Origin of the sequence: Nocardia tenerifensis NBRC 101015, assembly GCF_000308715.1 — a bacterium.
In the GTDB taxonomy this organism is placed as follows: Bacteria; Actinomycetota; Actinomycetes; order Mycobacteriales; family Mycobacteriaceae; genus Nocardia; species Nocardia tenerifensis.
The window spans coordinates 1-55,041 of record NZ_BAGH01000613.1 but is presented as its reverse complement, the minus strand read 5'-3'; the positions used below and the strand labels follow the sequence as shown (position 1 = coordinate 55,041).

The 55,041-nt window shown below is 68.2% G+C and carries 61 protein-coding genes and 1 pseudogene (1 of these 62 only partly in view); 33 read left to right on the top strand and 29 right to left on the bottom strand.

Annotated elements, in window-relative coordinates; genetic code table 11:
- The 5 genes from ON39_RS44400 to ON39_RS44380 form a co-directional block, all read right to left on the bottom strand.
- A protein-coding gene (locus tag ON39_RS44400) for a lipase family alpha/beta hydrolase (RefSeq protein ID WP_040743334.1) crosses the window boundary here: on the bottom strand, positions 1-305 show its beginning. Its footprint begins 949 nt before the window's first position; the window shows 305 of its 1,254 coding nt (coding positions 1-305); its start codon is at positions 303-305; its stop codon lies beyond the left edge, outside the window.
- A 51-nt stretch (positions 306-356) separates the two neighbouring features.
- Positions 357-1,361, bottom strand: a complete 1,005-nt coding sequence (locus ON39_RS44395; RefSeq protein WP_246002650.1) for an SMP-30/gluconolactonase/LRE family protein — start codon at positions 1,359-1,361, stop codon at positions 357-359.
- A 476-nt stretch (positions 1,362-1,837) separates the two neighbouring features.
- The gene (locus ON39_RS44390; RefSeq protein ID WP_040743282.1) at positions 1,838-2,554 is read right to left on the bottom strand and encodes a metal-dependent hydrolase; all 717 of its coding nucleotides are present in this window, start codon (positions 2,552-2,554) and stop codon (positions 1,838-1,840) included.
- A gap of 356 nt (positions 2,555-2,910) precedes the next feature.
- Positions 2,911-4,059 carry an epoxide hydrolase family protein gene (locus ON39_RS44385; RefSeq protein ID WP_040743281.1) on the bottom strand — a complete coding sequence of 383 codons (1,149 nt, stop codon included), beginning with the start codon at positions 4,057-4,059 and terminating at the stop codon, positions 2,911-2,913.
- 11 nt (positions 4,060-4,070) lie between these two features.
- Complete coding sequence (locus ON39_RS44380) at positions 4,071-6,272, bottom strand: serine/threonine-protein kinase (protein WP_246002648.1); 2,202 nt, start codon at positions 6,270-6,272, stop codon at positions 4,071-4,073.
- A 246-nt stretch (positions 6,273-6,518) separates the two neighbouring features.
- On the opposite strand from ON39_RS44380, the gene ON39_RS44375 reads away from it, so the two are divergent.
- From ON39_RS44375 to ON39_RS44365, 3 genes are read left to right on the top strand one after another with little or no spacing between them, the layout of a single operon-like run.
- Positions 6,519-6,977, top strand: a complete 459-nt coding sequence (locus tag ON39_RS44375) for an SRPBCC domain-containing protein (protein WP_040743279.1) — start codon at positions 6,519-6,521, stop codon at positions 6,975-6,977.
- The gene (locus tag ON39_RS44370; RefSeq protein ID WP_040743278.1) at positions 6,974-7,312 is read left to right on the top strand and encodes an ArsR/SmtB family transcription factor; all 339 of its coding nucleotides are present in this window, start codon (positions 6,974-6,976) and stop codon (positions 7,310-7,312) included. Before ON39_RS44375 ends, ON39_RS44370 begins: the two co-directional genes overlap by 4 nt.
- A gap of 15 nt (positions 7,313-7,327) precedes the next feature.
- Positions 7,328-7,768: an SRPBCC family protein gene (locus ON39_RS44365; RefSeq protein WP_040743277.1), complete on the top strand. Its 441-nt coding sequence runs from the start codon at positions 7,328-7,330 to the stop codon at positions 7,766-7,768.
- Positions 7,769-7,781: 13 nt separating this feature from the next.
- Here ON39_RS44365 and ON39_RS48040 read toward each other — a convergent pair whose 3' ends face one another.
- From ON39_RS48040 to ON39_RS49520, 4 genes are all read right to left on the bottom strand, one after another.
- Positions 7,782-8,150 carry an endonuclease VII domain-containing protein gene (locus ON39_RS48040; RefSeq protein ID WP_157195664.1) on the bottom strand — a complete coding sequence of 123 codons (369 nt, stop codon included), beginning with the start codon at positions 8,148-8,150 and terminating at the stop codon, positions 7,782-7,784.
- A 294-nt stretch (positions 8,151-8,444) separates the two neighbouring features.
- The gene (locus ON39_RS46650; protein ID WP_051187928.1) at positions 8,445-9,230 is read right to left on the bottom strand and encodes a GNAT family N-acetyltransferase; all 786 of its coding nucleotides are present in this window, start codon (positions 9,228-9,230) and stop codon (positions 8,445-8,447) included.
- A 1,072-nt stretch (positions 9,231-10,302) separates the two neighbouring features.
- Positions 10,303-10,704: a ClpX C4-type zinc finger protein gene (locus tag ON39_RS44350; protein ID WP_083895100.1), complete on the bottom strand. Its 402-nt coding sequence runs from the start codon at positions 10,702-10,704 to the stop codon at positions 10,303-10,305.
- Between the two features lie 222 nt (positions 10,705-10,926).
- Positions 10,927-11,082, bottom strand: a complete 156-nt coding sequence (locus ON39_RS49520; RefSeq protein ID WP_157195663.1) for a hypothetical protein — start codon at positions 11,080-11,082, stop codon at positions 10,927-10,929.
- A 180-nt stretch (positions 11,083-11,262) separates the two neighbouring features.
- On the opposite strand from ON39_RS49520, the gene yczE reads away from it, so the two are divergent.
- Positions 11,263-11,895, top strand: coding sequence for a membrane protein YczE (gene yczE, locus ON39_RS44345; RefSeq protein WP_040743275.1), 633 nt, complete (start codon positions 11,263-11,265; stop codon positions 11,893-11,895).
- A gap of 6 nt (positions 11,896-11,901) precedes the next feature.
- Here yczE and ON39_RS44340 read toward each other — a convergent pair whose 3' ends face one another.
- The gene (locus tag ON39_RS44340; RefSeq protein WP_040743274.1) at positions 11,902-12,618 is read right to left on the bottom strand and encodes an alpha/beta hydrolase; all 717 of its coding nucleotides are present in this window, start codon (positions 12,616-12,618) and stop codon (positions 11,902-11,904) included.
- A gap of 92 nt (positions 12,619-12,710) precedes the next feature.
- On the opposite strand from ON39_RS44340, the gene ON39_RS44335 reads away from it, so the two are divergent.
- The 3 genes from ON39_RS44335 (at position 12,711) to ON39_RS44325 (ending at position 14,547) form a co-directional block, all read left to right on the top strand.
- Positions 12,711-13,613: a LysR family transcriptional regulator gene (locus tag ON39_RS44335; protein ID WP_040743273.1), complete on the top strand. Its 903-nt coding sequence runs from the start codon at positions 12,711-12,713 to the stop codon at positions 13,611-13,613.
- 88 nt (positions 13,614-13,701) lie between these two features.
- The gene (locus ON39_RS44330) at positions 13,702-14,025 is read left to right on the top strand and encodes a hypothetical protein (RefSeq protein ID WP_040743272.1); all 324 of its coding nucleotides are present in this window, start codon (positions 13,702-13,704) and stop codon (positions 14,023-14,025) included.
- Between the two features lie 270 nt (positions 14,026-14,295).
- Entirely contained in the window at positions 14,296-14,547 is a 252-nt protein-coding gene (locus ON39_RS44325; protein ID WP_040743271.1) for a hypothetical protein, read from the top strand.
- A 56-nt stretch (positions 14,548-14,603) separates the two neighbouring features.
- Here the strand turns inward: ON39_RS44325 and ON39_RS44320 are convergent, their stop codons facing one another.
- The gene (locus tag ON39_RS44320) at positions 14,604-15,032 is read right to left on the bottom strand and encodes a hypothetical protein (protein ID WP_051187926.1); all 429 of its coding nucleotides are present in this window, start codon (positions 15,030-15,032) and stop codon (positions 14,604-14,606) included.
- Positions 15,029-15,691 (bottom strand): hypothetical protein, encoded by a 663-nt coding sequence (locus tag ON39_RS44315; RefSeq protein WP_040743270.1) that lies wholly within the window; start codon positions 15,689-15,691, stop codon positions 15,029-15,031. Before ON39_RS44315 ends, ON39_RS44320 begins: the two co-directional genes overlap by 4 nt.
- 109 nt (positions 15,692-15,800) lie before the next feature.
- Here ON39_RS44315 and ON39_RS44310 point away from each other — a divergent pair, with 109 nt between their 5' ends.
- The gene (locus ON39_RS44310; RefSeq protein ID WP_051187935.1) at positions 15,801-16,679 is read left to right on the top strand and encodes an SGNH/GDSL hydrolase family protein; all 879 of its coding nucleotides are present in this window, start codon (positions 15,801-15,803) and stop codon (positions 16,677-16,679) included.
- A gap of 159 nt (positions 16,680-16,838) precedes the next feature.
- Here ON39_RS44310 and ON39_RS44305 read toward each other — a convergent pair whose 3' ends face one another.
- Entirely contained in the window at positions 16,839-17,354 is a 516-nt protein-coding gene (locus tag ON39_RS44305; RefSeq protein ID WP_157195662.1) for a P-loop nucleotide/nucleoside kinase family protein, read from the bottom strand.
- Positions 17,355-17,443: 89 nt separating this feature from the next.
- Between ON39_RS44305 and ON39_RS44300 the strand changes: the two genes are divergently transcribed.
- Positions 17,444-18,031: a TetR/AcrR family transcriptional regulator gene (locus ON39_RS44300; protein ID WP_040743268.1), complete on the top strand. Its 588-nt coding sequence runs from the start codon at positions 17,444-17,446 to the stop codon at positions 18,029-18,031.
- A gap of 275 nt (positions 18,032-18,306) precedes the next feature.
- The gene (locus ON39_RS44295) at positions 18,307-19,086 is read left to right on the top strand and encodes a BPL-N domain-containing protein (RefSeq protein ID WP_246002646.1); all 780 of its coding nucleotides are present in this window, start codon (positions 18,307-18,309) and stop codon (positions 19,084-19,086) included.
- Positions 19,087-19,088: 2 nt separating this feature from the next.
- On the opposite strand, the gene ON39_RS44290 is transcribed toward ON39_RS44295, so the two are convergent.
- The 8 genes and pseudogenes from ON39_RS44290 to ON39_RS49515 form a co-directional block, all read right to left on the bottom strand.
- Positions 19,089-20,135, bottom strand: coding sequence for an alpha/beta hydrolase (locus ON39_RS44290; protein WP_083895097.1), 1,047 nt, complete (start codon positions 20,133-20,135; stop codon positions 19,089-19,091).
- The gene (locus ON39_RS44285; RefSeq protein WP_040743266.1) at positions 20,136-21,242 is read right to left on the bottom strand and encodes an acyl-CoA dehydrogenase family protein; all 1,107 of its coding nucleotides are present in this window, start codon (positions 21,240-21,242) and stop codon (positions 20,136-20,138) included.
- Positions 21,239-22,427: pseudogene (locus tag ON39_RS44280) on the bottom strand (acyl-CoA dehydrogenase family protein). The gene ON39_RS44285 and the pseudogene ON39_RS44280 overlap by 4 nt, the downstream one beginning before the upstream one ends.
- Complete coding sequence (locus ON39_RS44275; RefSeq protein ID WP_040743321.1) at positions 22,424-23,461, bottom strand: phosphotransferase family protein; 1,038 nt, start codon at positions 23,459-23,461, stop codon at positions 22,424-22,426. The pseudogene ON39_RS44280 and the gene ON39_RS44275 overlap by 4 nt, the downstream one beginning before the upstream one ends.
- A 104-nt stretch (positions 23,462-23,565) precedes the next feature.
- The gene (fabG, locus tag ON39_RS44270; RefSeq protein WP_040743320.1) at positions 23,566-24,327 is read right to left on the bottom strand and encodes a 3-oxoacyl-ACP reductase FabG; all 762 of its coding nucleotides are present in this window, start codon (positions 24,325-24,327) and stop codon (positions 23,566-23,568) included.
- A gap of 264 nt (positions 24,328-24,591) precedes the next feature.
- Complete coding sequence (locus tag ON39_RS44265; RefSeq protein WP_040743318.1) at positions 24,592-25,167, bottom strand: TetR/AcrR family transcriptional regulator; 576 nt, start codon at positions 25,165-25,167, stop codon at positions 24,592-24,594.
- Positions 25,168-25,398: 231 nt separating this feature from the next.
- Positions 25,399-26,583 carry a lipase family protein gene (locus ON39_RS44260; RefSeq protein WP_083895096.1) on the bottom strand — a complete coding sequence of 395 codons (1,185 nt, stop codon included), beginning with the start codon at positions 26,581-26,583 and terminating at the stop codon, positions 25,399-25,401.
- A complete protein-coding gene (locus ON39_RS49515) occupies positions 26,580-26,732 on the bottom strand; it encodes a hypothetical protein (protein WP_157195661.1) in 153 nt (50 codons plus the stop codon). The genes ON39_RS44260 and ON39_RS49515 overlap by 4 nt, the downstream gene beginning before the upstream one ends.
- Positions 26,733-26,913: 181 nt before the next feature.
- Here ON39_RS49515 and ON39_RS44255 point away from each other — a divergent pair, with 181 nt between their 5' ends.
- From ON39_RS44255 to ON39_RS44210, 10 genes are all read left to right on the top strand, one after another.
- The gene (locus ON39_RS44255) at positions 26,914-27,573 is read left to right on the top strand and encodes a DUF8020 domain-containing protein (protein ID WP_040743264.1); all 660 of its coding nucleotides are present in this window, start codon (positions 26,914-26,916) and stop codon (positions 27,571-27,573) included.
- A 92-nt stretch (positions 27,574-27,665) separates the two neighbouring features.
- Positions 27,666-28,256, top strand: coding sequence for a QsdR family transcriptional regulator (locus tag ON39_RS44250; protein ID WP_040743262.1), 591 nt, complete (start codon positions 27,666-27,668; stop codon positions 28,254-28,256).
- Positions 28,257-28,311: 55 nt separating this feature from the next.
- Complete coding sequence (locus ON39_RS44245) at positions 28,312-29,562, top strand: acyl-CoA dehydrogenase family protein (RefSeq protein WP_085998374.1); 1,251 nt, start codon at positions 28,312-28,314, stop codon at positions 29,560-29,562.
- Between the two features lie 378 nt (positions 29,563-29,940).
- On the top strand, positions 29,941-30,777 hold the full coding sequence (locus ON39_RS44240) for an SDR family oxidoreductase (RefSeq protein ID WP_040743260.1): 837 nt from the start codon (positions 29,941-29,943) through the stop codon (positions 30,775-30,777).
- A 66-nt stretch (positions 30,778-30,843) separates the two neighbouring features.
- Complete coding sequence (locus ON39_RS44235; RefSeq protein WP_040743258.1) at positions 30,844-31,638, top strand: SDR family oxidoreductase; 795 nt, start codon at positions 30,844-30,846, stop codon at positions 31,636-31,638.
- On the top strand, positions 31,635-32,321 hold the full coding sequence (locus ON39_RS44230; protein WP_063713499.1) for an HAD family hydrolase: 687 nt from the start codon (positions 31,635-31,637) through the stop codon (positions 32,319-32,321). Before ON39_RS44235 ends, ON39_RS44230 begins: the two co-directional genes overlap by 4 nt.
- Positions 32,309-32,689 (top strand): MaoC family dehydratase, encoded by a 381-nt coding sequence (locus ON39_RS44225; RefSeq protein ID WP_246002644.1) that lies wholly within the window; start codon positions 32,309-32,311, stop codon positions 32,687-32,689. The genes ON39_RS44230 and ON39_RS44225 overlap by 13 nt, the downstream gene beginning before the upstream one ends.
- A gap of 30 nt (positions 32,690-32,719) precedes the next feature.
- Entirely contained in the window at positions 32,720-34,456 is a 1,737-nt protein-coding gene (locus ON39_RS44220) for an MFS transporter (protein ID WP_051187924.1), read from the top strand.
- Positions 34,453-35,436 (top strand): NADPH:quinone oxidoreductase family protein, encoded by a 984-nt coding sequence (locus ON39_RS44215; RefSeq protein ID WP_040743257.1) that lies wholly within the window; start codon positions 34,453-34,455, stop codon positions 35,434-35,436. The genes ON39_RS44220 and ON39_RS44215 overlap by 4 nt, the downstream gene beginning before the upstream one ends.
- Before the next feature lie 32 nt (positions 35,437-35,468).
- A complete protein-coding gene (locus ON39_RS44210) occupies positions 35,469-36,665 on the top strand; it encodes an acetyl-CoA C-acyltransferase (RefSeq protein ID WP_040743255.1) in 1,197 nt (398 codons plus the stop codon).
- A gap of 2 nt (positions 36,666-36,667) precedes the next feature.
- Here ON39_RS44210 and ON39_RS44205 read toward each other — a convergent pair whose 3' ends face one another.
- Both ON39_RS44205 and ON39_RS44200 read right to left on the bottom strand, forming a co-directional pair.
- Complete coding sequence (locus tag ON39_RS44205; RefSeq protein ID WP_040743253.1) at positions 36,668-37,054, bottom strand: hypothetical protein; 387 nt, start codon at positions 37,052-37,054, stop codon at positions 36,668-36,670.
- 352 nt (positions 37,055-37,406) lie between these two features.
- Positions 37,407-37,874, bottom strand: a complete 468-nt coding sequence (locus tag ON39_RS44200) for an SRPBCC family protein (protein ID WP_040743251.1) — start codon at positions 37,872-37,874, stop codon at positions 37,407-37,409.
- Positions 37,875-38,311: 437 nt separating this feature from the next.
- Here ON39_RS44200 and ON39_RS44190 point away from each other — a divergent pair, with 437 nt between their 5' ends.
- The 5 genes from ON39_RS44190 to fabG (ON39_RS44170) all read left to right on the top strand — a co-directional run bounded on the left by ON39_RS44190 (position 38,312) and on the right by fabG (ON39_RS44170) (position 42,712).
- Complete coding sequence (locus tag ON39_RS44190) at positions 38,312-39,073, top strand: helix-turn-helix transcriptional regulator (RefSeq protein WP_051187922.1); 762 nt, start codon at positions 38,312-38,314, stop codon at positions 39,071-39,073.
- A 242-nt stretch (positions 39,074-39,315) separates the two neighbouring features.
- Positions 39,316-39,981, top strand: a complete 666-nt coding sequence (locus tag ON39_RS44185; protein ID WP_040743248.1) for a DUF3558 family protein — start codon at positions 39,316-39,318, stop codon at positions 39,979-39,981.
- Positions 39,982-40,146: 165 nt separating this feature from the next.
- The gene (locus tag ON39_RS44180; protein ID WP_246002642.1) at positions 40,147-41,139 is read left to right on the top strand and encodes an NADP-dependent oxidoreductase; all 993 of its coding nucleotides are present in this window, start codon (positions 40,147-40,149) and stop codon (positions 41,137-41,139) included.
- A 115-nt stretch (positions 41,140-41,254) separates the two neighbouring features.
- Positions 41,255-41,875 (top strand): HAD family hydrolase, encoded by a 621-nt coding sequence (locus ON39_RS44175; RefSeq protein WP_040743244.1) that lies wholly within the window; start codon positions 41,255-41,257, stop codon positions 41,873-41,875.
- A gap of 84 nt (positions 41,876-41,959) precedes the next feature.
- Positions 41,960-42,712, top strand: coding sequence for a 3-oxoacyl-ACP reductase FabG (gene fabG / locus ON39_RS44170; protein WP_040743242.1), 753 nt, complete (start codon positions 41,960-41,962; stop codon positions 42,710-42,712).
- A 3-nt stretch (positions 42,713-42,715) separates the two neighbouring features.
- Here fabG (ON39_RS44170) and ON39_RS44165 read toward each other — a convergent pair whose 3' ends face one another.
- Positions 42,716-43,435: an SDR family oxidoreductase gene (locus ON39_RS44165; protein ID WP_040743240.1), complete on the bottom strand. Its 720-nt coding sequence runs from the start codon at positions 43,433-43,435 to the stop codon at positions 42,716-42,718.
- 100 nt (positions 43,436-43,535) lie between these two features.
- On the opposite strand from ON39_RS44165, the gene ON39_RS44160 reads away from it, so the two are divergent.
- The gene (locus tag ON39_RS44160; protein WP_040743238.1) at positions 43,536-44,384 is read left to right on the top strand and encodes a helix-turn-helix transcriptional regulator; all 849 of its coding nucleotides are present in this window, start codon (positions 43,536-43,538) and stop codon (positions 44,382-44,384) included.
- Between the two features lie 54 nt (positions 44,385-44,438).
- Here ON39_RS44160 and ON39_RS44155 read toward each other — a convergent pair whose 3' ends face one another.
- The 3 genes from ON39_RS44155 to ON39_RS44145 are packed head-to-tail and all read right to left on the bottom strand — an operon-like array spanning position 44,439 to position 47,801.
- Positions 44,439-46,208, bottom strand: coding sequence for an oleate hydratase (locus ON39_RS44155; protein ID WP_040743237.1), 1,770 nt, complete (start codon positions 46,206-46,208; stop codon positions 44,439-44,441).
- Positions 46,209-46,256: 48 nt separating this feature from the next.
- Positions 46,257-47,108, bottom strand: coding sequence for a 3-hydroxyacyl-CoA dehydrogenase (locus ON39_RS44150; protein WP_040743306.1), 852 nt, complete (start codon positions 47,106-47,108; stop codon positions 46,257-46,259).
- A 48-nt stretch (positions 47,109-47,156) separates the two neighbouring features.
- The gene (locus ON39_RS44145; RefSeq protein WP_040743235.1) at positions 47,157-47,801 is read right to left on the bottom strand and encodes a TetR/AcrR family transcriptional regulator; all 645 of its coding nucleotides are present in this window, start codon (positions 47,799-47,801) and stop codon (positions 47,157-47,159) included.
- Between the two features lie 166 nt (positions 47,802-47,967).
- On the opposite strand from ON39_RS44145, the gene ON39_RS44140 reads away from it, so the two are divergent.
- The 5 genes from ON39_RS44140 (at position 47,968) to ON39_RS44120 (ending at position 50,650) form a co-directional block, all read left to right on the top strand.
- A complete protein-coding gene (locus ON39_RS44140; RefSeq protein WP_051187933.1) occupies positions 47,968-48,558 on the top strand; it encodes an HD domain-containing protein in 591 nt (196 codons plus the stop codon).
- Positions 48,559-48,812: 254 nt separating this feature from the next.
- The gene (locus tag ON39_RS44135) at positions 48,813-49,142 is read left to right on the top strand and encodes a PadR family transcriptional regulator (RefSeq protein WP_040743233.1); all 330 of its coding nucleotides are present in this window, start codon (positions 48,813-48,815) and stop codon (positions 49,140-49,142) included.
- Positions 49,143-49,144: 2 nt separating this feature from the next.
- Positions 49,145-49,507 carry a DUF1048 domain-containing protein gene (locus ON39_RS44130; RefSeq protein ID WP_040743231.1) on the top strand — a complete coding sequence of 121 codons (363 nt, stop codon included), beginning with the start codon at positions 49,145-49,147 and terminating at the stop codon, positions 49,505-49,507.
- Between the two features lie 11 nt (positions 49,508-49,518).
- Entirely contained in the window at positions 49,519-49,875 is a 357-nt protein-coding gene (locus tag ON39_RS44125) for a MerR family transcriptional regulator (protein ID WP_040743229.1), read from the top strand.
- Complete coding sequence (locus tag ON39_RS44120; protein ID WP_246002640.1) at positions 49,838-50,650, top strand: alpha/beta fold hydrolase; 813 nt, start codon at positions 49,838-49,840, stop codon at positions 50,648-50,650. The genes ON39_RS44125 and ON39_RS44120 overlap by 38 nt, the downstream gene beginning before the upstream one ends.
- 170 nt (positions 50,651-50,820) lie before the next feature.
- Here the strand turns inward: ON39_RS44120 and ON39_RS44115 are convergent, their stop codons facing one another.
- Positions 50,821-51,015, bottom strand: coding sequence for a DUF6011 domain-containing protein (locus ON39_RS44115; RefSeq protein WP_040743227.1), 195 nt, complete (start codon positions 51,013-51,015; stop codon positions 50,821-50,823).
- Between the two features lie 581 nt (positions 51,016-51,596).
- On the bottom strand, positions 51,597-53,879 hold the full coding sequence (locus ON39_RS44110; RefSeq protein WP_040743225.1) for an ATP-binding cassette domain-containing protein: 2,283 nt from the start codon (positions 53,877-53,879) through the stop codon (positions 51,597-51,599).
- A 259-nt stretch (positions 53,880-54,138) separates the two neighbouring features.
- Between ON39_RS44110 and ON39_RS44105 the strand changes: the two genes are divergently transcribed.
- Complete coding sequence (locus tag ON39_RS44105) at positions 54,139-54,426, top strand: ribbon-helix-helix domain-containing protein (protein WP_051187921.1); 288 nt, start codon at positions 54,139-54,141, stop codon at positions 54,424-54,426.
- A complete protein-coding gene (locus ON39_RS44100; protein WP_040743223.1) occupies positions 54,423-54,830 on the top strand; it encodes a hypothetical protein in 408 nt (135 codons plus the stop codon). The genes ON39_RS44105 and ON39_RS44100 overlap by 4 nt, the downstream gene beginning before the upstream one ends.
- The last annotated feature ends 211 nt before the right edge of the window (positions 54,831-55,041 follow it).

The window sequence follows — 55,041 nt, the reverse complement described above, 5'->3', positions numbered from 1 at the left end:
CCCGCCCCGAACACCGTCCGCGAAGGCGGTTGCGCGCCAGGCAGATCCACCGTCCGCTCCGCCAACCGGCCCGCCGCCACCGCCGTGCCGCTCACGATCCGATACACGCCGTCGGTGATCACGTCGTGCACCGCCTCCACCGGCGCCGCGGCCGGACCGACCCCCAGCCGCACCGCCGCGAAAACCCGACCCGCGATCGCCCGATGCACCGACGCGATCCCGTTCACCGCACCGCCGAGCTCGTCGCCCGCCAACCGCGCGAGCGCCCGGACCTCGGCCTTTCGCTGGTGCGTCTGCTCCGTCATGATTTCAGTGTACAAACGTGCACTGAAACCGTCTCGCCGACGAACCCCCGCTCAGGAAGTTTGTGGCACCCTACTGACACCCACCGCCGACTCCGTGAGACTCCCCAGATACAGCACCCCGTCCCGCTCCACGACGCCGGTGACCATGGCGAAATTCGTGCCCTCGGTCTGCAAGTCGTGCACCACGGTGCCCTCGAAATCGACCGCCAGCACCCAAACTGTCTTCGCCGGCTTCGGCCGCAGCCACTCCGGCAGCATCCACACCAGGCGCCGCAGCATGCCCGGCAGCGGAAGCAGCCGGTCCAGCAACGGATTTCGCGCCGTCGGCAACGTGATCCAAACCAGCCCGTCGCTCCCGAGCGCCATATTGTCCGGGAACCCGGGCAGATTCTCGATCAGGAAGTCGCGCGTACCCGCCTTCGGACCCGTCAGCCAATAGCGCGACACCCGATAGCCGCCGGTCTCGGCGACGAGCACACACGAGCGGTCCGGCGCGAGCACCACGCCGTTCGCGAAATGCAGGTTGTCGAGCAGTGTCTCGACCTCGCCGGAGGGGTCGCGCCGGAACAGCCGGCCGGTGCCGGAATGCTCGAGCAGGTCACCCATGTACTCGGCCAGGGAGTAGCGGCTCGTCGAGGACGAGAAGTAGACGGTGCCGTCCGTGTCGCGAACGACGTTGCTGGCGAAGGGGAGTCGCTTGCCGCCGACCTCGTCGACGAGCACCTCCAGCGCGCTTCCGGGCCTCAGCTGTAGCAGGCCACGCTCGAAATCGCAGATCAAGAGGGTGCCGTCAGGGTCGGCGTGCAAACCGAGGGGACGCCCGCCCGTATTCGCGAGCTGCCGGGTGTCACCCGTGGCGGGATCAATGCTGAGGATCGCGCCGTCGGCGACGCCCACGATCAGTCGTCCGTCGGGTGCGAGCACGACGTCTTCGGGGCCCGTGCCCGGCAGTTCGAGCCGGGTGAGGGCGGGAAGCGGTGGGGTACTGCGGGTTCGGCGCGCACGCGGGGGAGCGGGCGGAGGTGTCCAGCGGTGCGGGTTCATCGTGGAGGGCACGCCTCAGGGTAGCGCCGGGGAGTGGGTGATCCTGGCGGAACTGGGGTAGGGGAACGATTGCGGGTGCCGGAACAAGTGATCGGGTGGGGTTCAGTCGATTCGAGGTGTTTAGCCATCAACGGGATGATTCTGGTCCAACTTGAGAAAAATAACATGGCCTTACGTAGATATGCGCATCTAACTATGACTATCCTTTATGTTGCATCTCTCGACAAACAGCCACTCGGTTCTAAAGATCGCATAGAGCCCAGGGGACGCGTCGGGTGCCGGCAAGCACACAGGGGAGGAGCCCGCAGACACCCGACGCGCACCGAAGCACTGACGATTCCATGCGCGGGGTACACCGGAGGAGGAAGGGCCTGCCCGGGCAGCGGCTTGCCGCTGGCGCGGTCGGTTTCGGCTCCGGGCCGCTGCTGAACACGTACGGCATGAGACGACGGGGCCACCTACCGTCGAATATGCAGCCGCGCAGCCGATTACGGCTGATGCGTGAGCGAGTACCACAGCACCGCGAGCGTGCCGAGCACGAACAGCGGTGACAGGACCCAGGTTTCGAGCTTGTTCCCCGTGCGATCGATGATCGGCACCCTGGTGCGCAGCTTGAACGGCCAGAACAGCCGGCAGCCGCGGTCGGTGAGGCAGTCGCCGACCAGGTGCACGAGGGCGCCCAGGCCGACGGAGAACGGCAGCCAGACCGGCTTGTCGGAGATCCAGTGATCCATGGCGAAGGTCCCCGCGACCGCGAGCACCACGATCGTGCCCCACGCCTTGACGCCGTCGCCGGGCGGGCAGAGGTGCAGCGCCCGTACGGCCAGTGCGAGCAGGAAGAAGACGAGTCCGAGGGTGAACCAGCGCCCGATCCAGTGCTCGCCGGCCCAGGTGCCGTACGCGACGGCGGCCACGAACGCGAACGAGTGTGTGGCGTGTCGGTGCCCGCCCGAGATCCACGAGATCAGCTTGCAGAGGGTGTAGGACACCGGGCCGAGCACGTGGGCGATCGTGCCCTCGGGGTGATCGGCGTCCGGCAACAGCGCCGCACCCGCCGTCAGAAACGTTCCGAGGATCAGGTCGACGGGGCCGAGATGTCCTGATACACCTTGGATCGTCGGGTAGGTCAAGATCGCCACGGGCAGCGCCGCTGCCGCCCCCGACCAGGCCAAAGCGCCACTGGTCGCATGAGAATGTCCAAGCACCGGTTGAAGGTTAGTTCACCTCAGCATCATTGAGCGAATGGCGGTTCAGTGGGGTTGTGCGGTGGGCGAATTGGGGGAGGGGCAACATGTGGCGACCGCCTGCTCGAAGCCGCGCGTCGGAAGCGTAGCGGGGTAGGGCAGTGGATTATGTTGGAAGAGTTGGTGTCTGGTTCGGGAGAGTAGGGGTGCGGGTGGAGTCTTCAACGGAGCGTTGTCGATCCACGTCCTCGGCCCGTCTCTACAATAAAACATTGAGGTACCTAGACGTGCGTATATATGCATTCAATGCTATTCGGTGGTCCACTAAAGACCACACGTCACCCACACAGAACAGCTGCATAGAAGCAGAGGGCACTTCAGCGCACCAGCCGGAAGAACGCCCGTACATCATCAACGAACAACTCCGGCTGTTCGAACGCCGCGAAGTGCCCCCCGCGCATGGGTTCGCTCCAGTACCGAATATCGGTGAAACGCCGTGCGGCCCAACGTCTGGAGGGTCGCTGTATCTCCTTGGGGAAGATCGAGCAGCCGGTCGGCACGTCCACGGTGTCGCGCACCGTCCCGTTGATCCACTCGTCTACCTGCGCGATGCTCTCCCAGTACAGCCGGGCCGCGGACGCGCCGGTGCCAGGCAGCCAGTAGAGCATGAGGTTGTCGAGCAGTTCGTCACGGGAGAGCACGTTCTCCGGGTGCCCGTCGCAGTCGGTCCACGACCAGAACTTCTCGATGATCCACGCGCACAAGGCGGCCGGGGAGTCCACGAGTCCGTAGCCCACGGTCTGCGGCCGCGTGGCGTGCATCCGCGAGTACCCGGACTCCCACCGGCCCGCCGACTCGAGCGTGCGGAGCGCGGCCCGCTCCTGTTCGGTGAGGTCGTCGAAGGTCGCGGGGTCGGGCGGCGCGAGCGGCGGCACGAGGTGGATCCCGGCGACCTGCTCGGGATAGCGCTGGGCGAGCCGGGTGGAGACGCTGGTACCCCAGTCGCCGCCGGCCGCGCCGTAGCGCCGGTACCCGAGCCGCGTCATCAACTCGGCCCACGCCGCGGCGATGCGGTCTAGGCCCCAGCCCGGTTCGCTCGGCCGGTCGCTGAAGCCGTAACCGGGTAGCGACGGGCAGACCAGATGGAACGCGTCGGCCGGGTCGCCGCCGTGGGCCGCGGGGTCGGTGAGCGGTCCGATCACCTTGCCGAACTCGATGATCGAGCCGGGCCAGCCGTGCGTGAGGACGAGCGGGAGCGCGTCGGGTTCGGGCGAGCGCACGTGCAGGAAGTGGAGGCCGAGTCCTTCGATCTCGGTGCGCAGGTTCGGCAGGGCGTTCAGGCGCGCTTCGGTGGCGCGCCAGTCGTATTCGTCGGCCCAGTAGGCGCACAGCTCTTGTAGGTACGCCAGGGGCACGCCTTGGGACCAGTCGTCGACGGTCTCGCGCTCGGCCCACCTGGTGGCGCGCAGCCGGGCCCGCAGGTCGGTGAGCTCGTGTTCGGGTACCTGGATTCGGAACGGCTGCAAGGAGTGTCCTGTCACGGGCGCGCGTGCGGGTTGACGATGCGGTCGAGCGCGTGCAGGTCGGATTCGAGGGTGTAGAACACGCGCAGTGTGCCGAGGAACGCGAACAACCCGCACACGCACAGCGCCACGATCGAGGCGATCACGGCCTGCTGCTGGGTCGGGTCGAGGAACGCGACGCCCGCGGCGACGCCGAACAGCGGCACCGACGCGGCGATGCCGAGGTAGATCCGGCTGCGCCGAGCCAGTCGTCGCAGTTGCACCGAGTCGTCGGGGGAGCTGCGTCCGGCGGCGACCAATCCCGGATAGTACCAACGCAGTACGAAGAACGTCACGGGGAAGTAGGTGTACACGACGGCGAGCGCGGCCGCGACCAGGTGCGAGGAGATGAGGTTGAACAGCAGTCCCGCGGAGAGGTCCGCGATTTCATGCAGTTTGACCAGGAAGGCCACCAGCGCGAGCGCCCATCCGGTGAACGCGACGGCCGCGATGCGGTCGCTACAGGCGAGGGTGTCCTTGCGCGCCTTGGCGAGGGTTTCGTCGTCGTAGTGCTTGCCCTGTCGCAGACCGTGGGGGACCAGGAACACCAACCGGCACCAGTACAGCAGGAGCCCGATGCCTACGGGGTAGCCGATGGCGGCCGCGATCATGGCTAAGCGGGTGATCTGTGCCTGTCCGTCGGCGCCGAGTTCGAGGTCGAGCAGTTTGGTGTTGTGCCCGGCCAGGTACAGGCCGCCGAGCATCTGCCCGAGCACGCTCGACACCGACACCACCGGCATCGGTCGCATCCGCAGACGACCGCGCAGGCTGCGCGAGGGTGGGTCGACGAGGTCGCGTGCGGGCTTGTCGAGGGTGAGCTCGAGGTGCTGGGCGAGGTCGGCGCCGGTGGCGTAGCGGTTCTCGCGGTCGGGGGACAGACAGGTCAGCAGCGCGTGCCGCAGGATCTGCGGGCAGTCGGCGGGCGCGCTGGTCTTGAGCCGATCGTGAATCGGCTTGCGGCGCAGCTCGATCATGCGGGTGAGCGAGGTGTCGGATTCGCCGATGCCGAGCTCGTCGGCGAACGGGAGCCGGCCGGTGAGCAGCTCCCACAGCACGACCGCGAGAGCATAGAGATCGCTGCGGGTGTCGAGGTCGGCGGCGGTGGTGGGCAAGCCGGGGTGGCAGGCCTCGAGCTGTTCGGGGGACATGTAGGCCAGGGAGCCGCCGAAGTACGCGACCGGGCTCGCGCCGGGGATGTGGGCGCTGAAGCTGATGTTGAAGTCGGCGAGCTTGGGTTGTCCGTCGGCGGTGAGCAGCACGTTGGCCGGTTTGATGTCGCGGTGCAGGACGCCGGCGCGGTTGGCGTAGTCCAGTGCGGTGGCGAGGCGGCTGCCGAGCCAGGCCACGGCCTCCGACCAGCTCAGGCGGGCCAGTTCGGCTCGGGTCGCGGAGGGTTGCGGGGTGAGGACACCGCTGGAGGTGACGGCCGCGTCGACGGCGTCGAGCAGCAGCTGGCCGGTACGTTGCGCGATGGGCGTGGTGCGGACCAGGCGGAGCACGCCGAGCAGGGTGCCGCCTGGGACGTACTGCATGTACATGAGCTTGAGGTGTTGCTCCTCGATCTGGCGTTGATCGAAGACGCGCACGATGTGTTCGTGGTCGAGCTGGGCGAGGGTCTGCGGTTCGATGCCGCGGTCGCGGGAGATCTTCACCGCGACAAGGCGTTGCATGGAGCGTTGGCGGGCCAGGAAGACGCGTGCGAACGCGCCCTGGCCGAGGGCTATCAGGAGGTCGAAGTCGTCGATGGTCGCGCCGGGGGCGATGGTGTCGAGCGCGTTGATCGCGGTCGGGTCGGAGAGCAGGGTCGTGCGGAAGTTCTCGGCGGCCAGGATGTCGGTGTCGAGTTGGGTGGCGAGCTGGGCCATCTGGACGGCGAAGTCGTGCTCGTACTCGGTGAGGTCGAGGTCGGGGTCGCCGCCGCGGGTGCGGGCGGTGATCTCCTCGTAGATGAGGTCCGGCGGCAGGGGAGCGGCGTCGAGTTCGGGGAACTGGGCGCGGTAGTCCGCGAGGCGTTTGCCGTCGGCGGAGTCCCGCCAGCGGTGGTGGAGGTCGACCTTGATCAACTCGATCAGCGCCGAGCGGCGCAGGCCGTGGTCGGCGGGCAGATGCGCCGCCAGGTCCGGTGGGGCGTCCGCGTCCCGCCATGCGCTGTCGAATCCGACAACCAGTCGCGTCAACGCCGTCTGCGTAGCCGCCGCCCGGTCCATTTCCATGTGGCCCACCCGATCAAAAATGGCTTCCCGAGCCCCCTCCCGAGAATAAACGATCTTCCCGACCGTGACCGTCGAATACCTGCTAGGGCGGGTTTCGTCGGGTCGTGGTCCATTGGTTGCAGTGCAAGAATGCGCAACGATGTGTTGCACATTCGGTCTTCGTCGCCTACCGTCATGCGCAACACATCGTTGCGAGTTAGGAGAACGGGCATGGAGTACGGGCGAATCGAACGGTCGATGTACGTCGACGCCACCCCCGAGGTGGTCTACGAGGTCATCAGCAGCCCCACCCATCTGAAGGAGTGGTGGCCCGACGACGCCGCCTACGAACCGAGCCCCGGCTCCGTCGGCACGCTCACCTGGCAGAACGACACCGGGCACGACGCCGTCTCGATCACCGTGGTCGACGCCGAGCCACACAGCCTGTTCTCCTTTCGCTGGACGCATCCGGCCGACGAAGCGGCGGCCGTCGGCAACTCGCTGTTCGTCACCTTCGAACTCGCCCCCTCCGGCGACGGCACCTCGGTCCGGATGACCGAGACCGGATTCCGCGAAATGGGCTGGGAGATCGCCGTTCTCGAGCAACAGTACAACGAGCACGTCCAGGGCTGGGACTACCACCTGGCGCGGCTCGGCGACTACGTCACCCGACTGGTCGCCCGGCGATGAACAGCGCGGTCGACGACGACCTGTGGTCCGCCATCGGCGACCCCACCCGCCGACGCATGCTCGACCTGCTCCTCGCCGACGGCGAAGGCACCGCGACCAGCCTCAGCGAGCGACTCCCCGTCACCAGACAGGCCGTCGCGCGACACCTCGGCGTCCTCGACCGAGTCGGCCTGGTACACGGCACCTCCGAAGGCAGGGAGCGACGCTATCGCGTCGACGACGCACAGCTCGCCCGCGCCGTGGCGCAACTCAACGCCGTCGGATCGAGCTGGGACGCCAGGCTCGCGCGCATCAAGCGGATCGCCGAAGCCATTCAACGCGGCAAACAGCAGTAAGGAAAGGAATCGACAATGGACATTCTGCACAGGATCGGCGTCAAGTCACCGTCGACCGACGATGTATACACCGCGCTCACCACGATCGACGGGCTGGCCGGCTGGTGGACCCGCGACACCACCGGCGACTCGAACACCGGGGGAGTCGTCCAATTCCGTTTCGTGCCCGGGGGATTCGACATGAAGGTCGTCGACCTTCAGCCGGGCCGGCGGGTGCTGTGGGAGGTGATCGACGGCCCCGAGGAGTGGATCGGCACCGAGGTCGTGTGGGACCTGAAGCGCGAAGAGGACTTCACCATCGTCCTGTTCAAGCATCAGGGTTGGAAAGAGCCCGGCGAGTTCATGCACCACTGCAGCACCAAGTGGGCCAGCTACCTGCTGAGCCTCAAGCAGTTGGTCGAGACCGGGACCGGTGCGCCCTCACCCGACGACGTCCAGATCAGCAACTGGCACTGACGGGCTTTCGTGATCAGGGGGAGCCGACGGCCGAAAGTCCTTCGGTTCTCTCACGATCGTCATCGACCTTCGCGAAGCGTTCGAGATAGCCGACTGCCGCGGTCAGTCGACCGGTGTCGTCTCCGAATGCCCCCAGACCCGCATTGCACCTCGGGCACAGGAGGCCACGGATGACGCCGGAGGAGTGGTCGTGGTCGACGGCGAGCGGAACCTTGCCCAGTTGTTGTCCATCCTTGCGCGGTCGGCCGCCGACGCCCGACAGGTCGATATCGTCTTCATGGATCTCGCAGATACCGCACCGGTAGCCCTGACGCTCCCGCATCGCATCGTATTGCTCTGGTCGGATGCGATATTTTGCCCAGAGATTCGCTCGTCGCGCCACGGTAGGCCCCTGGCGTGCACGGCGAGCTCGTTGGTAACACGCCCCGCAGAGCGGAGCGCGCGGACCGGGTTGCGCCATCAACCTTCTCGGCTTCAGCTGCCCGCATCCTTTCGTCGGGGAGCACCGCACGAGATCGGTAGGGAGTGGCGTCTCGGTCATGAGGGAAGTGTCTCAGCACACACCGACACATCCTCTGCTGGTAACCCTGCGTCTTCGAGGTGACTGTAGATCTGCCGGGACCACCGCAGGCAGCCCTCATCCACAGTTCTCCTAATCGCAGCTAAGACAGCCTGATCACGTCGATTTTGAGGCCACACGCTGATGCTCATACCAAATCCCGGGGACGGTCGATCCATTCGGCAATGGCTGTGGTCGCCGGTCCACGACTGTCGCGCCGATCTTGTCGCAGATGCGTTGTACCGCACGGTTGGACTCGTCCGTGCCGATCGCGACCCTCAGGTATCCGGCGTCGTGGATCGCGTCGATGAGCGCGGTGACCGCTTCGCTCGCGTAACCGGCTCCGCGGTGATGTGGGCCGATCCACCAACCGAGGGAACACGACGACGTCGTGCCGGGGATCGGGTGCACAGTGGCGCCGCCGATCACGGTCGCGTCCGACCGGGACTCGAACACGAGAAGCCCCAGGGTGGGGTGGCCGCGGCCGACCGCCTTGATCAGTGCCCGGGCATACTGTGTCGTCCAGCCATTGTTGGCGAGCATCACCTCATCGATCGTGGCCGCGAACGAGATCGCGTCGTTCGGCTTCGGTCGGCGCAGGATGAGCCGTGGGGTTTCGACATCCGGCAACACGTCGTCAGTGGTTTCCTGCTCGGCACTTCGGCTCACGCGCCACACCCAGAGCCAACTCGCGATGAGAATCGTGGTGACCACGAGCAGCAGCCAGAGATCAACGATGAATCCAGGTGCGGCAGACTGCGATTCCGCCGTCACGACAAAGCCGACGAATCCCGCGGGAACGGCGAGGAGGGCGATAGTCGTCGCCAGCCCAAGTGCGGACTGCCGCGGCCATCGCTGAAATGTCGCTTTGGCGGAGGTGAGTCGGAACGAACGGGCGTTCATCGCGTCGGCCGCATGCTCTCGACGATCGCAGTGCGGGCGATCGACGCCGCGGTGGCGGTGGAGCCCTAGTTGACATAGTGTTGATTATCGGCGTACGAACGGACGTGGATAAATGACGGGCGTTCGGCCTGGATGTTGTTGGTGTGTGCGAGGTTTCGCGGTGTCCGGCATCCAAGTCCTGAGGTGCTCCGGCTTCGCTGGTGAGGCGTCGGCTCTGTTGTGCGGGTGGATCGATGTTGATCTCCCCTTGGTTTGGATTTGCCGGGGTGTAAATATTCCGGCATTCGTCCTGTTTGGGTGGAAACTATTGGAGGGCTTTCGGATTGGGGTTTCGAGCCCTCTCCTCTTTGGTCTTACCGCCTACCGCCAAAACGTCACAGTGACGTTTTGAAACCTGTGGCGGGGTTGGCAACCTTGCCGCCTTACGGGACCGTCGGTAGTTGTCCGGCTATGCAGCGGCAAAATTGCCGGTCCGAAGCGCTCTCCGGCGACCCGATGAATGCCGGTGAGCGACATTCCCTCTGGTAGACGCATTAGGTGCGCAACGGAGCCGGTGGTCGTTGCTGTGGAGCTTCGGTGCTCGTGCCGGTTGCTATGGTCCCCACGGGGGTCGACAACGTTGCTCGTGACCGACTCGGTCGCAACATCCAAGAAGGAAAAGTGTCATGAAAGAAGTAACTCGAATCATCGCCGGCGCGTGTGTGGCCGGTGCCGCCTTGGCTATGGCTTCCACTGCGGCGCAAGCTATTCCAGCGCCTTGCCCTTGGGAGGCGTCCGTCGCTCCGGAGCCGACGACCTCCGGGGGTTATCACTCGGACGGTGGCTATCACCCCGATGGTGGCTATCACTCGGATGGCGGGTATCGCAAAAACGGGGGTTACCACAACGACGGATCGCCCACCGGTGCAACGCCCTGAGACGGACATCATCCAAGTCCGAATTACGAACGCACGCGGGGAGTTCCGACGATAGCCGGGCCGAGGTTCAGCTATCGCCGGAGAGGTGCGTTCACCGCCCGAGACGAGCGGATCCGTTTCGGCGCCATTGTCACCGACTCCCGCGGCATCCTCACTCAACCCGCGCTTACTGAATCCTCCGGCATATCCCGGCTGTCTGCGGCGTAACGCTCCCACGCCGACTGCCGGGTCATCCCCAGCGCTTGTCCGATCTGCGTCCAGGTGGCACCGAGCGTGCGAGCCTTGGCGACCCACAGGCGCAGATTGCGGTCGGCTTGGGCGCCCGCCGCGGCCACCGGACCCAGTCCGGCGAGGACTGATGCTAGCGGCATGTCCAGCGACCATGGCGCGACCCGGGCGCCTTCGCCGGGTGTCGCGCCGGCGACGATCTGCGCCGCGATGGTGACGCAGTCGTCGCAGATGAATACGCCAGGCCCGGCGACCAGGGTGGACACCTCGGTATTGGGTCGTCGGCAGAACGAGCAGTGGGCGATGAAATCCGCCGGAGTGTCAGTCAACGGGCTGTCCTCTCACTCAGGGCGTGTCAGGAATTCCCTGACGCGTTGTCAGGCAACACCTTACGCGCCGAGCGGTCGGCATCGGCCTCCTTTCGGCGAAAAGGAAAGGGGTTTCGACAATTTGAGGGGTGCTCCCCCGGGCCCTTGGGCACCCTACGTTCAAATCGTCACTGTGACTTTTTGAACGTAGGGCTGAAACCCGTTGCGGGTCAACCCTTTCGGCTAAATCCCATCGTTCCCTCCGTAGTACCCGCCCAGAAGGCGGCGACGTAGGCGATCCTGCTCGTCGGCGTCGATGGGCGTGCCGGAGCGCTCATCGGTCGCGGGCGGCTTCTTGCGGAAGATGCTCATGATGGCGGTGACTCGTCGACTGTTCATGTTGTCCGCCAGTGTGTTCCGTATGGACTGGTCAGCGCATCGGCCCCAGGTACCGTCTCGGGTACGCCCCGGTGGGTGAATGCTCAGGGTGTTATCTCCGGGTCGGGGGTCCACCGGGAGGTCCGGTTGTGAGTCCAGCTGTTGGTGACTGGCTCTGTGGCGAGGGGCCAGTGGTCGGTCATGCTTGGGCGCGTGTTGATTCGCCGGTTGGTCGCGCTGTATGTGGGTTTGTGGTTGTACGGGTTCTCGATGGCGGTGATGGTGCGCGCGGGGCTCGGGCTGGATCCGTGGGACGTGTTCCATCAGGGTGTGGCGCGGCATGTGCCGATCAGTTTCGGCGCGGTGACCGCGGCGACCGGGGTCGCGGTGCTGCTGGCGTGGATTCCGTTGCGGCAGCGGCCCGGTCTGGGCACGGTGAGCAATGTGGTGGTCATCGCGGTGTCGGTGGATGTCGGGCTGTGGTTGCTGCCGGCGTGGGAGATGATTGCGGCGCGGGTGGGCGCGATGGGTGCCGCGGTGTTGCTCAACGCGATCGCGACGGTGCTGTACATCGGTGCGGGGATGGGTCCTGGCCCGCGTGATGGATTGATGACTGGCCTGGTCCGCCGGACCGGTGTGTCGGTGTGGGTGGTGCGGACCGCGATCGAGGTGACGGTGTTGTCGACCGGTTGGCTGCTGGGTGGCAGCGTCGGCATCGGCACACTGGTCTACGCGTTCGGTATCGGCCCGTTGATCCAGCTGTTGATCCCCGCGGTGAATCGGCACCTGCCGGGTTTCCAGAAGGCGGATGAGCCCGTGGTCGTGCCCGCCTGAGCCACCTCAGCGCCGGGCGTCCGCGGCGTAGCCGTCCAGGATGTCGGCGACCTCCTTGGGCCGGCTGAGTGCGACGCAGTGGCTGCCCGCGATCTCGTCGGGGACCACGCCCAGGCGCTCGGGTACCAGTTGGCGGAAGAAGTCGGGCGGGAAGAGGCGGTCGTCGCGGCAGAGCACGAACTTGGTGGGCACGTCGGGCCACGCGGCCAGCGGCCACGGGTTGGCCATCGCGGTGGGCGAGGGATGCGCACGCTCTTTGCTCATCGCCTCGGTGGCGAGTTCCCTTGGTACATCGTGGTAGAAGCTCACGTAGGGGTCCTCGTGGCCGGTGCGGCCGCCGTCGCGTTCGGCCTGCTCGGCCACGACGGCGCGCAGGCCGGTGTTGGTGGACCATTGCGCCGGTGGCTCCCCCGGCGACGGCACCATGCCGGCCAGCAGGACGAGCACGTCGACGGGCAGCCGGTCGGCGACCAGGGATGCGGTGAACGCGCCGAAGGAGTGGCCGACGACGACGAGATTCTGTTTGTCGCCGACGGCCTCGACGACGGCGTCGGCGTAGTCGGTCAGGGTGTGTGACTCGTCGTCGGCGGGCAGGTCGGGGGCGACGACGTCGTGTCCGCGGGCGCGCAGTTCGGCTTCGACGAGGTGCCAGTACCAGCCGACGTCGCCGCCGCCGTGGATCAGGACGAAGGTGCTGCTGTCAGCGGTGGTGTGCGGAGTCATGGGACTCAAGGTAAAGGGCCGAGCAACATCGTGAAAAGCGATAATATGCGATCGAAGCAATCGCTCTAGCCGATGGATAGTTCGAGAACTCCATGACCGATGTCGACCTGAGGCACCTGGCCGCGATGGCCGCCATCGCCGACGAAGGTTCGTTCGGGCGCGCGGCGGCCCGGCTCGGGTACACCCAGTCCACGGTGAGTCAGCAGATCGCCGCGCTCGAAAGATCCATCGGCGGTACGGTATTCGATCGACCGGGCGGTCCGAGACCGGTACGGCTCACCCCGCTCGGCGCCGTCGTCCTCGAGCACGCACGCGAACTACTGGCCGCAGCGGCCGCGCTGTCCGAGGCGGTGGATCGGTTCCAGGCCGGCGAGGGCCGCATCGATATCGGCACCTTCCAAAGCGTTTCGACGGTGATCCTGCCCGCCGTCGTGCGCCGTCTGCGTGACGAGCACCCCGGCTGCGATATCCGGCTGTTCGAGGAAGAACCGGAGGACCCGCACATCGGCGAGCTCGACCTGCTGTTCTACGACCGCCCCCTCGACGGCGACGTCGAGCACCTCAAGCTCCTCGACGACCGATATCTGCTCGTGGCCGCGCCTGGCGCCTTCGCTGCGGGCCCGGTGGCATTGGCGCAACTCGACGGCGTGCCGATGGTCGCCTGGCCCGCGATCTGCGACCAGTCCTGGATGGAGCAGGCGCTGGCCCGCGGCGGCGCGCACCCGAAGGTCGTCTTCCGCACCACGGGCAACGAGACGCTGCTGTCGATGGTGCGCGCCGGGATGGGGTCGGCGGTGCTGCCGTGGCTGGCCCTGCACGGCGCCGGCGTCGAGTCCGACGCGCGGCTCAGCGTCCACGAGCTGCGTCCGGAGCTGCCGGCACGCGAGATCTGCCTGCACTGGCGGGCGGGCCGGACGCATTCGCCGTTGGCGGCCAAGGTGATCGAGATCGCCGTCGAGGTCGCGGCGGAGTTGACCGAGCGGATGCGCACCTGAACCCGTCGACGGCCGCGGCCTATGCCCAGTCGGCACAAGGTTTTCCGGGCTGGCACTCGTCTCCGGCCGCGCAGTAGCGTCTGACCGCATGGCAGTCCTGTCCCGCCCCGCCACAGTCGCGGCGATCATCATCGGTGTCACCGTGGGGATTCCGGCGCTCGCGACCCTCGGCTTCGCGGCCCACGCCCACCCCGAATGCGCGACCATTCCCCAGGACGTCGGCCCCTGCGGATACTGGGCCAGGGTGGCCGAGTACGGCCCGTTCATCATGCTGTGGGGTACAGCTGTCCTGGCCGGCCTCGAAGCAACGCTCTGGCTGCTGATCGCCGCCGCACTCGGTATCGCGGCAGCACTACGCCGGCGCCACGAGTCCAGCACCGATTCCGGAGGAAGGTCACCTCGACGAATATGACATGGGGCTCATCACCGCCTACTGCAAGACCGGCAGCGAGGCGGATGAAGGATTCTGCCCGGACTGGGTCAATGACACACTGGGCTGATGGCACACCACCCTGTCTCCTCTCCCGCCTGGGTCACCGAAGCCGCTGATGCCCTGCAGGATTACCTGCGGGAGGCGAGCGCTATGCCTGCTCCCCCGGACGGGAATCGAACGAACGCCGCGACAGGCTGGTACATCCAACCTGCTGGGAGCCCCATCACCGGGCGCACGCCATGGATACACATGACCGACGTGTCCGTGGCGTGCGCGGGGGACACCCTGGTCCTGTGCTTCGGCTGGACACTCGATGACGAGCCCGCACCGAAATACGTACTGCCGATGACGACCATGCGAGCCGACGCCACCCTCGCCGCTGACGCCCTCATCACACGGCTGGACCTGTTCCTCGACACCGACACCTGGAAAAGGCACGCCCACGACATCGGTCACGACACCAGGGTGGTCGTGATGCCACCGCTCCACGGCGGCCGGTGAGCGAGATCATCGGTAGCGGCCGAGCGTCGCGGTGACCTCGGAACCCGAACTGTCCCTTACAGTTCCGTAGATTCCGCGAGCCGGACCGGTTCGGTGGGCCGATCGGGTCGCCACCGCCCCCACGCCCGCACCACGATCACCACACCGATCACGATCGCGCTGTGCAACGCCCACAACGCGAGCCAGGGTAGGAGGAAACCCTCCTCCGTGTACTGGCCGCGCTCGCCGACGCAGTACATCGAGAAGTTGGTGCTCTGTCCCTCGGAATCGTGGACGGTGTCGGACACGACGATCGGTTCGGTGTAGGGCGCCGAGCAGAACAGCGGCGCGGTCAGCCTCGCCTCGCCCGGCCAGATGGCAACGGGCAGAACGAATCCCAGGATCGCCGTGCCCATGACGATCGCCGCCAGGGTGGCCAGGATTCCCTTCCGGCGCGGGACGTCGTCGGTCACGTCCGCGCGGTCGGCCCCGTACTCCTCGCTCATGTCCGGCTCTTCCCCAGATAGGTTCCGGCACGGTCGAATCGGACGAGCACGGTGGTGCGCGGCGAGGTGACGTCGACGGTCATCATCGGATCGGGGCCGACGCGGTGGACCAGAACCGAAGTGACGGAACCGTTCTCGATGGCGGCCTGGGCGAGCGCGGCGTCGAGTACTTCCTCGAGCCGCAGCAGGCCGGAAACGTCTCGCACATCGAACATTTCGCTGTCCGGGTCCTCGAAAGCCGATACATGCACCGGTTTCGGCCCGTGCAGGGCGCCATTGGCGAAGGTGTAGTCGTCCTGCTGGTCCGGTCGCGCGGGCACCCGAAGACGCAGGTGCACCGCGCTGTCCTGCGTCAGGAGCGAACGATTTTCGTCGAAGAAGCGGCCGACCTGCGGGGACCCGGCGGGCACGGAGAAACTCATGGTGCCGGACTCCGGCGCGGTGAGCAGCACGACCGAGGCGTGCAGCTCGGCGGTGTCCAGGCGCCGGCGCAGGGTGTCGAAGGCGGCGGCGGGCAGGGCCGAGACCAGGCCGCCGCCGCGAGACCGGAGGTCGTGCTCGAAGTCGGCGCGGTCCACCGCGCCGAGACAGCCGGTCGTGGTGACCGCGACGAGGAGCGCTCCGAGGACGGCCGCGAGGCCGGAGCGGCGAGATGACATGGGCTGCATCGTATAGCGCCGCGGTGACGGCGGAGCGGCGTGCGCGTGGACGGATGCTAAGTTCACCTGGGTCGGTCGCGTGTCCGGCCTGGTTGGTGTGGAGGCTTTGGTGCGCAGGACTTCTCGGGTCGTCGTCGCGGGTGCGGCGTTGGGTGTGGTGTTGAGCGGTGCGCCGGCGGCGTCGGCGGATCCCGGGTTCGGCGAGTATGTGGCGCTGGGTGATTCGTGGGCCGCGGACGCCTCGCTGACCCAGGCGACCGACGAGTTCGTGCCGCTGGGCTGTGCGCAGAGCCGAGGCGACTACGCCAAGCAGGTGGCGGCCGCGCTGGCTGTGCCCGTTTTCCGGGACGCGACCTGCGGCGGCGCGACGACGAAGAACCTCACCGCGCCGCAGAGCGTCCCCCAGGGGCTCAATCCCCCGCAGTTCGATCGGCTCACCCCGACGACGGACCTGGTGACCCTCGAAATCGGCGGCAACGACGCGGCATTGGCCGCGACCGTCCAAAGCTGCCTCACCACCGACCCCGCCGCCACGCCCTGTCTGGATGCCCTCGTCGTCGACGGCGTCGACCAGATGTCGCTGAATATTCTTGCCGCCGAACCCACAGTGATCGCGGCCGTGCAGGGCGTCCGCGAACGCTCACCCCGCGCGCGGATCCTGCTGATCGATTACCTCCAAGGCGTCGGCATCGGTCCGGGCTGCTTCCCCACCGTGCCGATCTCCGACCCCGACGCGGACTGGTTGGGCCGCAAGCTCATCGAGCTCGACACCATGCTCGCCCGCGTCGCCGACGCCACCGGCGCCGAGTTCGTCGACACCTACCGCACCAGCGCCGGCCACGACGGCTGTCAACCGCCCGGCACCCGGTGGGTCGAGGGTCTCGTCCCTTGGTCGACCACCCCGCCCGGCCCCGCGGTTCCGTTCCACCCCAACCAACTCGGCGCCGACCACCAAGCCCGCAGCGTGCTGGCCGCCCTCGGAAGGTGACCTGACCCGCTCAGCGCAGGGCGTCGTCGTCGCGCCGGCCGGGTCGTGCTCGTGTGCTCACGATTTCGTAAGCACACGGCCGTCGGCGAAACCCCGCGCCAATTCGCCACGCCCGCAGCAAGTTTCGGCAGCCCCGCCGCGTCGTCGGCGCGAAACGTTTCAGTCCTCGTGCAGTTTCCGGCGGATATCGGCCACCAGCGTCTCGACGGTGTCGATGGTGTCGACCAGAATCCGCGGTTCGGTGAAGGGCTCCCACGGCCGCGCCCGCACCTGGGCCCACGTCGGGTTTCCCTGCCCCGGCCAATCGGGTGTGCGAGCCTGCACCCGCTCGCGATGCCGGACCGGATCCGAGCAGACCACCTCTACCCAGCGCAGCGGTACGCCCGTCCGGTGAGCCAGATCGGTCCAGGTCTTCCGCGCTATCTCCAGGTTGTTGCAGGCGTCGACGACCACCGCGCGGCCGCCGCGCAGTTGATCCTCGGCAACCCATGCCGCGGCGACGTAACCGACCGGATTGCCCTCGAACGGCGTCAACGTCGACACGATCGCCGCCTCGATGGTGTCGATCCGCAGAAACGTCGCGCCTATCTCGTCCGCCAGCACGCGCGCCACCGTCGTCTTGCCACTTCCCGGTAGACCGGCGAACACCACCAGCCGAGCCGCCCCATTCGCCACGCGGCCGATCCTAATACCCGGACCTACCACCCGCGCGAACCGTTAGTTTTTCGGAACGGCTAAGAACAAGCAGCTGATAGCATCGACGGGTGACTGCGCCGACGGGACGTCGGGAGCGTAAAAAGGCCGCTACCCGTCAGAAGATCGCCGACACCGCGCTGCGGATGTTTCTCGACCGCGGATATGACGAGGTCGGTATCCGCGATGTGGCGGCCGAGGCCGATGTCGCCGTCACCACGCTGTTCTCGCATTTCGCGTCGAAAGAGGCGCTGGTGTTCGAGCAGGAGGAGAACTTCGCGCAGCAACTCGCACAGGCGGTCACCGATCGGGCGCCGGGCGAGCCGCTCATTCCCGCGTTGCGCAGACAGATCCACGCCATGGTGCGCCATTGCTCGGCCGAGAGGTCCGCGCCGATCTGGGGCATGATCGACCGCACACCGGCGCTGCGACAGTACGAGGAGTCGATGCAGTCGCGATACTCGGCCTCACTGGCGGCGGCCATCGCCGCGGACCTCGACCAACCGGCCGACACGACCTCCTGCGGGGCGATCGCCCGGTTCGTGATCGACGCGTTCTCCCTCGCCAGGACAGCGGCCGATCCGCAGGCCGCGGTGGACGAGATCTTCACGATGATCGAGGCGGCCTGGAACGCCGCCGGTACCTCGCGACGCGCATAAGCGGATTCGCGCGTCCGTCCAGACAGGTGCCTTGACCGGCAAGGCGCGGCCAGGGGAGCTTGTTCCCAGAGCCGGCGCTTGGAAGGCAGCTCGCCACGACGCCCGCCGCGTGGTCAGAAATTCCCGCCGATCGACTGAGTCGATCACCCCGACCGGCCGGACCACATCCCCCGCCCGTCCGGAACTCATTGCCGCCGAAGCATTTCCGCCTCTCCCGATGGAACTGTAGTCAGTACGAACACCGCGCACCCCGAGCCGGAGCCAGGAGAGGACCCATGCCCGCGACGAACCACGCCCGCCCCACCGGTATGGACCGCCGCCGGCTACTCGCCGGAGCCCTGCCCGCTATCGCCCTCCTGGCCACGGCCTGCGGCAAGTCACGCGCCGCCGAGCCCGCACGGCCCCTCGCGCTCGTCTACAACGGCCCGCAAGGCTGCCCCGGCTGCGCACCCGCCGTGGCCGACGTACTGCGCCGCGCACCACACCCGTTCACCGTGAAATACGTCGATACCGAAAACCCGCTCACCGCTGCAGCTTTGGCCGAGGCGACGCTCTACGTCCAACCCGGCGGCGGCGCCGACCTGCACCGAACCTGGCAAGACCTGCGCGACCGCGCCGACCTGCTCCGCGACTGGGTCCGCGGCGGCGGCAACTACCTCGGCCTGTGCTTCGGCGGCTACCTCGCCGGCCGCGACCCCGGCTTCGACCTGCTCCCCGGCGACACCGACGGCTGGATCGGCACCCCCGGCGCCACCGTCCCCGACGACCGCGACACCGTCATCCGCGTCGACTGGCGAGGCAAGCCCCGCCACATGTACTTCCAAGACGGCCCCGCCTTCCTGCTCGACGACGGCGCCGACGCCACCGTACTGGCCCGATACACCAACGGACTACCCGCCGCCGTCGTCGCCCCCTACGGCAAAGGCCGCGTCGGCGTCAGCGGCCCCCACCCCGAAGCCGACGAATCCTGGTACGCCGACAAAGGACTCACCAACCCCGACGGCGTCCACCTCGACCTCGCCTACGACCTGATCGAGGCAACCACAGCACGGTAGGGCTAGCGCTGCACACCCACCAGCCGCGCCACCCACGCATCCCGCGTCCGCCGCGCCTGCACCGACACCGCCGCCCGCGGAACATACGCGCAGAACCCGTGAAACCCGCCCTGCCAGACATGCAGCTCGGCCACACCTCCGCACGCCCAGATCCCGCTCGCGTAAGCCACGGCTTCGTCCCGCAGCAACTCCGCGGACCCCACGTCGATATAGGCGGGCGGCAACCCATCGAGATTCTCCGCCCGCGCGGGCGCCGCATAAAACGAAACGTCGTCGGTGCCGAAACGCTCTGCGAGCAACGCGCCCCACGCCGTCGAGTGACTCCCGCGATCCCACAGCCCGAGCCCGTCCACGAACTGATGCGACGACACCGTCCGGCCGCGATCATCGAGCATGGGACACATCAGGATCTGGCCCGCCAACCCCGGCGCGCCTCGGTCGCGGGCCAGCAGAGCCAGCCCGGCGGCCAGCCCACCGCCCGCGCTGGCCCCGGCCACGATCAGCCGCCCGGGATCGATGCCCAACGCGTCGGCGTTCGCGGCGGTCCACACGAGTCCGGCGTAGCAGTCCTCGACGGGCACCGGATCCGGGAACTCCGGCGCGAGCCGGTACTCGACCGACACGCACACCGCGTCGTGCCACTGCACCCAGTCCAGCACCTCCGACAAGCCGAAAAACCGGTCGCCCAGCATCATTCCGCCGCCATGAGTATGGAAGAAACCCGGTCCGGGCACCGCGTGATCGGTCCGCGCGAAGACCGAGACGACGATCTCCGCGCCACCGAACCCCGCGATCACGTGCTCGACATGCCCGATCGGGCGGCCGGCCAGCAACTGCGCCGCACTCGGCGCCATCGCCCGCAGTCTCTCCCGCAGCACCGGAATGTCCGCAAGCCGCACGGTAGCCGGAATCTCCTGGTGCAGAACGGGCAGCATCACCGCCAATTCGGGGTCGAACGGGGGACGCGGGCGCGCGATGTTCGGATGCGACGGCTGCGTCGCAGGGGGCGAAATGGGCAGCGGGACAACATATTCCGAGCCGCCGTCCATTCAGTGACCCACCAACCGCAGATCGACCAGGTCGGCGAGCACCGAACGGTGGTAAGCGGGACTGCCCAGCCCGAGCTGATCGGCCTTGGCTCGCTTCAGGTACAGATGCGCCGGATACTCCCACGTCATTCCGATACCGCCGTGGAGTTGAATCGCCTCCTCGGCCGCCTTGACCGCGACCTCGGCGCAGAAGGCCGCCGCCACCGCGGTTCCCACCTCGGCGTCGGCATCGGAGGCGGCTATCGCGCCCGCCGCATAGCGCGCGGCGGCCGTGGCGCTCTCGACGTCGACGAACAGGTCGGCGAGACGATGCTTGAGCGCTTGGAAACCACCGACGACGCGCCCGAATTGCCGACGCGTCTGCAGATACGACACCGTCGTCTCCAGACACCACGCCGCCACCCCGGCCTGCTCGGCGGCCAGCAATGCCACCCCCGCCGCGAACCCCGCCCGCAACGCCGAATCGCCTGCCTCGGCCGCGACGACGAGCTCGCCGGGCACCGAATCCAGCACGACATCGGCCAGCTGACGGGTCATGTCGAGCGAGATCACCGGCGTCACCGTGGCCGCGGCCGCGGGAACCGCGTAAACCTCTGTGCCGCTTCCGGATTCAACAACCGCGAGGAGCACATCGGCCTCGTGTATCCCCGCGACGCTGCGCACCCGGCCCGACAACCGCCCCCGCGCATCCCGCACGAAACGCGGAACCGCCGCGGCACACGCCGCCGTGAACGGCGCGAGCAGCCCCACCGTCACCGCCGCCTCCGCCACCTGGCCGACCAGCTCGGCGTCGCCCGCGAGCAGCACGGTCGCACCGATCACACTGCTGGTCAGGAACGGAACCGGCGCGACATATCGGCCGAGCTCCTCGAGCACGACCGCGGCGTCGCGCACCGAACCGCCCGCGCCGCCGCGCTCCTCGGGGATCAGCAGACCCGCCAGCCCCAGATCGCGGGCGAGCGATGTCCACAGCGCCGACGTCAGCCCGCGATCGCCCTCGTAGGCCCGCGCCACCGCGCCGGGGTCGCATTTCGCCGCGAGCAGTCCGCGCACGGTGGCGCGCAGCGAGGTCTCGGTGTCGGTGTCGAGCAGCAGGATGTCACTCATCGGCTCAGGTCCTTCCAGGCGATGTCCTTGTCCGCGCGTGGCTCGACCGGCAGGCCGAGCACGCGTTCGGCGACGATATTGCGCAGAATCTCGGAGGTGCCGCCCTCGATCGAGTTGCCCTTGGCGCGCAGGAACCGGTAACCGGCGCTGCGCGTGGTGAAGTCGAGCCGGTCCAGCTGGGTCATGGTCCAGTCGTCGTAGCGCAGACCGTCCTCGCCGAGCAGCTCGAGCTCCAGGCCCGTCAGCTGTTGATTGCCGCGCGCGTAGGACAGTTTGAGCGCGGAACTCTCCGGCCCCGGCTGCCCGCCGGCCACCCGTTGACGCAATTTCATCGCCGCCAAACGCCCCGCCTCGGCCTCGACCCACAGCCGCAGCAGACGGTCGTGCAGTTCGGGGGTGTGCTTGGCGGGGTTCTCGCGCCACGTGCGCGCGACGGCCCCGAGGATCCCGCTGTCGCGGGGAACGGCTCGACCGCCGATCGACACGCGCTCGTTGTTGAGCGTCGTCGTGGCGACCCGCCAGCCTTGCCCCTCGTCGCCGAGCCGTTGCGCGTCCGGGATGCGCACGTCGGTGAGGAACACCTCGTTGAACTCCGCCTGACCGGTGATCTGACGCAGCGGCCGCACCTCCACACCGGGCGCCGACATATCGCAGATGAAATAGGTCAGCCCCGCGTGCTTGGGCCGGCTCGGATCGGTGCGCGCCACAAGGATCGCGAGCTGGGCCAGGTGCGCGACCGATGTCCACACCTTCTGGCCGTTGACGATCCCAGTCCTCGCCATCGCGAACGGCTTTGGTCGCGACCGAGGCCAGATCCGATCCCGCGCCCGGCTCGCTGAACAGCTGGCACCAGATCTGTTCACCGGTCCACAGCGGTCGCAGATAACGCCGTTGCTGCTCGGCGGTGCCGTAGGCCAGGATCGTCGGAGCCGCCATGCCGAGCCCGATATCGTTGAGCTCCGCGCGATGACCGGGCGCGCCCGCCTGGTCGAACAGCGCGTCGACGAACAGCTGCAGCTCCCGGTCGACCCCGAGCCCGCCCGAACCCACCGGAAAGTGCACCCAGGCCAAGCCCGCGTCGAATCGGGCGCGGTGAAACGTCACCGCGTCGGTGGTGGCGGGGTCGTGCTCGGCCAGCACGGCCGCCACCAGCTCCCGCAGCTCGTCCCGGATCGTCTCGGTCATCGGTTGTTCTCCTTCACAGCGGCGATCCCGGTCGCCAGCATCGGTTCGACCGCGCCCCCGATGTTCTCGAAGCCGGGGCCCACGGTTTTGCCGCGCAGGTATCGGTAATGGATGCCCTCGAGAATCGCGGCGAGTTTGAACGCCGCCAGCCCGAGATAGAAACCGAGATCGGCCAGATCGCGGCCGCTCTTCACCGCATACCGATCCAGCAGTTCGTCCTCGGTGAGGAACCCCGGAGCCAGGGCCACGGCGCTGACTCCCGGCATCCCGTCCACACCGAGACGCTGATACAGCAGCAGCAGAGCCACATCGGTGAGCGGATCGCCCAGGGTCGCCATCTCCCAGTCGATGATCGCGGCCACCCGATCCGCGGAATCCACCAAAATGTTGTCGAGCCGGTAATCGCCGTGCACGATCCCGTCCGGGGACTGCTCGGGCCGGCGTGCGGCGAGCAGCTCGAACAGCTCGACGGCCGCGGGCAGCTCCCGGCAGTAGGAGGCGTCCAGCTGCTTCTTCCAGCGGTGCACCTGCCGCTCGAGAAAACCTCGCGGGTGCCCGAAGTCGGCGAGACCCACCGTCGCCGGATCTACGCAGTGCAGCGCCGCCAACGCGTCGACCATGCCGACCGAGATGGCCCGCGTCCGATCCGCGCCCAGCGCGGCGAGCTCGTCCGCACTCCGAAAAGGCGTTCCCGCAACGTATTCCATCACATAGAACGGTGCGCCCAGGACCTCGCTGTCGGTGCACACCGCGTAGGTGGCCGGCACCGGAACCTCGGTCACGGCCAGCGCGCTCATCACCCGGAACTCCCGGCCCATATCGTGGGCCGTCGCGAGCACGTGACCCAGCGGCGGCCGCCGCACGATCCACTCGGAGGTTCCGTCGCTCACCGCGTAGGTCAGATTGGATCGCCCGCCCGCGATCACCCGACCGCGCAACGGTCCACCGCACAGACCCGGCAGGGTCGTCGACAGCCACGCCGCGAGCCGATCCAGTGGCAGCCCAGGCAGATCCGTATCCGCTCGCTCGCTCATCGAGACACCGCCGCGGGGATCCACCGGACGAGCCGGTCCATCGATTCGACGTTCGCCGGTCGAGTCCGGACGTGTGAAACCTTCATCGGTTGCCGCGCTCCGTTCTAGTTCCTCGGCCCGCCGGCCACGTACATGACCTGCCCGGACACGAATCCGGCGCCCTCGCTCACCAGAAACGACACCGTGTGCGCGATATCGTCCGGCGTCCCGGTGCGGCCCACCGGAATCTGTTCGGCGGCAGCCTTTCTCAGCTCCTCGAACGAGGCGCCCATCCGCTCGGCCGTGGCCCTGGTCATCTCCGTCTCGACGAACCCGGGCGCGACGGCATTGGCGGTGACCCCGAACCTGCCCAACTCCAGCGCCAGGGTCTTGGTGAACCCCTGGATCCCCGCCTTCGCCGCGGCATAGTTGGCTTGGCCCTTGTTGCCGAGCGCCGAGGTGCTCGACAGGCTGACGATGCGCCCCCACCCCTGAGACACCATGTGCCCCTGCACCGCCCGCGTGCACAGGAACGCGCCGCGCAGGTGCACGCCCAGCACGGCGTCCCAGTCCTCGACGGTCATCTTGAACAGCAGATTGTCGCGAATGATGCCCGCGTTGTTGACAAGCACTGTGGGAGCGCCGAGTTCGGCGACCACACGCTCCACCGCCGCGGTCACCGCGGACTCGTCGGACACGTCCGCGCCCACCGCCAGCCCGCGCCCACCGGCGGCCTCGATCTCCTCACACACCCGCTTGCACGCGGCCTCGTCCAGATCGACTACCGCCACGGCCATTCCGTCGGCGGCGAGCCTGCGCGCGGTCGCCGCGCCGATACCGCGGGCCGCGCCGGTGACGATCGCGATCCGCTGTGTCTGTTCGCTCATGGATTTCCTCCTGAATAGGGAATGCGAACCGGTCCGCCCATGCGAGCCGGTGACCGCGATTCGGATGCCGGTCATGACGGGAGAGCCGGACGTCGCGTCTCGCGCCGACCCGGCAGCACACTGGGACTCGTGTCATGCATCGCGTGTAAATGCTTCTGGCACAACAAAACTCGATTCGACATCGATCTCGGGTTCGTCTTCGCCCGGCGATGCCTGCAATTCACCGCCGAACAGGTACGACGGAGAAGCGTTGTGGTGGACCGATCAATCGGTCTTCAACTGCAACGCGTTGACCCACAGCTGCGTCACGGTGGTGACGAGCTTCTCGAACGCGATGCGCTGATGCTGCACGAAGACCAGATTGGCCATCCGGCCCACCATCATGCCCAGCGCCTGGGCCGTGATCATGGGATCGAGCTCCGCACTGGCCAGGCCCGACTCCTGCAGCTGCCGAATCATTTTCGCGTTGCGCTGGGCGAAGGCCTTCCCGCGTTCCAGGCGCAGCCGGCGAAACTCCTCGTTGATCAGGTACACCTCTTCGAACACCGCCATCAACCGCGCGTTGCGCTTGTAGGAGAGCAGGTATTCGCGATTGGCCGCCTCGATCAACTCCCGCGGATCGGTGACCCCCGTGCGCTCGCGCACGTGCGGATGCACCATCTCGTCCTGCACCTGTTCCACGACCGCGGCGAAGATCTCCTCCTTGCCGTCGAAGTAGGTGTAGAACGAGCCCGCCGCGGCGCCGGCCGCCTTGGCGATGTCGGAGATCTTGGCCTCGAGGTATCCGTCGCGCTCGAAGATCTCGCGGGCCGCGGTGATCAACGCCGACCGGGTGCGCACGCCGCGCTTGGTACTCGGGGCGACGCGGCGAGGCGCGGTATCGCGCGCAACGGATTCGGAAACCAACGCTGATCACTCACTGTAGGTCGACGGGGCAGGTACCTGAGGCCACGGTATCACCGCGACCGGCTCGGCCCGCTGAGCGGGAAATACCCGATAACCTGCGCCGACAGTAAGGCCCGCACGGGTCTCGCGGCGCGCGGGGGTGAACGGCATCGCATACCTGCTCCCTCAGCTCCCGCAGTTGCCCTGTGTCGGCTGACCGGCCAGCCGGTGCCCGAGCCAGTCCAGCGCCGCGTTGCCGCCCACCGCCGCGGCGAGGATGTGGTTGGCTCCCGGAATGGCGTGCCACTCCACCGAGACGCCCGATCCGCACCAGTCGGCCCGCAGTTGCTTACCGAGTTCGAACGACACGATCTCGTCGTTGGTCGCGTGGAACAGATACACGGGGAACTGCGGCGCGCGGGTGCCCAAGCGGTCCTCCGCCAAACGCCGCTGCCACTCCGGAGAGGCGAGCGGATCTCGTATCACCAACTGGCTCAACGACTTACCTTGACCGGCGAGCACATTGTCCACCACGCACCCGGACCGGATGCGCTGCGCGAAGCCGCGCCCCTGCTCGGTCAGATAGGAGTCGAGATCCAGCTCCGGGTAGGCCGCGTCGTGACCGATCGCGATCATGAAGTACGCGGCGAGGTTGGCCTGATTGCCGTTGCTCTGCTGTGCGTCACGCAGAATATCGGCCGGAACGCCGCCGGTCGCAACGGCCTTCACCTGGAGCTCGGGCGCGTAATCATGGGACAGCTCGGCCGCCCACGAACTCGCCTGGCCGCCTTGGGAGTACCCGACGATGCCGACCGGCGACGCGGGCCCGACCCCGCGCGCGTTCGCCTCGGGCAGTCGTTGCGCGGCCCGCGCGGCGTCGAGTACCGCGGTGCCCTCGGCGCGGCCGACCAGATAGACGTGGTCGCCCGGAGTGCCCAATCCGGGGTAGTCGGTCACGGCGACCGCCCACCCCTTCTCCAGGATCGGGCCGATGTCACGCGGTCCGCCCGTGGCCGAGGGCGCGCACTGATCGCCCATGCCGACGGTCCCCACGGCGTAGGTCACCAGCGGGCGCGTCGCCGATCGGCCGTCCCTCGGCACGAAGATCTCACCGGAGACCACGTTCGGGTTGCCCAGCGCATCGGTCGAGCGGTAGCGGATCTTCCACGCGTCGACCGGGGCGGCGACTCCGGGGAAAAGGTCGAAAGTCGTTGGGACGGCGCTGATCACATCGCCGGGGCGGCCGGGGGGATCGTCGGCGTGGGACACGGCCGGGATGGACAGTGCGCCGGCTGCCAGCACGCCGGCCACGGCGGACATGGCCAGCCGGTGCCCGAACGACTTCGGTGACCGGCGGAGGATGCACATCATTGTTCTCCTCGAATATCGAAACGGCGCGCGGCGGGCGCACGACCTGCGGAGGCGTTCGAACCCGGCGCCTGCCGGGTGAACCATGCACCCCATGAAACACTCTGCTGAGTTGTTTCACAATCATTGATTTCTTCGAGTTTCTGCAACATAATGCCGCGCCTTGTCTCGGTCGGCGATGCCGCGTGAGCTCTTGACGGGCACCCCGTGACGGGCCTATACATGAATCCGATGTCAAGTTCGGCAGCCGGACACGGCGCCGGTCTCCCGATCGGCCGTGATGCGCCGGACACCACAGGCGCAGTCTCCCTTCATGATTGGACGAACAACGCTTTGAACGTCAAACAACGCGTACTCGCGGCGACGGCCACGGCCGCCGCCCTCAGTACGCTCACCGCCACCGCCTCCGCACAGCCGACCGGCATCGAGCACCACCCGGACGTGCGCTATCTCGCCCAGCTCGACGGCGACACCGCGGTGATCACCGTGGGGCAGCCGGGCACACTGCACGCCGAGGACGGGCAGCTCCAGATCCGAACGCCCACAGGGCAAGTGCTGGCCGGCATCCCCCTCGAACTACGCGTCGACGATGTCGCCTTCCCCATCGACGCCACCGTCTACGGCAACACCGCGCGACTCACCCCCGACCTGAATCCCGCACGCGCACAATACAAACCGATCGCCGCGCCACCCTCCGCCGAACGCGCCCAAGACGCCGTCGACCGGGTGAGCTCCACCATCGCCAAAGGCGTCGGCGTCGGCAGCCTCCTCGGCGCCGCGGGCGCGGGCATCCTCGGCTGCCTCCTCGGCGGCACCGCCGCAGCCGTCGCCACCGCGCCCCTGGCCCTGCTGCTCGGCGCGGGCCCCGCCCTCGGCTGTCTCATCGGCGCGGCCACCCTCGCCCCCGGCGGAGCCCTCACCGGCGCCCTCAACGCCGCCGCCCCCGTCGCGATCCCCGCCTTCATCGAATACTTCACCACCCTCAACACCTGACACCCACGGCATGGTCAGCGGATCGGTGGTCGCGGATCGGCGAACGGCGCGCGGCACAGGGCCGCGCACGCCCACCGCCTACGGTTACCACCATGGCGATTGGTACCGAGGACGTCTACTCGCACGCTGCGCGCGTCATCGCTCAGGGGCGACGGCTCGAGCTCAACAGTCTGTGTGCGGAGCTGCACGTCTCGCGGGCGACCCTGTTCCGCAAAGCCGGTGGGCGCGAGCAGATCATGGGCGAGGCGGTGTGGTGGCTGGCGCGGCAGAGCCTGGCGCGCGCGAGCAGGCGCTGGCAGCGCGCCTACGGCACGGCGTTGCGCGACGGCACCGGCACCCTGCGCTGCGTCCGCATCGTGACCGACCACGGCGTGACGGCCGCGGCGGACGCCGGGATGCGCCGACTGCTCGACGAGGAACCCAAGCTGGCGATCCGCGTGCTGACCGACCCGTTCGGCCCGGTCCAGCCGCGCATGATCGCCGCGGTGCGGCAACTCATCGACGCCGATGTGACCGAGGGGTCGCTGCGCCCGCTGGTCGAGCTCGACAACCTCTCCTACGCCGTGGTGCGACTCGGCGAGTCCTTTCTCTACGCCGACCTGCTCGCCGACCGCCGCCCCGACATCGCCAGCGCCAACACCCTCGTCGCCGCGCTGATCGAGGGTGTGCTGCAACACAACTGAGACCGCCGAGGTCGCCACACCTTTGCCAACAGAACCTTTCCGATGGGAGTCGACAGTGGAGTTCTTCCTCATGTCCGAGCGCGCCGAGCGCTACCGCACCGACCTGCTCGCCTTCATGGACGAGCACGTGTACCCCGCCGAGCCGGTCTACCAGCAGCAGATGCGCGACTCCGGCGACCCGCATTTCCACCCCCCGATCATGGAGGAGCTCAAGGCCGAGGCGCGCCGGCGCGGTCTGTGGAACCTCTTCCACCCGCACCCGGAATGGGGCCCCGGCCTGACCAACCTCGAGTACGCGCCGCTGGCCGAGATCATGGGCCGCAGCCCCCATCTGGCCCCGGAGGCCTGCAACTGCGCCGCCCCCGACACCGGCAACATGGAGGTGCTTACCCTCTTCGGTAGCGACGCGCACAAGAAGCAGTACCTCGAGCCGCTGCTCGACGGCACCATCCGCTCGGCGTTCGCGATGACCGAGCCCGCGGTGGCCAGTTCGGACGCGACGAACATCGAACTCAGCATGGTCCGCGACGGCGACGAGTACGTGCTCAACGGCCGAAAGTGGCTGGCCTCCAACGCGATGCACAAGAACTGCAAGGTCTTGATCGTCATGGGCAAGACCGACCCCGACGCGCCCGCGCATCGGCAGCAGTCGATGATGGTCGTGCCCATCGACGCCCCCGGCGTCACCGTCCTGCGCAACCTGACCGTCTTCGGCTACGCCGACCGAGAAGGCCACGCCGAGATCGACTTCCACGATGTGCGCGTGCCCGCCGCCGACGTCCTGCTCGGCGAGGGCGAGGGCTTCGCCATCAGCCAGGCGCGGCTGGGACCCGGCCGCATCCATCACTGCATGCGCGCCATCGGCGTGGCCGAGCGCGCGCTCGAGCTGATGTGCCGGCGCGCCGAGTCCCGCGTCACGTTCGGGCAGCCGCTCAGCGAACGCGCCAATATCCAGGACTGGATCGCCGAGGCGCGCATCGAGATCGAGATGACGCGGCTGCTCACCCTCAAGGCGGCCTGGCTGATGGACACCGTGGGCAACAAGGCGGCCCGCACGGAGATCGCCGCGATCAAGGTCGCCGCGCCCACCATGGCCTTGACCATCCTCGACCGGGCCATCCAGGTGCACGGCGGCGGGGGCGTGACCGACGACTTCCCGCTGGCCAACGCGTGGGCCCAGGTGCGCACCCTGCGCCTGGCCGACGGACCCGACGAGGTGCACAAACGCGCCATCGCCAAGCAGGAACTGCGCAAGTACCGCGACGAGGTCCGCACGCCCGCCCCCGCCTCCGCGAACCGCCCCTGACGTTCCTGGGCGCCGCCCGCCAGACATCGCTTTCTCGAGTCGGTATCGACATGCCGTTGGCGATATCGACTGAGCACGCGATGGCCACGCGACATCGTCCGGCCGATCCGTTCGGCCGTACGCGGGCTCACCGCCGCGCGACCGCCGTCGATTCCGCCGCCTGACGCCGACTCACTTCGGCCCCTTCGCGTACGAGCCTGCCGCGAATCACCCTCGGGCGCAGTAATTCTCGTGCCTTCCGCGCCCTTCAACTCGCCCTCTTGACGCAGCTCGAGCCCCTGTGCCTATATATGAAATCGACATCGGATTCGACGTCCGATCCGCCGCCTTCGCCTCGCGAACCGCAGGCCCCCTCTTCTCTGAACCAAAGGAAATCCCGTGCGAGTCAACGGTAAATGCGCCATAGTGACCGGCGGCGGACGCGGCATCGGCGCCGCGATAGCCCGCCGGCTCGTCGAGGCGGGCGCGCGAGTCGTCATCGCCGACCGCGACGCGGCCGCCGCCGAGCAGACCGCGGCGGCGATCCTGTCCGCCCACCCCCGCACGGCCGTTCCCGTGCCGGGCGACATCACCGACGAGACCCACCTGCGCGAGCTGATCGCCACGGCCCGCGACACCTTCGGCGCGGTCGATCTGTACTTCGCCAACGCCGGCGTGCCCGGCTCCCCCGGCCTCGGCGCTGATGCCGACTGGCACAACGCCTTTCAGGTACATGTCCAGGCGCACGTCCGCGCCGCGCGGCTGCTGGTGGACGACTGGGTCCGGCGCGGTGCGGGCTACTTCGTCGCCACGGCCTCGGCGGCGGGCCTGCTGACCCAGATCGGCTCGGCGAACTACTCGGTCACCAAGCACGCCACGGTGGCCTTCGCCGAGTGGCTCGCTATCACTTACGGCGACAGGGGAATTCGCGTGAGCTGCCTGTGCCCGATGGGGGTCGACACCGCGATGCTGAAGGCGGGCACGACCACCGAGGACCGCTGGGCCACCGCGGCCACGCGCGCGGTCACCGAGGCCGGCGCCGTCCTGCGCCCCGAACAGGTCGCCGAGGACGTGCTCGCGGCCATCGACGAGGAACGATTCCTGATCCTGCCCCATCGCGACGTCGCCGAGATGCACCGGCGCAAGGCGAGCGACTACGACCGCTGGCTGCACGGAATGCGGCGCTACCAGGCCACGCTGCTCGGCCACGCCGAGCCGACGACCGGCAATCACTGACCGACACAAGCACTTTCGAGCAAGGAACACCATGAACACAACCCGGTACCCAGCGGGACGCCCGCGATGACCGATCAGAACCTGACCGGCCGCGTCGCCCTCGTCACCGGCGCCTCCCGCGGCATCGGCCTGGCCACCGCGCGTCACCTGGCCGCGGCCGGCGCCCGCGTGGTACTCACCTCCCGTTCCCAGGAGTCCGCCGAAGCCGCCGCCGCGACGATCGGCGACCGCGCCCGCGGCTTCGGCGCGCACGCCACCGACGAAGACCAGGCCCAGCGCTGCGTGGACTTCACGATCAGCACGTTCGGCAGCCTCGACATCCTGGTCAACAACGCGGGCACCAACCCAGCGTTCGGCAGGCTCATCGATCAAGACCACCGCAGGTTCACCAAGACCGTCGAGGTGAACCTCTGGGCCCCGATCCTGTGGACCGCGCTCGCCGCCCGCGCCTGGATGTCCGAGCACGGCGGCGCCGTCGTCAACACCGCCTCGATCGGCGCGACGGTGCACGAACCAGGACTCGGCGTCTACAACGCGTCCAAGGCCGCCCTGATCTACACCACCGAGCAGCTCGCCCTGGAACTCGCGCCGAACATCCGCGTCAATGCCGTTGCGCCCGGGGTCATTCGGACCGAGCTCGCCCGAGCCCTGTGGGAGCAGCGCGAACCCGCCCTCGCCGCGGCCACCGCCCTGGCCCGGATCGGCGAGCCCGACGACGTCGCGGCGGCCATCGCGTACCTGGTCTCCGACGCGGCCTGCTGGACCACCGGCACCACCCTGGTCATCGACGGCGGCCAACGCCTCGGCACGGCAACAGGTTTCGGAGACACGGGCCGGCCCGTCGCGGGGCGCCCCGCATGAGCCGCACCGCGATACTCGTCGATTTCGGCGGCGTGCTCACCACCGACGTCTTCGCGGCCTTCCGCCGCTTCGGCGCCCAGATCGGGCCCGACCCCGACCTGCCGATCTCGGTCATCGTCACCGATCCCGTCGTCGGTCCCGCGTTCGCCGATCTCGAGTCCGGGCACCTCGACGACGAGGAGTTCGAGATCCTGTTCGCGCGCAAGCTGACCGAGCGCGGAGCCACCGTCGAGCCCGCCGGTCTGCTGGGGCGCATCAAGTCCGGCATCGCGCTGGATCCGGACATGATCGCCCTGATCGAGGGGGTTAGAGCGGCCGGGCACCCGGTGGCGCTCGTGTCGAACTCGATGGGACGCGACAGCTACGCGGGGGTCGATCTCGCCGCCCTGGTCGACGTCGCCATCGTCTCGGCCGAGGTCGGCCTGCGCAAACCCGCACGCGAGATCTACCGGCTCGCCTGCCGCGAACTCGGCGTCGAGCCCGGCGAGGCGGTGATGCTCGACGACCTGCGGCACAACATCGACGGCGCCCGGCGCTGCGGCATCGAGGGCATCGTGCACTCGAGCGCGGCGAGCACCGCCGAAGAGCTCGCCGTCCGATTCGGCGTGTTCCCCGTCCTGCCCCCGACCACCACCGCGCCCGAAAACCGGCTGCGTCGCGGAACTCGACAGTGGCTGCGCTAGCCACGTCCCACGAATTCGCCTCCGCCACAGGCGATCACCAGTGGATCCACACCGACGCCGAACGCGCCGCGGCCGGCCCGTTCGGCTCCACCATCGCGCACGGCTACCTCACCCTGTCGCTGATCCCCGCCTTCGCCGACCAGCTCTTCGCCGTCGAGGGCGCCCGCATGGGCGTCAACTACGGCACCGAGAAGGTCCGCTTCCCCGCCCCGGTGCCCGTCGGGTCCCGGGTGCGCGACAGCGCCGAACTCCGCACCGTCGCCCCTACCGCCGACGGCGTCCGCCTGACGATGCGCCACACGATCGAGATCGACGGGTCGGCCAAGCCGGCCTGCGTCGCCGACACCGTCGCGCTGGTCGTGTTCTGAACACGCCGCGCACACAGCAAGGAACACCCTATGGCACAACACTTCTCGCCGCCCCACGCGCTCACCCGGCTGTGGCGCAGGCAGCTCACCCACTATCCGCCGCCCCGGCAACGGTTCGGCTATCTGATGATCACCATCGTCTCCACGGTGGTGCTCTACTACGAGCTCTACGTCCAGGGCGCGGTCGCGACCACGATCATCGCCGAGTTCGAGGTGAGCTTCACCCAGTTCGTCATGATCGCGGTCGTGGGCAACCTGCTCGGCGCCTTCGCGGCGCTGGCGGCGGGACTGGCCGACCGCTGGGGCCGGGCCAATCTGATCACCGGCGGACTGTTCGTCACCGGCTCGCTGGTGCTGTTCGGACTGCCCGCCGCGCGCGGTTTCGGCGTCTACGCGGCGCTGTTCGTCGTGCTCTGCGTCGTCGAGGGCATGATCCTCGTGGCGACGCCCGCGCTCATCCGCGACTTCTCGCCCCAGCTCGGGCGCGCCTCGGCCATGGGGTTCTGGACCTTCGGGCCGGTGCTGGGCAGCCTGCTGGTGACCAACGTCGCCACCAACACCCTGCACACACACCCTGATTGGCAATTCCAGTTCCGGGTCTGCGGGACCGTCGGCCTGATCGTGGCGGTCGTGGCCGCGCTCGGACTGCGCGAACTCGCCCCGCAACTACGCGACCAGCTCATGGTCAGCCTGCGCGATCGCGCGCTGATCGAGGCGCGGGCCGCGGGCCGCGCGCCCGCGCGCGACGGACACTGGCGCCAGATGCTCACCGCCGACGTGCTCGGTTCGGCCGTCGCGATCAGCCTGTATCTGATCTTCTACTACGTCGCGGTCGGATTCTTCGTCGTCTACTTCGCCACCGTGTTCGGCTACTCCGAGGCCCGCGCCAACGCGCTGGCCAACTGGTACTGGATCAGCACCGCGGTCGCGCTCGTCGCCACCGGCTTCCTGTCCGACCGGCTGCGGGTTCGCAAACCGTTCATGATCGTCGGCGCGCTCGCGAGCGCCCTCGGCATCGCGCTGTTCGCGATGCAGGCGACCCAAACCCACACCGGCTACTACCGATTCGCCGCGGTGCTCGTGCTGATCGGCGTCGGCAGCGGACTGTCCTACTGCGCCTGGATGGCCGGGTTCACCGAGACGGTGGAGCGGCACGATCCGGCGGGCACCGCGACCGGCCTGGCCGTGTGGGGATGGATCAACCGCATCGTCGTCACCATCGCCCTGACCGCGCTGACCCTGGTACTGCCCGCGACCTCCACCCTGGCCGACAAGGGCCACCACCTCGCCGAACTCACCAGCCGATACCAGTCGCAGCTGAGCACGCTCGCGGCCCTGACCCCGGACACCGAGGCCCGCCTCCTCGCCGCACCGCAGGACCCCGCCGTCGTCGACGCCGCGGTCCGCGAACTGCTCGCCCGCGGGCTGGCCGCGGACAGCACGCAGGCCAACGCCCGGCTCCGCCGACTCACCGAAGACCCTGTCCCGCAAGCGGATCGGCTCTTCATCGAGACCAACGGCCCGGCGGTGGCCCAGGCGACCAAGGACAACCCCGGGCAGTGGCAACGCTGGTGGTGGGTGTGCATGATCGCCCAACTCGCCTTCGTGCCACTGGTATTCGTCATGGCCGGACGGTGGAGCCCGAAACGCGCCCGCGAAGACGCCCTGCGCCACCGCGCCCGCGTCGACCGCGAGCTGGCCGCCCTGCATCTCGAGTCGCCCGATCTCCGCGCGACCGCCGAAACCCAAGGGAGACAACACCGATGAAGGCCTGGCAGATCACCGAGACCGGCGAGCCCGGCACCGCACTGCACTGGACCGAGCTCGACAATCCGGCCCCCGGCCACGGGCAGATGCTCGTGCGCGTCGCCGCGGCCGCCGCCAACTTCCCCGACGTGCTGCTGTGTCGCGGCGAGTATCAGGTCAAGCCGGCGCTGCCGTTCACCCCGGGGCTCGAATTGTGCGGGAAGATAGTCGCTCTCGGCGCGGGCTGCGAACGATTCCGGGTCGGGGACCGCGTGGTCGGCACCCCGGTCATGCCGCACGGCGCCTTCGCCGAGCTGTCGGTGCTCGATGCCGACGGCGCCTGCCCCGCACCGCCCGACCTGTCCGACGCCGAGGCCGCCGCCTTGACCATCGGCTACCAGACCGCATGGTTCGCCCTGCATCGGCGCACCCGGCTGGCCGCGCACGAAACCCTGCTCGTGCACGCCGCGGCCGGGGGCGTGGGCAGCGCGGCCGTGCAACTCGGCAAAGCCGCCGGGGCGCGCGTGATCGGCGTCGTCGGCGGACCCGGCAAGGCCGACTACTGCCGCCGGCTCGGCGCGGACCTCGTCCTGGACCGCCACAGCGACGATCTCGTCGCCGCGATCAAGAACTACACCGACGGCCGCGGCGCCGACGTGGTCTTCGACCCGGTCGGCGGCGAGGCCTACACCACCTCGGCCAAATGCGTTGCCTTCGAAGGCCGCATCGTCGTCGTCGGCTTCGCCAGCGGCGCCATCCCCGCACCGGCGCTCAATCACGCACTGATCAAGAACTATTCGATCATCGGCCTGCACTGGGGCCTCTACAAGGGCCGCGACCCCCGGCTCGTCCAGGACTGCCACCACGAGCTCACCCGCCTGGCCGCGACAGGCGCCGTCAAACCACTGATCAGCGAACGACTTTCGCTCTCCCACGTCCCCGACGCCCTGGCCCGGCTCGGGGCCGGCAGCACCGTCGGCCGCATCGTCTTCCACCCGTGACCGGCGATTCGACCGCAGAAAGCAGCACATCGATGAGACAAGCAGCCATCGTCTCCACCGCGCGCACGCCGATCGGGCGCGCCTACCGGGGCGCCTACAACGACACCCAGGCCCAGCACCTCGCCGCACACGCCATCGAGCACGCCATCCGGCGCGCCGGACTCGACGGCGGCGAAGTCGAGGACATCGTGCTCGGCTGCGCGCTGCAGCAGGGCTCCTCCGGACCCAACGTCGCCCGCCAAGCCGCCCTGCGCGCCGGGCTGCCCGACGCGGTACCGGCGATGACCATCGACCGCCAATGCTCCTCCGGCCTCATGGCCATCGCGACCGCCGCCAAACAGATCGTCGACGACGGCATGCGGATCACCGTCGGCGGCGGCGTCGAATCGGTCTCGCTCGTGCAGAACGAACACCTCAATCTCCATCGCGCCCAAGACCCTTGGCTGCTCGAGCACCGTCCCGACGTCTACCTGCCGATGCTCGACACCGCCGAGATCGTCGCCGAGCGCTACCGCATCACCCGCGACACGCAAGACGAATTCGCGGTTCTGTCCCAGCAGCGCACCGCCGCCGCCCAGGCCGCAGGCCGCTTCGACGCCGAGATCGTGCCCCTGGAGACCGTGCGCGTCATTCACGATCATGCGACGGGAACCCCTGCGCGAGAGACGATCTCGCTGACTCACGATGAGGGCAACCGGCCCGGCACGACCGCCGCCGGGCTGGCCGCGCTCTCGCCCGTGCTGCCCGACGGGAAGGTCAGCGCCCGCGCGACCGTGACCGCGGGCAACTCCTCGCAGCTCTCCGACGGAGCCTCGGCCTCGGTCCTCATGGAGACCGCGGAGGCCGAGCGGCGCGGGCTGACACCGCTCGGGTTCTACCGCGGCATGGCCGTCGCCGGCTGCGCACCCGACGAGATGGGGATCGGGCCGGTCCTCGCCGTCCCGACACTGCTCGCCCGGCACGGACTCTCCGTCGACGACATCGGATTGTGGGAACTCAACGAGGCTTTCGCCTCCCAGGCGGTGTACTGCCGCGACCGACTCGGGCTCGATCCGGAGCGAGTCAATGTCGACGGGGGCGCGATCGCGGTCGGGCATCCCTACGGCATGACCGGGGCACGGCTCGTCGGGCACGCGTTGCTCGAAGGGCGGCGGCGCGGAGTTCGGTATGTGGTCGTCACGATGTGTGTCGGCGGAGGTATGGGCGCGGCGGGGCTGTTCGAAGTGTAGTGTCACCCCGTCACGACGGTCACGCGGTAGCCGATGCGGATCTCGCGGCCGATGTGGGCCGCGCCGCTGAGGTAGAGCCAGCGGTCGGTGCCGCCGCGCGGGTCGGGCAGGTATGCGGCGTGGACGTGTTCGACCCCGAAGGGGAAGTTGCCCGAGATCGAGGTCGCGATGCCGGTCATCAGGGAGGCCTCGGCCAGCAACCGCGGCTCCGGATCGGCCGCGGGCAGCGGTGTCGCGGTGGGGACGAAGAACCCGAACTGCTCGGGCGGGGCGCCGGAACCCTGGACGAGCATGCCGGTGACGAACAGTCGCGCGATTCCGGTGTGCACCAAGCATTCCGGCGTCAGCGCCAACGGTGGAGTCGGCCGCAGCTCGAGTTGGAACGCCATGGGGCGAACTCTACGGTCACCGATCATCGATGTCCCGACGACGATCCTCGGTCCGGTACGGGGGTTTTCCCGGCGTTCACCTTGTGCGGCCGACACCATCGTGTACGTCGTTGCCGGGCACCCGATGGCATGCGACGCACCCTTGCGCGCGTGTCCGCCCGGCGATCCTCAGCGGATCCGCGCACCGCCGTCCCGATCGAAATCCCGCCGTGGCAGGCGCATTCGGAGCCCGAGATTGCGGTCGATGCAAACATGCACCCACTGCTCCTGGTGGTACCGAACTGCCCTGCCGCCCTTAGTGTTTCACCGTCTGCACGGCGCGTTCCACGTGAATCAGTAAGACCCCGTCGACTCAGTCGTCTGTGCGCAACGACTCCTGATAACGGGCCTCGATCTTCTCGCGCAGGTTCTTCTCGGTATGGCGGACGGCCGGGCCGATGAAGGCCTGGATCACGCGGTCCAGCGCGCGGCCGGCCAAGCCGCCGGGGACGCGGTAGTCGGCGGTGGCGGTGATCTCGGTGAGCCGCGCGTGCACGGCCGCGAAGTCCCAGCGGATCGCACCCTCGATGCCCCTGATCGCGCGAATCGTCACCCGCGAATCATCCACCCACTCGGTGATGTCGGAGCGCAACTGCAGGGTGGTCGGCCCCAGGTGCAGCGCGGTGTCGAAGACCGCCCCCAGCCCCGAGGTCTGCTCGCCCACCGGCGTGAAATGCCGGATCCCGAACATCCATTTCGGCACGTTCCGATAGTCCGCGACATAGGCGAACGCGAACCCCACCGGCGCCGCACACCTCGCACTGTGCTCGACATGGCCCATAGGTGCCTCCCATCGCTACCACCGACGTTAGGCCACCACAGCGCGCCCCGCTCCCGAACCCCTTTGCCCACCAACCATTTACAAGCCTACGGATCTGCCCTCACCGTGAGTCAGCTCGTACACATACGACCGATCCCCTTTCCGGCTCACCCACACCCCCTCGGGCGGAACCGCCCCCTGCCCAGCATCATCGAACGGACGAGCCGAAACCTGCCCGGACTCCAAGCACACCACCCAGCCGAAGTCCGGCAGCCGCCGGCACCAGATATCGCGATCGACCCGCTTGTACGCCGGAAACCCATGGGCGTCCCCCTCCCGAACGAACTCGTAGGTCAGCCCATCCACACATCGCACGAACCGCATACCCACCATCCTCGACCCACACCGCCACCTCGACCATGCCACGCGGGTTCGCCGGGTGACTAGGTTGGACGTCGATGAGTGAACGCGTTCATGACCCGGTGTTGTGGGCCGACGATTCGCCGGCGTGCGAGCCGATGGTCCACGGCGAGGACATCGCCCCGCACTTCCACGACTACGGCCAGCTCAGGTACGCCTCCGCCGGAGCGCTGGTCACGGTGACCCAGGCTGGCACGTGGGTCGCGCCGGCGAACCGCATCACCTGGGTGCCGCCCTTCTGCGTGCACAGCGGTCGCTCGTACGGCGCGACCGATGTCCGGCTGCTGCGGGTGCCGGCGGCCCTGGCCGAGCAACTGCCCGCGGAGCCTTCGGTGTTCGTGGCCAGCGCGCTGCTGCGCGAGGCCTACCTGGCGATGATCGGCGACGACGGCAGCGCGCGGGCTCGGCTGCTGCTCGAGGTCGTCCGCACCGAACTCGTTCACGCTCAACAGGAATCGCTGCGTCTCCCGGAGCCGCGCGACCCTCGCCTCAAGGCCGTGACCGACCTGCTGCACGCCGACCCCGCCACCCCGGCGACCCTGGCGGAGCTGGGCCGTAGAACCGGCGCGAGCGATCGAACCCTGAGCCGCCTGTTCAGCACCGAACTGTCGATGAGCTTCCACCAGTGGCGCACCCTGCTGCGCATCCAGCGCGCGGTACTCGAACTCTGCGAAGGCGCCTCGGTCACCGACACCGCGATCCGACTCGGCTGGGCCAACCCCAGCACCTTCATCGACGCTTTCACCGACCTCGTCGGCCAGACCCCCGGCCGCTATCGCTCCGCAGCGCGGGATTCGTGAGGCTGCGGTAGTCGCAGACACTCGGATGTGCTTTGGTAGAGGGTGATTCGCAGGTTCGGTGTGCAGGGGCGGCGAGCGAACCAACCGGAGAACTTCGTTACCTTACGTAACGTGGTGGGCGGCTCAGCGATACATCGCTCGAGTCCTGGCCGCCGGCCGGGGCCCACTTACGGGAGGAACGGCCCGGCGAGATCGACGGGCCGGCTGCGCTCGAAGGCGCAGTAGGAAAAGGGGTTTGGCTCGTGACGAGTAACGTGAAGTCGAAGGCTGTCCTGGTCGGTGTCGTGGGGGCGGCGCTCGTCTTGTCCGGCTGTAGCACCGACAAGGACAAGGACACGGGCGCGGTGACCCCGACGGGAGCGGTGACAGTCTCCGCGGCAGCCACCACGTCGGCCACGAATTCCGGTGGTGCCCAGCAAGAGTCGGCCCCGGGCCCCGAACAGTCCGTGCCCGCACCGCAGGCACCCGCGCCCGCACCGACCACGGCGGAGTCGCGGCCCTCGACGTCGGTGATGTGGAATCCGTGCGGAATAGCCGACGCCGACATCGCGCATCAAGGTCTGCGGCCCGAGAGCAAGCAGATCGTCGACAGCTCCGACGGCCAGCCGGGTTGCCGCTGGAACTCGGCCACCGACGCCTTCGAGGTGACCATCTTCTCCACCCACCAGAGCCTGCAGGATTTCAAGCAGACCGGCCGCTACACCGATTTCGCCCCGGTGCACGTGGCCGGGCACGACGCCACCCGATACCGTGCGGCCCAGGACACCAACAAGATCGGCTGCTATGTGAGCTTCCCGGTGGCGGGCGGGCAAACGGTGTTCGTGACAAGGAACCTCGAACCCGAAGCCCTCGAGCCCTGCGGCGTCACCCTGCGGGTAGTCGACGGGCTGACCAGCTATCTGAACTGACCCGGGCAAGAAGAGGCGCCGAGCAGCTCCGCCGGGCCGACGCGCGGTCGGCCGGACCGGACGACAGCGGCTGTATCGGCGTCCAGCCGCTCCCTGGCGGATTATCGGTAATTCCTGGCGGAAGGGCGGTGGCGCGCCCTTCCGCGAAATCCCCAGGATTGAGGCATGTCTCATCCCGTGCCCGCGCAGAGCGCCGCCGAATCCCTTTCCTCCCAACGAGTTGACCCATCCATGCGCGTCATCACCCAGCAGCACCTCGGCGGTCCCGAGATGCTCACCCTCGCGGACGCGCCGAAGCCTCGGCCCCTGCCCACCGAAGTCCTCGTCAGAGTCGAGGCGATCGGGCTCAACCCATTGGAGGCGCGCCTGCGCGACGGCGAGTTCCCGCTGCTCGGCCGGCCGCCGTTCATTCTCGGCTGGGACATCAGCGGCGTGGTCGAACAGGCGCTGACCTGGCGGTTCCGGCCCGGCGACGAGGTGTTCGGCATGCCGCTGTTCCCGCGCGCGGCCAACGCCTACGCCGAGTTCGTCGCGGCCCCGGCGTTGCATCTGGTGCGTAAGCCCGCGTCGCTGTCACACGTCGAGGCGGCGGCGTTGCCGATCGTCGGACTGACGGCGTGGCAGGGCCTGGTCGACCTCGCCGGCGTGCGCGCAGGCGATCGCGTCCTGGTCCACGGCGGTGGCGGCGGGGTCGGCCACGTCGCGATCCAGATCGCGAAAGCCTTTGGCGCACACGTGGTCACGACGGCCGGCGCGAGCAAGCGGGAGTTCGTCGCGGGGCTCGGCGCCGACGAAGTGATCGACTACGCCACGGTCGACTTCGCCGAGACGGTCCGCGACATCGACGTCGTGCTCGACACGCTCGGCGGCGACACCGCCGAACGGTCGCTGCATGTGCTGCGCCCGGGCGGGCACCTGGTGACGGCCGTCGCCGACGAGGACACCGAACTCGCCGGGAAGTTCGAGGCGGCGGGCCTGCGCTTCAGCGGCATCGGCGTCGACCCCGACCCGATCGCCCTGCGCGGCCTCGCCGAACTCGTCGAACACGGCAAACTCCGGATCCACGTGCAGCAGACGTTCCCGTTCGAACGCGTCGCCGACGCGCACAGGCTGCTCGACGGCGGCCACCTCCAGGGCAAGCTCGTCCTGACCCTGTGACGCCGGCGAATCTCCCTGCGCGAACGAGTCTGCGGCCTGTCGACTTATCGGCACGGGAATCCGGCCGGTCGGTCCCGACGGCTCTGCCTACCCCGCCCGAGAATAGGGTCGACGGGTGACTTGGACGGTGGGATTCGACCTGGATATGACGCTGATCGACTCGCGACCGGGTGTCGGCCGCGCCATCGACACCCTCGCGGCGGAGTTCGATGTGCCGGTGCGCGGCGCGGACTTCGCTGCCCGCCTCGGGCCGCCGCTGGCCACGCTGCTGGTCGAGTCGGGAGCACCGGAGGAACTGGTGCCGGCGCTGGTGGCCCGGTATCGCGAGCTGTATCCGAGTATCGTGCCGAGCGTTCCGGCGATGCCGGGCGCGGCGGCGTCGCTGGCCGCGGTCGCGGCGCGCGGCGGGCGGGTGCTCGTCGTCACCGGCAAGCACGAGCCGCTGGCGCGGTTGCACATCGACGGACTCGGTTGGCGCATAGACTATCTCGCCGGTGACCTGTGGTCGGCGGGCAAGGCCACGGTGCTGCGCGAGCAGCGGGCGAACGTCTTCGTCGGCGATCACGTGGGCGACATGCGCGGCGCGCGGGCGGCGGGTGTGCTCGCGGTCGGTGTCCCCACCGGCCCGTGCGACGCCGAGGAACTGCGCGCCGCAGGCGCGGACGTGATCCTCGACGATCTCACCGAATTCCCGCGCTGGCTGGACGAATTCGGTCCGGTCGCCGAAACGGGCTGAGCCGCAAGGACACTTGCACCACCGGTTTCGCCGTCGCTAGCCTGCACACCAGCCCCGCAGTGGTGGTGAGAGGAGAACGAATCCATGGACCGTTTCACCGACAAGGTCGCCGTGGTCACCGGCGCGGCCCAGGGCATCGGCGCGGCCACCGCGCTGCGCATGGCCATCGAGGGCGCCAAGGTCGCCGTGCTCGACCGCAACACCCCCGAGGCCACCCTCGAGCAGATCGAACGGGCGGGCGGCCTCGCGCGCGGCTACGTCTGCGACGTCACCGACCGCGCCTCGGTCCAGTCGGTGTTCGAGCAGCTCGCCGCCGAGCTCGGCGACCCGCGGATCCTGGTGAACAACGCCGGCATCACCCGCGACGACCTGTTCTTCCGCCTCTCCGAGGACGACTGGAACGCGGTGCTCTCGGTCAACCTCACCGGGGTGTACCACTGCTCGCAGGTCGCGCAGAAGTACATGGTCGCCCAGCGGTACGGAAAGATCGTCTCGCTGTCGAGCCGCTCGGCCCTCGGCAACCGCGGCCAGGCCAACTACGCCGCCGCCAAGGCCGGCATCCAGGGCCTGACCGCCACCCTCGCCATCGAGCTCGGCCAGTACAACATCAACGTCAACGCCGTCGCGCCCGGCTACATCGCCACCGCCATGACCGACGCCACCGCCGAACGCGTCGGCCTGTCGCCCGAGCAGTTGCAGCAGTCCGTCGCCGAACGCACCCCGCTCGGCCGCGTCGGCCGGCCGGAGGAGGTCGCCGCCGTCATCGCGTTCCTGGCCAGCGATGAAGCCTCCTACGTCAGCGGCCAGACCCTCTACGTCAACGGCGGCGCCCGCTGAGACTCACCACGGCACCCGGCCGTCGCGGTCGAAGTAGCCGCCGGTGGGTCCGTCGGGTCCGAGGGTGGCCAGGGTGATGATCGCGTCGGTGCCCTCGGTGAGGGTCTGGTGTCCGGCGTGGGCGTTGAAATCCGTTGCGGTGTAACCGGGATCGGCGGCGTTGACCTGAATGCCCGGCAGCGCGCGCGAGTACTGCGAGGTGATCATGTTCAGCGCCGACTTCGACGAGGTGTAAGGCAGGTTCGGCAGGGTCGACTCGAGCCGCGCCGGATCCGAGGTGATGGTCAGCGAGCCCATCCCGCTCGACACCATCACCACGCGCGGCTGGGTCGCGGCGCGCAGCAGCGGCAGGAACGCGTGGGTCACCTCGACCGGCGCGAACACATTGGTCTCGAAGACCGCACGGAAATGCGCGGCCGTCGTATCCTGCGGAGCCAGGAACTCCCCGGAGATCCCGGCGTTGTTGATCAGCACATCCAAGGCCGGCACCCGCGCGCCCACCCCGGCCACCGCGGCCGTGATCGACACCGGCGAAGTCACATCCAGCTGCACGAATTCCACATCCAAGCCCTGCTCGGCCAGTTCCGCCGCCGCCTGCTTGCCGCGCTCGGCGTCGCGGGCGCCCAGGAAAACGTGCCAGCCCAGCCCGGCGAGCCTGCGGACCGTCTCGCGGCCCAGCCCCTTGTTCGCTCCGGTCACCAGAGCCGTCGTCGTTGCGTTCATGCCCTCAGCGTGTCCGCTCGGGCCGCCGCCGGGCAGGACCGTGTTGTCCTGGGACCGGCGGTACCACCCCGCCGCGGGCCGGGTGGGGAATGATCGAGGGATGGATCGCACGGAACTCGCGGCGCTGCTGCGTCAGGCGCGCACCCGGATACAGCCGCGCGACGTCGGCCTGCCCGCGGGCGCGCGCCGCCAGGTGCCGGGCCTGCGCCGCGAGGAGGTCGCTCAGCTGGCCGGGGTCAGCGTCGACTACGTGGTGCGCCTCGAGCAAGGGCGCGGACCGCGGCCGTCCACCGCGGTGCTCGCGGCCCTGTCGCGCGCGCTGCGGCTCAACGACGACGACCGCGACCTGCTGTTCCAGCTCGCCGGGGCGGCCCCGCCCCAGGCCGGGCGGATCGCGCAGGTGGTGCGCCCCAGCGTATTACGGCTGCTCGACCGCATGGCGGACCTGCCAGCCCTGGTGATGTCGGCGAAAGGCGATGTGCTGGCCTGGAATTCGATGGCCACCGCCCTGCTCGGCGACTTCTCCGCGCTGCCGCCCGCCCACCGCAACATCATTCGCGAGTGCTTCCTCGGCGCCGAGCCGGGCCGGGTGCGCCTGCGACCGGAGGAGTTCCGGATGGTCGCCGCCTACGGCGTCGGCACCCTGCGCAGCGCCAAGGCCCGCTACCCCGCCGACCCCGACCTCGATCGGCTCATCGCCGAACTGCGTTCCCGCAGCGGCGAATTCGAGCAGCTCTGGCACGAGCGTCCCTCCGCTCAGTGGCGCAGCGCCACCAAGACCATCGCCCATCCCGAACTCGGCCCGATGCTGCTGGACTGCGACACCCTGCTGGTGCCCGACGCCGACCAGACCGTCGTGGTCTACTCCGCGGCCCCCGGCACCCCGGCCGCCTCCGCCCTCGAACTGCTGCGCATCACCGGCAGCCAGCAGTTCACCGACCACACCTGACCATCGTGGGCGAACGAAGCAGACTCGGTCCCCCCGGACCGAGCCTGCCGAGCATCACTTACTGTCCGAAACCAGCCCGTACTCCTCGAGCATCACGCCGATCTCGGTCGAGTCCAGCTTCTTCATCAACCGCTTACGCACCAGATCCGGCCCGGGAATGCGCAACTCGTCGCCGTCGCGTAGTCGGCTCGTCGCGGCGAGCAGCTTGCGGACGTCATAGGTGGAGTTGAACACCTCGGGCACACCGCGCTCGATGCCCAGCAGCTGATAGGCCGCCTCCATCGCGGTGCGCACCGAATACTCGGTGGTGAAGATGCAGTCGCGGGTGCTCTCGGCGAACTGCCCGATGAACGCGAAGTTCACCGACCCCTTCGGCACCACATCGGGGCGGTCCCCCGCCTGGCGCGGCATGAAGAACGCCGTCACATACGGCATCATCACCGGCACGCATTTCGCCGAGTTCGCCGCCAGCTCCGCGATATCGGCCTCGGGCACACCCAGGTGGTAGAGCCACTCCTGAGTGATCTCCTCGCCGGTGCACTCGCTCATCGGCTTGCGGACGAAATCGCCCGGCACATCCACGAACAGCGAATACACCCACACCACGATCTGATCCTTGGGCTGCTGTTTGAAATGCGGCTGACGATTCACCGTCCAGCTCATCAGCCAGCTCGAATCCCGCACCGTGACAATGCCTCCGGTGACCACCCGGCCGCTGAACGGATCCCGCTTACAGATCTTCTGGATATAGCGCGGAATGCGCTCGTCCAGGGTGGTGACGGTCGCCGACTCCCATTTCGTCTGCTCGATATGCCCGCCGAACACGTCGGGATGGCCGAACGAGGGGTCCTTGGCGGCGATCCGCCGCCACAGATCCCAGGCCGGCGCCGGGCCGTCGAGCAGCTTGGCCGGGGTGTGGTGATCGCCGTCGTTCGAGTTCTCGGTGAGCGAGCCGATCGTGGCGAACACCAGGTCGTTGTCGCTCAGTTCGATCGTGTCCTCGGTGCCCTCCGAGACCACGTGCAGCTTGGTCGCCTGCTTGCGGTCGCCGGTGAGATGGAAGTCGATATCGGTGACCTCGGTGTCGAACCGGAAACTCACCCCCTGCTCGAGCAGCCACCGATACAGCGGCAACACCAGCGACTCGTACTGGTTGTACTTGGTGAACTTCAGCGCCGAGAAATCGGGCAGGCCGCCGATGTGGTGGATGAAGCGGTGCAGATACAACTTCATCTCCAGCGCGCTGTGCCACTCCTCGAAGGCGAACATGGTGCGCCAGTACATCCAGAAGTTGCTGTTCAAGAAGTCCTCGCCGAAGACCTCGTCGATGCGCTTGTTCTCCATCTCCTCCGGCGTCGCGAGAAAGACCTTGATCATGTCCTTCTGCGCCTTGTTGCTCAGGGTGAACAAGCCGTCGGTGTGCGCGTCCTGTCCGCGTTTCTCGGTGGCGCGCTGCAGCGACGAATTGGGGTCGTCCTTGTTCAGCCAGTAGAACTCGTCGAGCACGCTGGCGCCCTCGATCTCTATCGACGGCACCGACCGGAACAAATCCCACAGGCATTCGAAATGGTTCTCCATCTCGCGGCCGCCGCGGATCACGAAACCCTTCTTCGGCTCCTTGATGCCGTCGAGCGCCCCGCCCGGCAGCTTCAGCCGCTCGAAGACGGTGATCTTCTCACCCGGCAGCTGCCCGTCGCGGATCAGGAACGCCGCGCCCGAGAGCGAGGCCAAACCCGCCCCGACGAACCACGCCGTCTTGTCCTCGACCCCGTCCGGCTTGCGCGGACGGGCGAAGGCCTCGTAATTGCCGCTGCTGTAGTACATGTGACCCCTCTCCTGAAACTGGTTCGGAATTACTTGCCGCGCAGGCGATTACGAGTACTTGTAGAAACCCTCACCGCTGGACTTGCCCAGCTTGCCCTTGTCGATGTAGTTGGTCTTCAGCCACGCCGCGAGCTTCTTGCCGTCCTCGTCGCTGTTGACCAGGATGTTGTACGGGGTGTTCAAGCCGATGACGTCGATCATCTGGAACGGGCCGAACGGGGCGCCGGTGGCGATGCGCCAGGTCTTGTCGACCGCCTCCGGATCGGCGTAGCCGCCCGCGCTCAACGACATCGCCGAGTTCAGCAGCGGCACCAGCAGCGAGTTGACCACGTAACCGGCCTTCTCCTTGTGCAACTCGATCGGCACCATGCCGATCTTGCCCGCGAACTCGGCGACGGCGTGGAACACCTCCGGGTCGGTCTCCTTGGTGCCCATCACCTCGGCGGTGTTGTAGCGCCACACGTCGTTGGCGAAGTGCAGCGCGAGGAACCGGTCGGGGCGTCCGGTGGAGTCCTTGAGGTCGCTGGGCAGCAGGGTCGAGGAGTTGGTGGCGAAGATGGTGCGCTGCGGCGCGAGTTCGCCGAGCTTGCGGTAGGTCTCCTGCTTGATCTTCATCACCTCGGGCACCGCCTCGATGACGAGGTCGGCGTCCTTGACCGCCTCGGCGAGATCGGTGGTGAGGGTGATGGATTCGGCGGCCTTGTCGGCCTTGCCGTCCTTGGCCCCGTCGACCTCGTCACGGTAGATCGACACCAGTTTGGCGAAGCGATCGTGCGCCGCCTCGAGCGCATCGTCGTTGATGTCGTAGGCCGTGACCTCGAATCCGCTGAACGCGGTCTGGAACGCGATCTGCGAACCGAGGACGCCGGTACCCAGGACGGTCACCTTCTTGATGCTCATCGTGTTCTCCTTCCTGCCGGAGGCGAGGTTCGCCGCTCGGCGGTCCACTCACTCGATCGAGGCGAAGAAGCCCGCCACGATCTGGGCTATCTGGTCACGCAGGTCATCGAGGCCGTCGCGGTCGGCGTGCGCGCCGGTCGACGGCCTCGCCAGGATGAGATGCAGCACAGCGAACACACTGCGTCCCGCTAGCAATGCACGGGCGAACAGCGTTTCTCGCGCGGCCGTCGACGCTGTCACCGCCGAGGTCAAACGCTCGGCGATCATCGTCTCCAACCGGGCGACCAGGGCGAGCCCCTCGGCGCGGTACTGCTCGGTGGGTGCGCCGAAGAGCAACTCGCGCTGATAAGCCACCGTGTTCTCGACCTGACGCTCGGCGGCCGCCACGATCGGGCGCGTCATGGCCAGCACCGCGCGCACCGGATCCCGCTCGGCGCGCGCTTCGCGTTCGCCCTCTTCCAGCGCCTTCTGCAACTCCGCGTTGTAGACCATGAGCAGCAGCTCGCCCTTGGACGAGGCGTACCGGAACAACGTCCCGGCCGCGACGTCCGCGCGATCGGAGATCTGCTGCGTGGTGACGCCGGCGAACCCGCGCTCGGCGAACAGCGCCGCCGCGGCCTCGAAGATGCGCGCCTGCTTGTCCCGCATGTTGCGCACCCGGCGCCCACCCTGCACCGCCTCGGAACTGGTCATCAGCGCGGCACCTCCAGATAATGAGTGGACTCATTTCTGAGCGTACTCCTAGTTATTGCGGAGGCAACCCCTGGACTCTTGCCGAAGTACCCACAAGCCGGCTGATCACCACGAACCGCTCGAGAGAATCTCCGCGTCGCGGTCCGCCGGGACTACCGTGGCTGCCGTGCCTTCCTCGACCCTGCGGCGCGCGCTGACCGAGCACGGCGGGCCGGATCTACCGCGGCTGCCGGAGCGGGCCGAGCTGCTGCTGATGGATCTGGATGCTCCGCCCCGGCTCGGTGCACATCTGCGGGCGGTGCACGGCGTGGCGCGCGAGTTGGCCGACTGGGTCCGAAGGTCTTATGGCGGAGCGGAATTCGATCCAGACGCGGTCTTGTTCGGTGCGGCGACCCACGACATCGGCAAAGTGCTGCACCCGGAGGAACTCTCGGGTCCGGGTTCGGCCCACGAACTGGCCGGGTACCAGTTGCTGCTCGAACACGGGGTGACCGCGGAACTCGCGCGCTTCGCACGCACACACGCCACCTGGACCGAGGCCGTTGGCCTGGAGGACCTGCTCGTCAGCCTCGCCGACAAGATATGGAAGGGCAAACGCGTGCCCGACCTCGAACACCTCGTCGTGCGACAACTCGCCGCGGTCGGCGGTGAGCAACCGTGGCAGGTCTTCCTTGCTCTGGACGACGAATTCGGTCGCCTCGCCGCCGGCGCCGACCGTCGCCTCGTCTTCCAGTCCGAATATCCGATCGTCACCTGACGTTCCGCCGGGCCGCTGTGGCGAGGTCCGGCGATCTTTCAGGTGTGGCTCGAATTCGGTTGCGGGACTGCTGTTCACGCCGCCTCTCGGAGTGCGTCACCGAGGATCGCGGCGGCGGTGATGACGCGGGCGGAGTGCGCGGCGGTCGAGCGCTTGCTGGGCTGTCACGCACCACTATTAAGTGTTGCTAGCTACCGGTAGTCAGTGATACTTTGTACCGGTAGTCAGCAACACTGAGTAGGAAGGAGGTGTACATGGGCAAGCAGATCACCGAGATGCTGAAGGGCACCCTCGAAGGGATCGTCCTGGCGATCCTGCTGGCGCGACCCGCGTACGGCTACGAGATCACCGCCCGGCTGCGCGAGCAGGGCTTCACCGACATCGCCGAGGGCACCATCTACGCCCTGCTGGTCCGGATCGAGAAGAGGGGCCTGGTCGATGTGGAGAAGATCCCGTCGGAGAAGGGGCCGCCGCGCAAGGTCTACTCCCTCAACACCCAGGGCCGGGAATACCTCGACGAGTTCTGGACCACCTGGAACTTCCTCGCCGACCGGCTTGCACAGCTCCACAAGGAAGGTAAGTGACCATGGACCTCACCAAGCTCAGCTCGAAGGTGATCGGGGATCTCGGGGAGAAGCAGCGCTGGCGCCAATACAAGTCGCGCACAAAGCAACTGCCCGACAGTTACCGCACGGCGGTCGAGGCGTTCGAGCGATACCTGATGCACCTCGGCCCGGGTGGCGGCTCCGCGATCTTCGAGGACCTCATCGACCTGTTCGAACAGAGCGCCGCGGACTCGACCCCTATCCGTGCCGTCGTCGGAGCGGACCCGGTGGAGTTCATCGAGACCTTCGCCCGGAACTACCAAGAGGACTCGTGGAAGAACCGCGAACGACAGCGACTGACCGATGCCATCGACCGTGCCGCCGATGACGCGGGAACGGACTAGGAAGTCTTGCGATGTCGGTACCCGACGCTCCACCCCTGACGCAGGAACCGACTGCACCCGAAGCGGAGGGCTTCACCATCGGCCAAGCCGCGGCCTTCGCCGGCGTCACCATCGAGACGGTGCAGCGCTACCACCAGGACGGACTGTGCGACGAGCCCGAACCCGACAGCATCGGCCGCCGCCGCTATCGGCCCGCCGAGACGCTACAGCTCGTCAGCGTCCGAGCGTTGGCCGGCGCGGGCGTGCCGACCCCCGAAATCCGGCCCCTACTGGACTATCTCGACCACGTGAAGCAACTGCTCAGCGCTGAGACTGGGAGAAAGGTGCGCCATGCGCATGCCACTGAACACCGCCATCGATTCGAGTGATTCCTGGACCGGCATGGTGCCGGTCGGTGATACCGCCCTGGCCGTCACCGACACCGGCGGACCGGGGATCCCGGTGCTCTACATCAATGGCCACGTCGCCAGCCAGCGACACTGGCGGCGCGTCATCGCCGAACTCGGGCCCAGCTGGCGCCACATCACCTACGACATGCGAGCCCGCGGCAGATCCCAGATCTCGGCGGACTATTCGTTCGCGACCAATGTCGCCGATGTCGACGCTGTCCTCGCGGCCAGAGGTGTTCACCGGGCGCTGGTCGTGGGCTGGTCCTACGGAGCGTTCGTCGCGGCGCACTGGACCAGCCGCAATCCGGATCGAGCCATCGGCGCGGTCCTGGTGGAAGGCGCGCAACCGCACGACTGGATCGACGAGATCGATATCGAGGCCATGCGCAAGCTGTGGCGGCGATTGAGCTGGGTGATGCCGCTGCTGCGCCCGCTCGGCATGGCGCCGCGCATGACCGCGGAGCAGATGGCCGAGAGCAATATCGAGGTCGGCGAGATCGCCCGCGAACGCGTGCTCGGCCCGGTGCTGGATCAGATCACCGTCCCGACCCGGTACGTCAACGCGTCGGGATCGTCGTTCGGCAGCAAGGGCGATTCGCAGGAACGCATCCGTGCGAGTCTGCACAAGGTGGTCGAACGCAATCCGAATATCGCGATCCACGCGAAGGTGCCCAGCAATCACGGCAATATCCTTCGCAAGGACTTTCGCGTCGTCGCCGAGGCGGTCGGTGTGGTCGCCGGGCTCGGCCGCTGAGACGGCACCGCCTTCCGCGACTCATCGAAGCCCGGCCGGGCAAGTGTCGACGGCCGCACGCCTTCTGCGAATCCGCACCCTCTGCCGACGTGCAGAGAGTGCGGATTGTCCGTAACAGTGCAGATCAATGCAGCGCCGGCGGCACCAAGGGGCGCATCTCAAGCCGGGCGCTAGGCCGCCGAGGACCCTGTGACGTCGAAGAGCGTCAGTTCGCGGGCTGCTTCCGCGCGTTGCTCGGCGCGCTCGCGGATGGCACAGGTCGGGCCGATTCCCTCGGAGACCGAGGCGGCGGACACCAGCCAGCCGTGGCAGCGGCGGCAGTGCGCTACGAGTCGGATCTCGGGTTTGTCGTCGGTCGCGGCCATATCGATCTCCTCCGGCCAGGGTCGTTCTCACGCAAGCCTGACATGAGGCACCGACATTTCCCGCCGAGCAGATGCGCACCGCCATCGCGGACGGCCTCGGCAAGGTGGCGAAATGGCTCTGTTGAGCCGACTATCGAACGCTGAACATTTGCCAGCCGACGAAACCGTCGAGCCGTTCAGGCATGTCGCGCCGACATATTCGCAGCCACCTCGTCCTCGCGGAACAGGCTGCCGCGATGCTGGGACGGGCACGGGACGGATCGACGTGCGGTGCCCGGCCTGAGTGTGCGATGCGAACCTGCGACGACTCATCGCGGACTCGCTGTCACTGATGGTCCGACCCGATCGAGCCCACGCGTCGGCCGGGCCGGCACCCGGTCCGGCCGTCGAGTGATCGGTCCGCGCGAAGACCGAGACGACGACCTCCGCGGCACCGAACCCCGCGATCACGTGCTCGACATGCCCGATCGGCCGGCCAGCATTCCGCCGCACTCGGCGCGTCATCGCCCGGCCGAGCTCGGTGTAATCCTCAGCGACCAGAAGGATTACATCGCCGAGCCCGGCACGAGACGCACGCCCGGTTACCCCGCCTTGTACTTGCGCAGGTATTCACCGGTCAGTGAGGTCGGATGCGCCAGCAAATCCGCGGGCGTTCCGGTGAACACGATCTCGCCGCCGGCCTTGCCGCCGTCGGGGCCGAGATCGATCACCCAGTCGGAGTGGGCGACTACGTCGAGGTTGTGTTCGATGACGACCACGGTGTTGCCGCGTTCCACCAGGCCGTCGAGTAACGCGAGCAGGGTGTCCACGTCCGACATGTGCAGGCCGGTGGTGGGTTCGTCGAGCACGTAGACCGAGCCGGTGTTGCCGAGTTGGGTGGCGAGTTTGATGCGCTGACGCTCGCCGCCGGACAGGGTGCTCATGGCCTGACCGAGGCTCAGGTAGTCCAGGCCGACCTCGTTCATCGTGCGCAACTTGGCATGGATTGCCTTCTCCGGGAAGAACTTCAGCGCCTCCTCCGCGGTCAGCTCGAGCACGTCGGCGATCGACTTGCCGCGCAGGGTGAGCGCGAGCACGGACTCGGAGAAGCGGCGGCCGTCGCAGGCGTCGCAGTGGGTGGTGACCGGGTCCATGTAGGCGATCTCGGTGATGATCACCCCGCGCCCCTCGCACTGCTTGCACGCACCCGCGGAGTTGAAGCTGAACAACCCCGGCGACTCACCGGTGGCCTTGGCGAACAGTTTGCGAATCGGGTCCATCAACCCCAGATACGTCGCCGGGGTCGATCGCGACGACGCGGCGATGGCCGACTGGTCGACGAAGATCGCCTCGGGATGCTCGACCACGAACACGTCGCGAATCAAACTGCTCTTGCCCGAACCGGCCACGCCGGTGATCGAGGTCAGCACGCCGGTGGGGATCCCGACCGTCACATCCTTGAGGTTGTGCACGCGCGCATGCTCGATCAGCAACTCCCCCGTCGCCTCCCGGAACGTCTCTTTCACCCTGAATGCACGCCGCAGCCCGGCACCGGTCGGCGTGTCGGCGGCGCGCAGCTGATCGAAGCTGCCCTCGAACACCACCCGCCCGCCGTGGGCGCCCGCGCGCGGCCCGACATCGACGATATGGTCGGCGATCTGGATGACATCGGGGTCGTGCTCGACCACGAGCACCGTATTCCCCTTGTCCCGCAAGGCCTTCAACAGATCGTTCAGTCGCCCTACATCGCGCGGATGCAGCCCGACGCTCGGCTCGTCGAAGATATAGGTCATCCCGATCAGCGTGCTCGACAGATGCTTGATCATCTTCAGGCGCTGGCCCTCGCCGCCGGACAGCGTCGAGGTCGGCCGGTCCAGGCTCAGGTAGCCGAGCCCGATATCGGTCACCCGGCGCAGCGAGGTCCGGATCGCGGCGGCCAGGCCCAGGGCGGCGGGATCGGTGATCTCGTCGAGCACCGCGAGCAGGTCGGTGATCTGCAGCCGGGCCCAGTCGGCGATATTGCGGCCGTTGATCTTCGTGGCCAGCGCCGCCGCGTTGAGCCGGGCTCCGTGGCAGGTCGGGCAGATGCCCTCGGTCAGGAACTGGCGCGTCTGCTCGCGGGTCTTCTCGCTCAGCCCGGAGGTGTCGCGTTGCAGCCTGGTCCGGGTGAACTTGGCGGCGACGCCCTCGTAGTCGGCCTTCCAGGTGCCCTTGGCGAAGGCCACCTCCACCTTGCCGCCGCTGCCGTAGAGCAGATCCGCGAGCTCGGCCGCGGTGTAGTCGGCGATCTTCTTGTCGGGATCGAAGCGCCCCGAGTTGATGTAGAGCTGCCATTCGCCGCTGCCGACGCCGTAGCCGGGCAGCAGGATCGCGCCCTCGTTGAGCGACTTGCCCCGGTCGAGCAGGCGATCGGGGTCGGCGCGCACGCTGATGCCGAGTCCGTCGCAGTCCGGGCACATGCCCTGGGGCACGTTGAACGAGTAGTTGTAGACGAAACCGGCCGAGGGCGAACCGAATCGGGCGAACATGGCCCGCACCATCGAGAAGATGTCGGTCATCGTGCCGACCGTGGAGCGCGGGCCGCCGCCGACGGGCTGCTGGTCGATGATGACCGGCGCGGTCAGGTTCTCCATCGCCTCGGCGTGCGGGCGCTCGTAGCGCGGCAGGAAGTTGAGGATGAACGCGGGGAACGTCGCGTAGAGCTGGCGCTGGGACTCCACCGCGATGGTGTCGAACACGATCGAGGACTTGCCCGATCCGGAGACGCCGGTGAACACCGTGATCTTGTTCTTGGGGATCTCCAGCGACACGTCGCGCAGGTTGTGCTCGCTGGCTCCGAGGACTCGGATGACATCGGCGGAAACGGTGGATTCGGCGAAAGGCATACCGCACACCATGCCATCCCGGACCGACAAAAACCGCAGCGTAATGTGACGCAGATCACAGTGAAATCTATCCCCATCTACACCGCTCGACAGGACTTCGGACACCGCGGATTGCGCGGTCTACCAGGCACTTTCGGCTTCGTCGCCGCGGTCGTGACGGGATAGGGTCCGACATGAGACCGCTGGTCGGCGTCACCGCTCCGCACAGCGCGTCCACCGACCTCTCGCTAGCGAAACTCCCCCGCGATACAGTCGTGGTATGCCGTCACCTCGGGAGCAGAAGACGCGGAAAGTCACCGTCACGCTGCCCGAAGAACTCCTCGCGATGCTGGAGAACTGGCGCGCCGACGGACGCATCGAGTCGGTGTCGGCGTTCGTCGCCGAGGCGGTCCAGGCGCGCGTCGACCACACCCAGTCGCTGGCCAAACTCGAGCAGGTCCTCGGCGGACGCCCGCCGCTGGATCTGATCAATCGCGCGCGCGCCGCGCAGGGCTTACCCCCGTTATCCGAGGAAGAGGCAGGCGGACCGCACGCCGGCGCCGCGTGATCTCCGCGGCCCTCGGCGGTGTCGTCTTCGACACCGCCGCCGTCGTCGGCTTCGCCAACCAGGCCAACTATGCCCAGGCCGTGGTGTGGGCGACCGTGAACGCGGGCAACACGATCGTCGTGCCCGCCACCGTCCTCGGCGTCGCACGCGCCCACATCCCCGACAACCGGCTCGACATCCTCGCCGCCCTGCTCGAATTACCGCACACCATCGTGCCCGACCTAGATCGCGCCGCCGCCGAACGCCTAGGCGCCGCGCTCGCCGGCACCGCCGACGCCGAAGCGCTACTACCCGCCGGCCACGCCACCCACGAGGCCATCACCCGCGACTGGCCCTGCTTGACCGCCCGCCCAAAAAAGCTACGCCAACTCGATCCTCGCGTGATCATCGATCCACTGCCCTGATCGCGATGGTGCTCAGCGGGCACGATCTCCCGGCACGGTACCAAGCTGAGCGCGGCAGGATCTTCCGGCCCGTCAGAAAATCCGACGCGGTACCAACCTGGGCGCGGCAGGATGCCCCGGCGCGGCAGGAGAGCCGATGCGGCACCAACTTCAGCGCGGAAGGACGCCCAGTCCGGTAGAAGGCCCGGCACGGCAGAATGGGCCCGCGCGG

Bases quoted from the DNA above. Each gene is read 5' to 3' on its own strand.
- ON39_RS44230 (WP_063713499.1), top strand. From the start codon at position 31,635: ATGAGCCGCACCGCGATACTCGTCGATTTCGGCGGCGTGCTCACCACC.
- ON39_RS44330 (WP_040743272.1), top strand. From the start codon at position 13,702: ATGGCAGTCCTGTCCCGCCCCGCCACAGTCGCGGCGATCATCATCGGT.
- ON39_RS49515 (WP_157195661.1), bottom strand. From the start codon at position 26,732: ATGTTGCAGAAACTCGAAGAAATCAATGATTGTGAAACAACTCAGCAG.
- ON39_RS44275 (WP_040743321.1), bottom strand. From the start codon at position 23,461: ATGAGCGAGCGAGCGGATACGGATCTGCCTGGGCTGCCACTGGATCGG.
- ON39_RS44160 (WP_040743238.1), top strand. From the start codon at position 43,536: ATGGATCGCACGGAACTCGCGGCGCTGCTGCGTCAGGCGCGCACCCGG.
- ON39_RS44130 (WP_040743231.1), top strand. From the start codon at position 49,145: ATGGACCTCACCAAGCTCAGCTCGAAGGTGATCGGGGATCTCGGGGAG.
- ON39_RS44215 (WP_040743257.1), top strand. From the start codon at position 34,453: ATGAAGGCCTGGCAGATCACCGAGACCGGCGAGCCCGGCACCGCACTG.
- ON39_RS44250 (WP_040743262.1), top strand. From the start codon at position 27,666: ATGGCGATTGGTACCGAGGACGTCTACTCGCACGCTGCGCGCGTCATC.
- ON39_RS44200 (WP_040743251.1), bottom strand. From the start codon at position 37,874: ATGGGCCATGTCGAGCACAGTGCGAGGTGTGCGGCGCCGGTGGGGTTC.
- ON39_RS44110 (WP_040743225.1), bottom strand. From the start codon at position 53,879: ATGCCTTTCGCCGAATCCACCGTTTCCGCCGATGTCATCCGAGTCCTC.
- ON39_RS44235 (WP_040743258.1), top strand. From the start codon at position 30,844: ATGACCGATCAGAACCTGACCGGCCGCGTCGCCCTCGTCACCGGCGCC.
- ON39_RS44290 (WP_083895097.1), bottom strand. From the start codon at position 20,135: ATGGACGGCGGCTCGGAATATGTTGTCCCGCTGCCCATTTCGCCCCCT.
- ON39_RS44145 (WP_040743235.1), bottom strand. From the start codon at position 47,801: ATGACCAGTTCCGAGGCGGTGCAGGGTGGGCGCCGGGTGCGCAACATG.
- ON39_RS44320 (WP_051187926.1), bottom strand. From the start codon at position 15,032: ATGAGCGAGGAGTACGGGGCCGACCGCGCGGACGTGACCGACGACGTC.
- ON39_RS44260 (WP_083895096.1), bottom strand. From the start codon at position 26,583: ATGATGTGCATCCTCCGCCGGTCACCGAAGTCGTTCGGGCACCGGCTG.
- ON39_RS44335 (WP_040743273.1), top strand. From the start codon at position 12,711: ATGACCGATGTCGACCTGAGGCACCTGGCCGCGATGGCCGCCATCGCC.
- ON39_RS44165 (WP_040743240.1), bottom strand. From the start codon at position 43,435: ATGAACGCAACGACGACGGCTCTGGTGACCGGAGCGAACAAGGGGCTG.
- yczE (WP_040743275.1), top strand. From the start codon at position 11,263: ATGCTTGGGCGCGTGTTGATTCGCCGGTTGGTCGCGCTGTATGTGGGT.
- ON39_RS44120 (WP_246002640.1), top strand. From the start codon at position 49,838: ATGCGCATGCCACTGAACACCGCCATCGATTCGAGTGATTCCTGGACC.
- ON39_RS44205 (WP_040743253.1), bottom strand. From the start codon at position 37,054: ATGGCGTTCCAACTCGAGCTGCGGCCGACTCCACCGTTGGCGCTGACG.
- fabG (WP_040743242.1), top strand. From the start codon at position 41,960: ATGGACCGTTTCACCGACAAGGTCGCCGTGGTCACCGGCGCGGCCCAG.
- ON39_RS44295 (WP_246002646.1), top strand. From the start codon at position 18,307: ATGCCCGCGACGAACCACGCCCGCCCCACCGGTATGGACCGCCGCCGG.
- ON39_RS44115 (WP_040743227.1), bottom strand. From the start codon at position 51,015: ATGGCCGCGACCGACGACAAACCCGAGATCCGACTCGTAGCGCACTGC.
- ON39_RS44365 (WP_040743277.1), top strand. From the start codon at position 7,328: ATGGACATTCTGCACAGGATCGGCGTCAAGTCACCGTCGACCGACGAT.
- ON39_RS44125 (WP_040743229.1), top strand. From the start codon at position 49,519: ATGTCGGTACCCGACGCTCCACCCCTGACGCAGGAACCGACTGCACCC.
- ON39_RS44190 (WP_051187922.1), top strand. From the start codon at position 38,312: ATGAGTGAACGCGTTCATGACCCGGTGTTGTGGGCCGACGATTCGCCG.
- fabG (WP_040743320.1), bottom strand. From the start codon at position 24,327: ATGAGCGAACAGACACAGCGGATCGCGATCGTCACCGGCGCGGCCCGC.
- ON39_RS44315 (WP_040743270.1), bottom strand. From the start codon at position 15,691: ATGTCATCTCGCCGCTCCGGCCTCGCGGCCGTCCTCGGAGCGCTCCTC.
- ON39_RS44285 (WP_040743266.1), bottom strand. From the start codon at position 21,242: ATGAGTGACATCCTGCTGCTCGACACCGACACCGAGACCTCGCTGCGC.
- ON39_RS44135 (WP_040743233.1), top strand. From the start codon at position 48,813: ATGGGCAAGCAGATCACCGAGATGCTGAAGGGCACCCTCGAAGGGATC.
- ON39_RS44180 (WP_246002642.1), top strand. From the start codon at position 40,147: ATGTCTCATCCCGTGCCCGCGCAGAGCGCCGCCGAATCCCTTTCCTCC.
- ON39_RS44340 (WP_040743274.1), bottom strand. From the start codon at position 12,618: ATGACTCCGCACACCACCGCTGACAGCAGCACCTTCGTCCTGATCCAC.
- ON39_RS44105 (WP_051187921.1), top strand. From the start codon at position 54,139: ATGCCGTCACCTCGGGAGCAGAAGACGCGGAAAGTCACCGTCACGCTG.
- ON39_RS46650 (WP_051187928.1), bottom strand. From the start codon at position 9,230: ATGAACGCCCGTTCGTTCCGACTCACCTCCGCCAAAGCGACATTTCAG.
- ON39_RS44210 (WP_040743255.1), top strand. From the start codon at position 35,469: ATGAGACAAGCAGCCATCGTCTCCACCGCGCGCACGCCGATCGGGCGC.
- ON39_RS44220 (WP_051187924.1), top strand. From the start codon at position 32,720: ATGGCACAACACTTCTCGCCGCCCCACGCGCTCACCCGGCTGTGGCGC.
- ON39_RS44155 (WP_040743237.1), bottom strand. From the start codon at position 46,208: ATGTACTACAGCAGCGGCAATTACGAGGCCTTCGCCCGTCCGCGCAAG.
- ON39_RS44325 (WP_040743271.1), top strand. From the start codon at position 14,296: ATGACCGACGTGTCCGTGGCGTGCGCGGGGGACACCCTGGTCCTGTGC.
- ON39_RS49520 (WP_157195663.1), bottom strand. From the start codon at position 11,082: ATGAACAGTCGACGAGTCACCGCCATCATGAGCATCTTCCGCAAGAAG.
- ON39_RS44370 (WP_040743278.1), top strand. From the start codon at position 6,974: ATGAACAGCGCGGTCGACGACGACCTGTGGTCCGCCATCGGCGACCCC.
- ON39_RS44375 (WP_040743279.1), top strand. From the start codon at position 6,519: ATGGAGTACGGGCGAATCGAACGGTCGATGTACGTCGACGCCACCCCC.
- ON39_RS44150 (WP_040743306.1), bottom strand. From the start codon at position 47,108: ATGAGCATCAAGAAGGTGACCGTCCTGGGTACCGGCGTCCTCGGTTCG.